Origin of the sequence: Pseudomonas sp. zjy_15 (assembly GCF_043101865.1) — a bacterium.
Taxonomy (GTDB): domain Bacteria; phylum Pseudomonadota; class Gammaproteobacteria; order Pseudomonadales; family Pseudomonadaceae; genus Aquipseudomonas; species Aquipseudomonas putida_Y.
On the sequence record NZ_JBICII010000043.1, the window covers coordinates 1 to 55,690 of the forward strand.

A 55,690-nucleotide genomic window follows, 5' to 3' on the forward strand; every position below is an offset into this window, starting at 1 on the left:
CCGGCCTCTTCGCGGGTAAACCCGCTCCTACACGACGGGCTGCGCCCAGCCGTCGACCTGTGTCCACCCCCGATCACCGAGGTAACTCGATCCTGGAATGTTCCCCCGGCACCACCGGCCAATCCCCCGCAGCCCACCTGGCCCGGGCCCGCTCGATCAGCTCCGGGTCGCTGGCCACGAAATTCCAGTTCATCCGACGCGGCCCATCCAGCGGTGCACCGCCAATCAGTACCAATTGGCATTCACCCTCCGCATACAACGTCACCTCTTCCCCCTCCGGCAGTACTACCAGGCTGCACGGTTCCACGTCTTCATCGTTCATCGTCAACTCACCATCGAGCAGGTACAGCGCCCGCTGCACATGCTCATTCGGTACCAGCAAGGTGGTCGCCGGCTGCATCTGAACGTGCGCATAAAGGGTAGGGGACAGCACCGGCACTGGGGACTTCAAGCAGAACCCGCTGCCAGCAATCATGCAGATACGTACACCCAAGCTGTCACTGACGGGCAAGCTCGCGGCGGGGTGATGGCTGTAGCTTGCCGGGCCTTGCTCAAACTCGCGCGGCGATGCCAGCCATACCTGCAGCCCATGCAGGCGCGAGCCATGGGCCAGGGCATCCTCGGGGGTGCGCTCGACATGCGCGACGCCGCTGCCCGCAGTCATCCAGCTGACATCACCTGGCAGCACTCGCTGCGCCGAGCCAAGGCTGTCCTTGTGCAGGATTGCGCCTTCGAACAGGTAGGTCAGGGTCGACAAGCCGATATGCGGATGTTGGCGGATGTCCATGCCATGCCCCGGGGCATAGTCCGTTTCGAGCATGTGGTCGAAAAACACGAACGGGCCGACGCTGCGGCACTGGGCTGACGGCAGCGGGCGGAGGATCGGCTGGCCCTCGACCGATTCGGCACGGGGGTGAATGACCAGGGGGCTGCTCATGGGACGGCTCCAGGCGAGGTGACAGTGCTTCAAGCATAACGGTTTGCCTGCTGTGGCTGAACCGTCGCGTTGGCCGGCCGGTCTACTGTTTTCATACTCGGATAAGGAACCTGCCCATGATTGCCAGAGCGCTGGCCTGCGTGATGTTGTCTGCCTGTCTAAGCCAGGCGGCCCAGGCACGCGACTACCGCTACAGCGATGCCCATTTGCATTACGTGGACTTTTTCCAGGAAAGCGAAGGCATGCCGGCCCTGCTTGAGGCCATGGATGCTGCGGGTATCGAGCAGTCGATGATTTCCGGAATACCAGTGGCCAAGAAATGGCACGAAGACGAACCCAAGCGCCCGCGCTACTACGCCGGTGATGACGCTGATGCCTACTGGTACAGCGCTACCGATACTTACGTGGCGGCGGCGCTGCAGCAATTGCCAAGTGAGCAGCGCAAGCGCTTCCACCCATTCCTCAGCGGTTTCAACCCGGTGGACAAGAATGCGGTCAGCCATATCGAGCGCATGCTCGATTTGTACCCGGGCCTTTGGCAGGGCATCGGCGAGGTGTTTACTCGTCACGATGATCTGACAGCGCTGACCAGTGGGGACACGCCGCGCGCCAACAACGAGGCCATGACGCGCATCTATCATCTGGCGGCCGAGCGCGATCTACCGGTGCTCCTGCATTCCAACATCACTTCCAAGCGCGAGCGCAACCCGCTGTACCTGGCGGAGATCGAAGAGCCGCTGCGCAATCACCCGCATACGCGATTCATCTGGGCGCATGCCGGCAGCAGCATGGAGATACACCGCCACCAGACGCAGATGGACTTTCTACTGCCAGTACTGACGCGATTGCTGGAGGACTACCCGAACCTGTATGTCGATCTGTCGTGGAGTGTGCTGCAGCCGTATTTGCTGGATAAGCACGGCGTGCCGCGCAAGGAATGGCTGGCGCTGGTCGAGAAGTACCCGGAGCGCTTCATGCTGGGGTCGGATGTGGTGGGGCGGTTTGGCAGCCTGGGGGAACAGATGCACGGGTTCAAGCCGTTTCTGGATGCCTTGCCGGAGGCGGTGGCGCACAAGGTGGCCCGGGAGAACTTTCTGGCGGTGTTGCCCAAGGCGCGCGATTAGCCTGCAATGACCAAAAACACTGCAAATGACCTGTGTAGGAGCGGGTTTACCCGCGAAGAGGCCAGCACAGGCAACCCAAACAAAAACGCCCCGAACCAGTCGGGGCGTTTTCATTTACAGCAGCAGCGTCTTACTTGCCTTCCCAGCGCTTGAGTACCAGGGTGGCGTTGGTGCCGCCGAAGCCGAAGCTGTTGCTCATGACCGTATCGATCTTGGCGTTTTCTTCGGTTTTACGCAGGACTGGCAAGTCGGCGACTTCCGGGTCCAGCTCGTCGATGTTGGCAGAGCCGGCGATGAAGTTGTTTTCCATCATCAGCAGGCAGTAGATCGCCTCGTGCACGCCGGCGGCGCCCAGCGAGTGACCCGACAGGCTCTTGGTAGAGCTGATCTTCGGTGCCTTGTCGCCGAACACGGCACGCACGCCCTTGATCTCGGCCACGTCACCGACCGGGGTCGAGGTGCCGTGGGTGTTCAGGTAGTCGATCGGGGTGTCGACGGTGGACAGCGCCTGCTGCATGCAGCGGATGGCGCCTTCGCCGCTCGGTGCAACCATGTCGTAGCCGTCGGAAGTGGCACCGTAGCCAACGATCTCGGCGTAGATCTTGGCGCCACGTGCCAGGGCGTGTTCCAGTTCCTCGACCACGACCATGCCGCCACCGCCAGCGATGACGAAGCCATCACGGTCAGCGTCGTAGGCGCGCGAGGCCAGTTCCGGGGTTTCGTTGCGCTTGGTCGACAGGGCGCCCATGGCATCGAACAGGAACGACTGGCTCCAGTGCTCTTCTTCACCACCACCGGCGAAGACGATGTCCTGCTTGCCCCACTGGATCTGCTCCAGTGCGGTGCCGATGCAGTGAGCCGAGGTGGCGCAGGCCGACGAGATCGAGTAGTTGATGCCCTTGATCTTGAACGGGGTGGCCAGGCATGCCGACACGGTGCTGCCCATGGTGCGGGTTACACGGTATGGGCCGACGCGCTTGACGCCCTTCTCACGCAGGGTGTCCAGCGCTTCCATCTGGTTCAGGGTCGAGGCGCCGCCGGAGCCAGCCACCAGGCCGGTACGCGGGTTGGAAACCTGCTCTTCGGTCAGGCCGGAGTCCTTGATCGCGTCCTGCATGGCCAGGTAGGCGTAGGCAGCCGCGTGGCCGACGAAGCGGTAAACCTTGCGGTCGATCAGTTCTTCGAGGTTGAGGTCGATGGACCCGGAAACCTGGCTACGCAGCCCCATTTCCTTGTATTCCGGGTTGAAACGGATACCCGGACGGCTGTTGCGCAGGTTTTCGGTGACGGTAGCTTTGTCATTGCCCAGGCACGATACGATGCCCAGACCAGTGATAACGACGCGGCGCATGCGAATAACCCTTAGAAATTGTCAGTGGAGGTGAACACGCCGACCCGCAGGCCTTCGGCAGTGTAGATCTCGCGGCCGTCGACGCTGACCGAGCCATCGGCGATGGCCATGTTCAGCTTGCCCTTCAGGACGCGCTTGATGTGAATGTTGTACGTGACTTTCTTGGCTTCAGGCAGTACCTGGCCAAAGAATTTCACCTCGCCCGAACCCAGGGCGCGGCCACGGCCCGGCAGGCCCTGCCAGCCGAGGAAGAAGCCAACCAGCTGCCACATGGCATCGAGGCCCAGGCAGCCCGGCATTACCGGATCGCCTTCGAAATGGCAGGCGAAGAACCACAGGTCCGGGTTGATATCCAGCTCGGCGACCAACTCACCTTTGCCGTACTTGCCGCCTTCTTCGCTGATATGGGTGATGCGATCGACCATCAGCATGTTCGGCGCGGGCAGTTGCGCATTACCTGGGCCGAACAGCTCACCGCGACTGCAGCGCAGCAGGTCTTCCCGAGTAAAGGCGTGTTGTTTGGTCATGCGAGCTCCTCAATAACCCCCTGCGGCAGGGGATGAATCTTCCCGGCCGGCCCGAAAACCAAGCGCTTCGAGACGGCAGCCTACAGGTAGACTATTGCGTTGTGGTGAAAGTCACAGCGCACCTGGTGAAAGAAGTACAGGTGTGCACTGAAACGTCTATTTTCAGGTCCGATGAAGGTCCTGTCCAGTGTTTAAGACTGCCGCACTTTAGCATTTATCGCCAGTCGCGGTTGTCTGACCGGGTAACCAGCGCTGCAGCACCTGCTGCAATTCGGTGCGGCGCAAGGGTTTGCTCAGGTAGTCGTCCATGCCGGCGGCCATGCAACGCTCACGGTCGCCCTGCAAGGCATTGGCGGTCAGGGCGATGATCGGTAGCCCTGCGCCGTTGGGCAACTGGCGGATGCGTCGGGTGGCTTCATAGCCGTCCAGGTGCGGCAGGCGGCAATCCATCAGCACGGCAGCAAAGCGCTGCCGGCCGACCAGCTCGACGGCTTCGAGGCCATCTTCTGCCGTGCATACTGCCAGCCCCAGGCTGCGCAGCATCGCTTCTACGACATTCCGGTTGACCGGATTGTCCTCCACCAGCAGTACCTGATCATTGTCCGTCACCGTCGTTCGTGCAGTCGTAGGCGGCGTCAGCGGGACGGGGACAGGGTTGGCGAGGGCCAGCGGCATCTCCAGGGTGAAGGTCGAGCCCAGGCCCTCGCGGCTTTCACCGCGTAGCTTGCCGCCCATGCGTTCGGCCAGGGTTCGAGCGATCGACAGCCCCAGCCCGGTGCCACCATAACGACGGGAAATCGAGCTGTCGGCCTGCTGGAAGGCGACAAACATCATTTCCAGGCGGTCGCTGTCGATGCCGATGCCAGTGTCGCGCACGCTGCAGGTCAGCCAGATCAGCTGCCGGTCGAGCACCTGCCAGCGTGCGTCGACTTGCACTTGGCCACGCTCGGTGAATTTCAGGGCATTGCCTACCAGGTTCAGCAGGATCTGACGGATGCGTGTGGGGTCGCCGTTCACCTGCAGTTGCTCGATGCCGGCCGGCAGCTGCAACTGCAGGTCCAGGCCGCGTTGCTGGGCGCTGTGCTGGAACGACTGGACACTGCTGGTGATCAGCTCGCCGAGGTTGAAGTCGATGTGTTCCAGTTGCAACGCGGCGCGTTCGATGCGCGAAAAATCGAGGATGTCGTTGATGACCTTGAGCAAATGCCCGGTGGACTCGCTGGCCACTGCCGTGTAATCGGCCTGTTCACTGCTCAGCGGTGTGGTTTCCAGAAGTTGCAGCATGCCCAGCACGCCATTCATCGGGGTGCGCAACTCATGGCTCATCATCGCCAGGAAATCCGATTTGGCGCGGTTGGCCTGTTCGGCCTCCTCGCGGGCCTGGATGAGTTCGGCAATGGCCTGCTTCTGTTCATCACTGGCCTGTTCCAGGGCGCTGGCCAGGTTGTTGATGTGGCGGGCCAGGTGGCCCAGCTCGCTGTCGTCGACTACCGGCAGGGGGGTGTTGTACTCGCCTTGCTGAATAGCCTTGACCGCATGCCCCATGTCACTGATCGGCTTGGCCAGGCTCAGGGCCAGGCGGCGAGCCAGCAAAAAGGTGAACAGCAGGGCGAACAGCGCCAGGATCCCGGCCTTGATCACGATTTCCTGCTGGCGCTGGCTGAAGGCGTCATCGGACATGCCGACGATCACCCGGCCCAGGTAGTCGTCACCGATGGCCGGGGTGGTGGTTTTGCCCTGTTGCAGGAAGTCGTTGTCCAGGCGGATTTGTTGCAGGCGAATCGGCGCCTGGAACACTTCGACCTGTTGCGCGCGGTTGGCGCTTTCGTCGGACTGCTCGACGTACACCAGGATGTGGTTGCGGCTGTCCTGCACTTCCAGAAAGCGCACGTGCGGGATGCTGAGGGTGGCGCGCATCAGCCCTTCGAGCACTTCGTTGTTGCCCGAAATCACCCCGTACTCCGACGCCGGTGCCAACTGGTTGGCGATCAGTTGCCCGGTGTGGTTGAGTTCCTGGCGCAGGTCCTGGATGCGCACGAAGGTAAAGAAGCTGATCAAGATCAAGGTCAGTAGCAGGGCGGGGCCGAGGCTGATGATCTGCGTGCGGGTATGAATGTCCCAGCTCAAGCGTTTGCTCATGGGGTGGGTTCTCCCTCGGCCAGGGCCTTGACGGCGGCGTTCTGATCGATCGGTTCAAGACCCAGGGCACGGGCCACCTGCTGGTTGCCACTGACCCCGTAGCGCACTGGGTACAGGCTGCGCGGCCAGCGCGTCGGCGGCTGGTCGAGCAACTGGTCGAGCACCCACAGCCAGTCGTCCTGGTCGCTGTAGGTGCTGGCCAGGGCGCCAGCGCGAACGAAGCCGGCGTTCGGGCCGATCAGCGCCATCTGCCGGCCATAACTGCTCAACAGCAGGTTCTTTGCAGTCTTGGAGTTGTACAAGTCAGGGTCGTCCAGGCCCAGTAGCACATCGCTGTTGCCCAGCAGGTGCTGCAGGGGCCGGTTGTCACGCGGGTCGGACCAGTCCTGAGCAACGATTTCCAGGCCTAGCGGCCGTGCGGCATTGCGCAGTTCGTCCAGCAAGAAGCGGCTGTGCTCGCCGTACAGCACGCCAATGCGCCTGGCCTGCGGCAACAAGTAGCGTGCCAGGCGCAGTTGCCGTCCCAACGGTGCGTCGCTCCACAAGAGTGTGAGGAACGCGGGGCGCGACTTTCCCAGGCGCTGTTCAGCCTGTACCCGGCTGACCCGCATGACCAGTGCCGGCGGGCCGGCGGTTTCCCCCAGGCGCCATTCCAGTGCTGCGCTGTCGAGCAGGATCAGGCGTTGGTCGGCTTTGAGCTTGCCTGGGCGTGGCAGGTTGGCGGTGGTGCGAAACTGCACATGATCGTGCGGTCGGCGGCTTTCCAGTGCGGCGATGAAGCTGCGTATACCGGGCTGGTCCTCGGCCCCCACCAGCATGATTTCGCTGGCGGACAAAGGCCCCAACGGCCACAGGCACAGCAGCAACAGGCGCAGCAGCAGGGCCATCAGAACTCCAGCTCCGCGCTCACGCTCAGGCGGTGACGGCTGTCGTAGCGGTTCTGCAGGGCCGAGGTGGGTTCATCGTCCAGGCGCTGCTGCCACAGCGCTGCCAGCTCCAGGTTGCTGCCATACACCCGAAAACGCTTGGCCAGGCGCAGGTCCAGACGCTCGTAGCGATACTGGTTGAGGGCATCGTCGCCGTAATAGAACAGTGCGCTCGACCAGCCGGCCCCCCATTCGCGCATCCACCCTGCCGAGCCGCTGTTGCGGGCGCTGAGGCGGCGGTCGTCGGGGTTGCTGGCCCAGGCATCGACGTAGGCATAGGTCAGGCGCAGGCGGTCGCGTAGGGTAGGGCGCCAGTCCATTTGCGCCTCGCTGCCGCTGAAACGGGCCTTGTTGGCGTTGCTGGCGATGTACTGATTGTTCCTCAGAGGCTCGCTGATCATGCCGGTGATCTCGTCGTAGAACAGCTTCACATCCAGGCTCAGGTCGATGTCGCTGAAGTAGCCGTTGTAGCCTAGCTCGCGCGAGCGCATGCGCTCCTGTTCAAGGTCACCAGGGCCACGGGTCTTGACGAAGTACTCACCGTTTTGCAGCCCGAATGCATTGGGGGTCAGGTTCTTGACCGTGTAACTCCAGTTGACGTTGTTCTCGAACATGTCGGGCGAGCGCACCGCTTCGGAGTACACCGCACGCAGGCCGTGGCGTGGCGTGATCAGGTAGTTGACCGCGACGCGCGGTGTCAGCGAACTGCCAGACAGGCGCGAGTCTTCGAACATGGCCCCACCTTGCAATATCCAGTGCTCGTCGGCCCGCCATTCCAGCTGGCCGAACAGGCGCCAGGTCTGGTCGTCGAGGCTGCCGTTGAAGTAGGTCTGCGAGTCGGCGCGGTCATAGCGGTAGTTCATGCCACTGAGCAGGCGCAGGCTGTCGGTCAGGCTCAGGGTGTCCTGGATTTCCAGGTCATAGCGGGTTTCACGGGTGCTCTGGTCGACATCGCCGCAGACCTGCTCCCTTCCACCCATCTCCCATTGTTGCTGCACTTTCTGCAGAAGCCCTTTCAGGGCCGGGTCGTCAGTGGAAAGGGGGGCGCCAGTCGCAATACCGCGCGCCACTTTCTCGGCGAAGTCGGGGTTCATCTGCCAGAGCTGGGTCAGTTCGGGGCTGAACGACTGCAAGGCATCACAGGCACGCCACACTTGCTGGCGATCAAAATGCTGGGCTGAGCCCTGGATATAAAGGCTGTGCTCAGCGCTGAAGTCTTTGGTCCAGCGCAACGAGCCCGCATAGTCCTTGGCGTTGACGTCGGCATTGTTCCCGGACTCGTACTTCTGGAACACCGGCTGGTAGGTGTAGGGCCGTTGATTGCTGCCTTCCTTGGCCGCCAGTTGCCACTCCAGGGTCTGGTCGACCGCCAGGTTGTGGTTGGCGCTGAGGTTGAAGCGGGTCAGGCGGCGGCTGTCGCGGTAGTCCTGGCCGAACTGGTTCTCATCGAAGCCATCGTCCTGTTGGCCCGACAGCGACAGGCGCATGTCGCCACCGTCCCAACCGAAGCCGTGGCTGGCATAGAAGTCGTTGATGCCGTCCTGGCCGCGCGTCACTTTCAGCCGTGTGCCATGGCTGTCGGCGGGCTTGCGGGTGAGGATGTTGACCACCGCCATCAGCGCGTTGGCGCCATAGCTGACGGTGTTCGGGCCGCGGAACACCTCGATGCGCTCGATATCCTCCATGGCCAAGGGGATGTCGCTCCAGTCCACCGTGGCCAGGCCTGCGCGGTACACCGAGCGACCATCGATCAGTACCTGCATGCGCCGTGCATCGTTGACGTTGCTGCCGTGGTAGTTGACCGTGGGTTGATTACCGGCACCGTAGCCGATCATCATGCCGGGTACCAGGCGCAGCAGTTCGGGGATATCACGGGCACCGCTGGCGCGAATCAGTTCGCTGTCGAGTACGGTCATGCTGCCCGGTACAGCGGCGGGGGATTGTTTCAGGCGTGTGGCGGTCAGAATCTGCGGCAGATCGGTGTTGTCGATGAACAAGTCGTCGGCCACGGCCTGACCGCCGAGCAGGGCGGTCAATAACAGCAGGCGCGGGTACGGGGGCGTGCCAGGAAACACGGGGCGGCCTTTGTTTCAGGATTGAAACAGGCATGGTAACTGACCTTGGCGTATTTTCCAGTGATCTGCAGCGGTTTTGCAGCGTGTCTGTCTTGACGCTTTCATGGGGCGGACATCGAGCGCCGCGCGGGCGGTGCATCGCGAGCAAGCTTGCTTCTTCATTTGTTGCAACGTGTGGCCATGACCGTGTCATCTGCGTTGCTAGCCTTGGCGCATGGCAGGCGAGCCGTATAATAGCGGGGTCGCCACTTAACTTTTGGCTTTAATGGATTGGATATGACAGAACAGCAACCTGTTGCGGTGCTGGGCGGCGGCAGCTTCGGCACCGCCGTGGCGAACCTGCTGGCGGAAAACGGTGTGCCGGTGCGCCAATGGATGCGCGACCCGGCGCAGGCCGAGGCCATGCGCGTGAATCGCGAGAATCCGCGCTACCTCAAGGGTATCCGCTTGCACGATGGGGTTGAGCCGGTCAACGACCTGTTGGCCACCCTGCAGGCCAGCGAGCTGATCTTCGTTGCCTTGCCATCGAGTGCCTTGCGCAGTGTGCTGGCACCCCATGCCGAGCTGCTGCGCGGCAAAGGCCTGGTCAGCCTGACCAAGGGCATCGAAGCGCAAAGCTTCAAGCTGATGAGCCAGATCCTCGAGGAAATCGCCCCCGAGGCGCGCATCGGCGTTTTGTCGGGGCCGAACCTGGCGCGCGAAATCGCCGAACATGCACTGACTGCCACAGTGGTGGCCAGTGAGCACGAAGAACTGTGCCAGCAGGTACAGGCCGTGCTGCACGGGCGCACCTTCCGCGTCTACGCCAGTGCCGACCGTTTCGGCGTCGAACTGGGTGGGGCACTGAAGAACGTCTACGCGATCATCGCCGGCATGGCTGTGGCCTTGGGAATGGGCGAGAACACCAAGAGCATGCTGATTACTCGGGCCTTGGCCGAGATGACCCGCTTCGCCGTCAGCCAGGGCGCCAACCCCATGACCTTCCTCGGCCTGGCCGGTGTCGGTGACCTGATCGTCACCTGCTCCTCGCCCAAGAGCCGCAACTATCAGGTTGGCTACGCACTGGGTCAGGGCCAAAGCCTGGAAGAGGCGGTCAACCGCCTGGGCGAAGTGGCCGAGGGTGTCAACACGCTCAAGGTGCTCAAGACCAAGGCCCAGCAAGTGCAGGTGTACATGCCGCTGGTCGCTGGCCTGCATGCCATCCTGTTCGAAGGCCGCACGCTGAACCAGGTGATCGAGCACCTGATGCGCGCCGAGCCCAAGACCGATGTCGATTTCATTTCCATCAGCGGTTTCAACTGAGCCCTTGGCGGCTCTGACACGAGCAAGGAGCAACACATGAACGATACGCCCGAACGCGCCCAGCGCGAGTCGATCATCCTGCGGGTGCTGTGGATGCTGGTGTTCCTGGTGGTCTGGCAACTGGCCGAGGTGCTGCTGGGTGGCCTGGTGCTTGTACAGTTGATCTACCGACTGGTGTATGGGGCGCCGAGCGCCAGTCTCATGAACTTCGGTGACAGCCTGAGCCAGTACCTGGCACAGATCGGTCGTTTCGGCAGTTTCCACAGCGACCAGAAGCCATGGCCGTTCGCTGACTGGCCGGCCCCGCATCCAGTGCGTGACGAGGAGCCCAAGCTGTGAAGCTGTGGGTGCTGCGCCACGGTGAAGCCGAGCCGCGGGCCAATAAAGACGCCGAGCGCCGGCTGACTGCCCATGGTCGCGAGCAGGTGTTGCACAGTGCTGCTCGCCTGATCGGGCAGCCATTGCAGGCGATTTTCGCCAGCCCTTACGTGCGCGCCCAGCAGACCGCCGCGTTGGTGCATGACACCCTGGGCTTCGCCGAACCGGTGCGCACAGTGCCCTGGCTGACGCCCGAGGGTGATGTGCAGCAGGTCATCGGCGAAATCGAGCGCCTGGGGTTTGAGCAGGTGTTGCTGGTCAGCCACCAGCCGTTGGTCGGTAACCTGGTCGGGGCGCTGGAGCACGGCCACAGGCAACAGCCGGCAGCCATGAGTACTGCCAGCCTGGCGGAACTGGAAGGTGAGTGGCCGCTGGCCGGGTTGATGACCCTTCGGGCCATCCACTCACCCGCTTGAACGTGCGATGGCTTGTACAGGCCACTGTTTCGCTCGGACTTGAATGCTGGCGTGGGTAAATGATCGATAAGGCAACTGGCATTTTTGTCAGTTGTCGCGCTTCACCAGCGCTTGCTAGCGTTGCCCCACGGCAAATATCAGGGAATGGCGAATGAGGGGTGAAATGCTGGAACTGTTGCGTTGCTTGGACCTGCAACCCACCCTGGAACAGGTTGACCAAGGTACTTCGCTGGATTTCGCCCAATACAGCCTGCTGCGCGAATCGGCCGATGCCAAGCTGTACCACCTGATGCGCAAGGTGAACGACAACCCCAGGCTGGAGCCCGCAGCGAGGCAACAATGCGAGCAGGACCTGCGTACATTGCAGGACGCCTGTCTGCGGGTCTCGCACCTGCTGCAAACCAGTTGTCTGGCCTTGCGCCGCCTGCAACTGGACTGCCAGGACCAGCGTCTGGCCCGCGAGGCGCTGGAGAGCCAAGTGGCCTACATGCAGGCTTGCCTGCGGCGGTCGTTGAGCAGTTTCGACCGTTCGGCATGACCTGATCCCCCTCGCCGATGACCTTTATGGACATTGCCGAACCGCTGCGCGATGCCGACAATGGGCCATCATTCCGCTCCGGACCAGGCGCCATGTCGCAGCAGATCTTCTTCGCTCATGCCAACGGTTTCCCATCGGCCACCTACGGCAAGCTGTTTGCAGCGCTGGCGCCGGACTATCAGGTGCAGCACCTGGCCCAGCATGCCCATGACCCGCGCTTTCCCGTGGACGAAAACTGGCAAAGCCTGGTCGATGAATTGTTGCATCACCTGGCGCAGCAGGACCAGCCAGTCTGGGGCGTTGGTCATTCGCTGGGTGGCGTGTTGCACCTGCACGCAGCATTGCGCTGCCCCGAGTACTACCGGGGGCTGGTAATGCTCGACTCTCCGGTGCTCACCCGCGCTGATCAATGGCTGCTGCGCACTGCCAAGCGCTTTGGTTTCATCGACCGCATCACACCGGCCGGGCGCACCCTGGGGCGTCGCGAAACCTTCAACGACCGCGACAGCGCCCGGGACTATTTCGCGGGCAAATCACTGTTCCGTCATTTCGATCCCGATTGCCTCGACGCTTATGTAGAACACGGCCTGCAGGCGGTGGAGCAGGGGCTACAGTTGCGCTTCGACCCTGCCACTGAAATCAGCATCTACCGCAGCATCCCGCATACCAGCCCCGCCCCCGCGCGCCAGTTGCAGGTACCGCTGGCCATGGTGCGCGGCAACCGCAGCAACGTCATTCGTCGCCACCACACCTTGGCTGTGCGCGGCATGCCCCAAGGTGAATACCACAGCGTACCGGGTGGGCACATGTTCCCGCTGGAGCGTCCGGCCGACACTGCCAGCCTGATCAAGGGCCTGTTCGACCGCTGGAGCCAGGCATGAGCGCGCACGTAGAGGAAATTCGCCTGAGCCTGGGCCATATCGAGCTGGCTGCACACCTGTTCGGCCCCGAAGACGGGCTGCCGGTGATTGCCCTGCATGGCTGGCTGGACAACGCCAACAGCTTTGCCCGCCTGGCACCGCAACTGAAAGGGCTACGCATCGTCGCCCTGGACCTGGCCGGCCATGGTTACTCGGAGCACCGCCCGCTCGGTGCCGGTTATGCCTTGGCCGACTATGCCCATGACGTGCTGCGCGTGGCCGAGCAACTGGGTTGGCAGCGTTTCGCCCTGCTGGGGCATTCGCTGGGCGCGATCATTTCGGTGCAACTGGCCGGAGCATTGCCCGATCGGGTCAGTCACCTGGCGTTGATCGACGGCGTCATCCCGCCGACCGGCGCCGAACAGGATGCCGGCGAGCGCTTAGGGATGGCACTGCAAGCCCAGTTGCGGCTGGATGGCAAACGCAAGTCGGTGTATGCGACATTGGAAGCCGGTGTGCAAGCCCGGATGAAAGGCATGGTCGCGGTCAGCCGCGAGGCGGCCGAGCTGCTGGCCCAGCGTGGCCTTATGCCGGTGCCCGGTGGCTACAGCTGGCGCAGCGACAGCCGCTTGACCCTGCCCTCACCGGTGCGCCTGAGCGAGGCCCAGGCCATGGCCTATGTGCGGCGGGTGAGTTGCCCGGCGCTGTTGGTGGTGGCTGCCGACGGCATGCTGGCGCGCCACACCGGGTTGCTGGAGCAGCTACCCTTTGAACAGGTGACGCTGCCCGGCGGCCATCACCTGCACCTGAATGATGCGCAGGGCGCGGTCCTTGTTGCAGACTGTATCAATCGCTTCTTTGGCTTTGCTTGACTTGCACCGGACAAGTGTCGAGGCTTGGCGGGTTGAACAGGGAGACAACCATGCAACTGCCAGACATCCTGGAGCTTCAATTCGGCGCTGAGCGCCGCCTGGTTCGCCAATGAGCGCGCCTGTTTCCATTCGCACTGCCCTGGCGGCCTGCCTGGTGCTCGCCAGCCCCGTGTTGTGGGCCGGTAGCCTGCCGGTACCGCAGGACGCCAAGGTGGTTGATCAACGCCCGGCCGTCGAGCAGGAGCGGGTCTACCCGATGGGCCCGTTGCGCAAGATCAGTGGCCGCCTGCGGGTCGATGACAAGGTCGAGAGCCGTGGTCAGGTCAGCTCGGTGACCTACGAATTGCCCGTCGAACGTACTGCCCGTGAGGCCTTCACCAATGCTCGCGAAGCACTTGTACGTGACGGTGGCTACCCGTTGTTCTGGTGCCAGGGGCGTGATTGCGGTGAGGCCAGCCTGTGGGCCAATGATGTATTCGGCAATGCCCGCCTCAACGGTGGCGATGAGCAGCAGGCGTTCATTTTGCTACGCCGCTCGGCAGAAGAGGCCGACACCCTGGTCGCGCTGTACAGCGTTACCCGTGGCAACCGCCGCGCCTACCTGCATGTGGAAGAGTTCATCGCAGGCAGCCCGCTGGGCGAGCTGCTGCCAACCGCGGCCACGGTGCTGCGCGAAATGCTCGACACCGGCAAGCTCGACTACCCTGACCTTGCCGCGCCGCAAGACACCTGGGTAAACCTGCTGGCCCGCAGCCTGAACCTCGACAGCAGCTTGCGCGTCAGCCTCAGTGGCGCCCAGGCTGAGGCCTGGCGCGAGGCGCTGGTCAAGGCCGGGGTGCGCAGCCGCCGCCTTGAAGTCGGCAGTGCGCCTGCAGACGGCCTGCACCTTGAACTGATCCGTTGAACGAGCACCATCATGGTTAACAATGATCGCCTGCTGGTCCAGATTCTGCTGGTGGCGTTGCTGGGTGCCGGCCTGTGGGTGATGGCACCGTTCATATCGGCATTGCTGTGGGGGGCCATCCTGGCCTTTGCCAGCTGGCCGTTGATGCGCTTCCTGACGCGCCTGCTGGGCGGGCGTGAGACGCTGGCAGCCGGCCTGCTGACCATGGCCTGGATCCTGATCGTGGCACTGCCGCTGGTGTGGCTGGGGTTCAACCTGGCCGATCACATTCGCGACGCTACGGCGTTTGTGCGTGACGTGCAGGTCGACGGCCTGCCCGATGCGCCGGCCTGGCTGGGTGGCATTCCCTTCGTTGGCGAGCGTCTGGTCAATAGTTGGCAATCGCTGGACCAGCAAGGCGCAGCCTTGCTTGCCTCGATCAAGCCTTACTTAGGGCAAGTGGGCAACTGGTTGCTGGCGCGCAGCGCGCAGATTGGCAGCGGCGTGCTGGAACTGACCCTGAGCCTGGTGTTCGTGTTCTTCTTCTACCGCGACGGGCCGCGTTTGGCGGCATTCGTGTTGCGCTTGCTGCACCGGCTGGTGGGCGAACGTGCCGAATATTACCTGGAACTGGTAGCCGCTACCGTTCAGCGGGTGGTCAACGGGGTGATCGGCACGGCGGCCGCGCAGGCCCTGCTGGCGCTGATCGGCTTCCTGATCGCGGGGGTGCCTGGGGCGATCGTGCTGGGGGTGGTGACCTTCATGCTCAGCCTGATCCCCATGGGGCCGCCACTGGCATGGATCCCGGCCACCGCTTGGTTGGTGTGGAAGGGCGAATACGGAATGGCGGTGTTCCTGGGAGTCTGGGGCACGTTCGTCATCAGCGGCGTGGACAACGTGCTCAAACCGTACCTGATCAGCCGTGGCGGCAACCTGCCGCTGGTGATCGTGCTGCTGGGCGTGTTCGGTGGCTTGCTTGCCTTTGGCTTCATTGGCCTGTTCATCGGGCCGACCTTGCTGGCGGTAGGCTACAGCCTGTTGCTGGACTGGAGCCGTAACGCGGCGCAGCAGCCGCCACAACAGTAAGCCTGTAACGGCCCTTTCGCGGGCACGCCCGCTCCCACAGGTACCACACAGGCCTTGAAGGCTGTGCAGTATCTGTGGGAGCGGGCGTGCCCGCGAAAGGGCCGTTACAGGCAGACCACAACGCTGATTTTTACGCATTCTTTATACCCACCCCCACACCCCGCTCTCGCCCCTTTACGCCCCTCCCTCGGACAATTTCCCTAAAGCGGCCCAAGCCGTAACACGGGGAGAACCACACATGAACATGCTCGACGGGCTGTCACTGCTGCTGGCAGTGGCATTGGCGTTTTATCTGCTGGTGGCGCTGCTGCGCGCCGATCGCAGCTAGGGAGCGGCCATGCACAGTTACGATTTCGCCTTGCTCCTGGCATTCTTTGCCATCGTGCTGCTACCGGCACCCTGGCTCGGGCGGTTCTACTTCAAGGTCATGGAGGGCCAGCGTACCTGGCTGACGCCTGTGCTGGGGCCGGTCGAGCAGGGCTGTTACCGGCTGGCAGGTGTGAACGCCAACCAGGAGCAGAACTGGCGGCAATACGCTCTGGCCCTGCTGGCGTTCAACCTGGTCGGCTTCCTGCTGCTGTTCGCAGTGCTGCAGTTGCAGGGTTACCTGCCATTCAACCCTCAGCACCTGCCTGGCCAGGAATGGTCACTGGCGTTCAACACCGCCGTCAGTTTCGTTACCAACACCAACTGGCAGGCCTACAGCGGTGAGGCGTCGGTCAGCTACCTGAGCCAGATGCTTGGCCTGACCGTGCAGAACTTTGTCAGCCCTGCCACCGGCCTGGCTGTGCTGGTTGCCCTGTGCCGCGGTATCGCCCGGCGCAGTGCGACGACGCTGGGCAACTTCTGGGTCGACATGACCCGTGCCACCCTCTACGGCCTGTTGCCGCTGTGCGTCCTGCTGGCGCTGTTGCTGGTCTGGCAGGGCGTGCCGCAGACCTTTGCCGACTACGCCCACGCGCTGACCTTGCAAGGTGCCGACCAGACCATTCCGTTGGGGCCGGCCGCCAGCCAGATCGCCATCAAGCAACTGGGTACCAATGGCGGCGGCTTCTTCGGCGTCAACTCGTCGCACCCGTTCGAGAACCCTACGGCCTGGAGCAACCTGTTCGAGGTGGCGTCGATCATTCTCATTCCGGTGGCTTTGGTGTTCACCTTCGGTCACTACGTGAAGGATCTGCGCCAGAGCCGCGCCATCCTCGCCTGCATGCTTGCCCTGTTCCTGATCGGTGGCAGCACGGCGTTGTGGTCCGAGCACCAGCCGAACCCAGCGCTGGAAAGCGCCCAGGTGCAGCAGACCGCCCCCCTGGAGGGCAAGGAAAGCCGCTTCGGCACCACCGGTTCGGTGCTGTGGGCGGTCACCACTACCGCCGCCTCCAACGGTTCGGTCAACGCCATGCACGACAGCCTGAACCCGCTGACCGGTATGGTGGCGATGGTCAACATGATGGTCGGCGAGGTGATATTCGGCGGCGTCGGCGCGGGCCTCTACGGCATGCTGCTGTTCGTCCTTATCGCGGTGTTCCTGGCCGGGCTGATGATTGGCCGTACCCCGGAATACCTGGGCAAGAAGCTGCAGGCCCGTGAAGTGCAGCTTCTGGTGGCAACCCTGCTGGTGATGCCGGTTGGCGTGCTGGTACTTGGCGCCATCGCCGCCAGCCTGCCCGGCCCGGCCGGGGCGGTCACCAACCCGGGGGCGCATGGTTTCAGCCAGTTGCTGTACGCCTATACCTCGGGCTCGGCCAACAACGGCTCTGCCTTTGCCGGCTTTGGCGCCAACACCGTGTATCACAACCTGATGATCGGCCTGGCCATGCTCATCGGCCGCTTCGGCTACATCCTGCCGATACTGGCGTTGGCCGGCAGCCTGGCGGCGAAGAAAAGCGCGCCGCTGGGGCAGAACAGCTTCCCCACCCACGGCCCGCTGTTCACCGGCTTGCTGCTGGTGACCATCCTGCTGGTCGGAGGCCTGACCTTCCTGCCGTCGCTGGCCCTTGGGCCAATCGCCGAACACCTTAGCCTGGGTTTTTGAGGACCGATCATGAACATGCCCATTCCTGAAGTGAATAGCCGGCACAGTGCCAAGGACCAGACCCGCTTCGCCGCGCTGTGGCGCCCGGCGCTGGTGCAGGCGTTCGTCAAGCTCGACCCGCGTCAGCTCAAGCGCTCCCCGGTAATGCTGGTGGTGGCCCTGACCGCGGTGCTGACCACCGTGCTGTGTTTTTCCCCCGGCGGCGGCGTGAGCACCGGTGTTGCGGTGCAGATTGCCCTGTGGCTGTGGTTCACCGTGTTGTTCGCCAACTTCGCCGAGGCGTTGGCCGAAGGCCGTGGCAAGGCCCGCGCCGACAGCCTCAAGGCCGGCAGCCAAGGCCTGACCGCCGAGCGTCGTCTGCGTGATGGCAGCTACGAGACGGTGGCTGCCAGCGCGCTGCGCAAGGACGACGTGGTACGCGTGGTGGCCGGCGAGATTATCCCCGGCGACGGCGAGGTGCTTGAAGGCATTGCGGCCGTCAACGAGGCCGCCGTTACCGGTGAGTCCGCGCCGGTAATACGCGAATCAGGCGGCGACCGCTCGGCGGTGACCGGCAATACGCGGCTGGTCTCCGACTGGCTGCTTATCCGCATCACCAGCAATCCGGGCGAGTCGACCCTGGACCGCATGATCGCCCTGGTCGAAGGTGCCAAACGGCAGAAGACCCCGAACGAAATCGCCCTCGACATCCTGCTGATCGGCCTGACCCTGATTTTCCTGATCGTGGTGGTGACCTTGCAGCCGTTCGCCCACTTCGTGGGTGGCAGCCTGCCGCTGATCTTCCTGGCCGCGCTGCTGGTGACGCTGATCCCTACCACCATCGGCGGTCTGCTGTCGGCCATCGGCATCGCCGGCATGGACAGGCTGGTACGGCTGAATGTCATTGCCCGCTCCGGCCGCGCGGTCGAGGCGGCCGGGGACGTGCATACGTTGATGCTCGACAAGACCGGCACCATCACCTTCGGCAACCGCCGCTGCAGCGCACTGCATGCGGCACCGGGCATTACCGCCAAGGAACTGGGGGAGGGTGCCTTGCTGGCCTCGCTGGCCGACGACACCGCCGAAGGCAAGTCGATTGTCGAATACCTGCGCCAGTTGCACGACTTCGTCGACCCGCCTGCCGGGCAGTTCGAAGCGGTGGCTTTCAGTGCCGAGACACGCCTGTCGGGCATCGACTTCAAGCAGCACCGCTACCGCAAGGGCGCCGTCGATGCGGTGCTGGCATTCGTCGGTATGCAACGCATGGATATGCCGGCGGCGCTGGCCCGCGAAGTCGATCGCATCGCGCAGAGTGGCGGTACACCGTTGCTGGTGTGCGTCGACAAGCGCTTGCTTGGCGTGATCCACCTCAAGGACGTGGTCAAGCCTGGTATCCGCGAGCGCTTCGCCGAGCTGCGCAAGCTGGGCATCCGCACGGTGATGGTGACCGGCGACAATCCGCTGACTGCGGCCGCCATCGCCGCCGAAGCGGGGGTGGATGACGTACTGGCCGAGGCCACACCCGAGAAGAAGCTGGCGCGCATTCGCCAGGAGCAGAATGACGGCCGCCTGGTTGCCATGTGCGGCGACGGTGCCAACGACGCCCCGGCACTGGCCCAGGCTGACGTAGGCATGGCCATGAACGATGGCACTCAGGCTGCACGGGAGGCAGCCAACATGGTCGACCTGGACAGCGACCCTACCAAGCTGCTGGACGTAGTCCAGGTCGGCAAGGAGCTGCTGGTCACCCGTGGTGCGCTGACAACATTCTCCATTGCCAACGACGTGGCCAAATACTTTGCCATCCTGCCGGCGCTGTTCGCTGCCATCTACCCGCAACTGGGTGTACTCAACCTGATGCAACTGGCCAGCCCGCAGAGCGCGATCCTGTCGGCGATCGTGTTCAACGCGCTGATCATCATCGTGCTGATTCCGCTGGCGCTGCGTGGGGTGCGCGTGCAGGCGGTCAGTGCGGCGCACCTGTTGCGGCGCAACCTGCTGATCTACGGGCTGGGTGGCATTGTGGTGCCGTTTGCCGGGATCAAGCTGATCGACCTGCTGCTCAATGCCCTGAACCTGGTCTGAGGAGGCCACCATGACTGCTTATCTACGCCCGGCATTGAGCCTGGCTTTGTTCATGACCCTGGTGACCGGCGCCCTGTATCCGCTGGCGGTGACCGGTATTGCTCAGGTCGCTTTCCCGAACCAGGCCAACGGTAGCCTGGTACGCGATGCGCAAGGGCAGGTGCGGGGTTCGGCATTGATCGCCCAGGACTTCCAGGGCGATGGCTGGTTCCACTCGCGGCCCTCGGCAGGTGCCTACGCGACCGTGGCCAGCGGCGCCAGCAACCTGTCGCCGAGCAACCCGGCGCTGGCTGAGCGGGTAAGGAGCGATGCGGCCGCGTTGTATCAGGCACAGCAGGGGCCAGTGCCGCAGGCGCTGCTGACCACCTCGGGCAGCGGCCTGGACCCGCACTTGCCACCGGAGGCATTGGCCTATCAGATCCCGCGGGTGGCGGCGGCACGGCAACTGCCGGTCGAGCGCTTGCAAGCCTTGCTGGAACAGGCCACCCTCCACCCATTGATCGGCCCGCCGGTGGTCAACGTGCTGGCGTTGAACCAGGCCTTGGAAAAGCTCGCCATTGTCAGGTAATCGAAGCGCTGGCAGGAAGCCTGTAGGAGCGGGTTCACCCGCGAATGCGGTGGTGGTGCCACTGACGTATTCGCGGGTAAACCCGCTCCTACAGTCAAGGGGCTTTCCCTGAACTGGCCGACTGCTGGAAAAAGCAAAGGATGAAGCATGAGTGATTCCGCCCGCGCCGATGCGCTGCTGGCCAACCTTCCGCGAAATGGCCGGGGCCGGTTGAAGGTGTTCCTTGGCGCCGCCCCTGGCGTCGGCAAGACCTTCGCCATGCTCCAGGCCGCACACGCCCAGCAACGCCAGGGCGTGCAGGTGTTGGCCGGGGTGGTCGAAACCCATGGCCGCGCCGAAACCGAAGCGTTGCTCGGAGGGCTGCATCAGCAGCCCTTGTTGCGTAGCCAGTACCGTGGCGTCACCCTCGAGGAAATGGACCTTGACGGCCTGCTGCGTGCCGCGCCGGCCTTGGCCCTGGTGGACGAACTGGCCCACACGAACGCCCCCGGCAGCCGCCACGCCAAGCGCTGGCAGGACGTACAGGAACTCTTGGCCGCAGGCATCGACGTGTACACCACGGTCAACGTCCAGCACCTGGAAAGCCTCAACGACAAGGTCCGCGACATTACCGGCGTGCAAGTGCGCGAGACCCTGCCGGACTGGGTGCTGCAGGAAGCGTTCGAGCTGGTGCTGATCGACTTGCCTCCGCGAGAGCTGCTCGAACGCCTGCGCGAAGGCAAGGTGTACGTGCCCGAGCAGGCTCGGGCGGCCATCGATGCGTATTTTTCGCAAACCAACCTCACCGCCCTGCGCGAGCTGGCCATGCAGACCGCCGCTGCTCAGGTCGATGCCGACCTGGCCCACGGCTATCGTCAGCGTGGCCAAGAGGCGCCGGCCTTGCGTGGCCGGTTGCTGGTGGGCATCGAGGGTGACGACCAGGCCGAACGCCTGGTGCGCCATGCCTGTCGCGTGGCCCAGCGCCGCCACCTGCCCTGGAGCTTGGTGCACGTGGACAACGGCCGCCTGCGTGACGAAACCGCACGGCAGCGTTTGCAAGCCGCGCAGCAGTTGGCCGAGCGACTGGGCGGGGAGGTGGTGCAGCTGCGTGCTGGCGAAGTGGCCCGCACGCTGATCCAGCATGCTGCCGAGCGGCGGGCCAGCCTGGTGCTGGTCGGGCAGTCTCGCAATCGCCTGCGTCGGCGTTTGTTCGGCGCTGGTGTGGCGGCGCGGCTACTGCGCGAAAGCCATGGCCTGGAGATCAATGTGCTGGACCGCGAGGTGCAGCCGCCAGCGCCGCGTTCAGCGGTGCGGCGGGTGTGGGTGTGGCGTCATTACCTGCTGGCGCTGCTGGCCACCGTGATGGCTGCGGGGCTGGCCTGGGCGGTGTCCAGTGTGCTCGCGTTGCCCAATATCTCGCTGGTGTTCCTGGCGGCGGTGTTGCTGGTGGCGGTGCGCAGTAGCCTGGGACCTGCGCTGGCTTGCGCCGCACTGTCATTCCTGGTCTATGACTTTCTGTTCATACCGCCCAACTTCTCGTTCACCATCCAGCGCGAAGAAGACGTGCTGACCCTGGTGTTCTTTCTGTTGATGGCTGCGCTCACCGGCAACCTGGCCGCGCGCCAGCGTCGCCAGTTGCAGGCGCTGCGCGAGACGCAGGCGCAGACCAGCCAGTTGCTCGACCTGTCTCGCCGGTTGACGGTCGCCACCGACCGCCAAGCCATATTCAAGGCTGCCGGCCAGCACCTGGACGGCTGGCAGGACACCCAGGTGTGCTTGCTGGAGCGCAACGCCGAAGGCCAGTTGCAAGTGGCCAGTGGGGAAGTCCACACCTTCAGCGACACCGAACGGGCTGCTGCCGATTGGGCCTGGCAGCACGGGCAGGCTGCCGGCCACGGCAGCGATACCCTGCCAAATGGCCGCTGGTGGTGGTGGCCGTTGGCGGTGGACGATCAGCCTCTGGCGCTGCTGGGTGTGCGCCCGCGCACCGGACAGCCGCTCAGCGACCCGCGCCGGCGCCTGCTCACCGCCCTAGGCCAGCCACTGGCCCAGGCCTTGGCCCGCGCACGCCTGGCCGAGCAGCTGGAAGCCGCACGCCTGCACGGCGAAACCGAGCAACTGCGCAGCGCCCTGCTGGCTTCCGTATCCCATGACTTGCGCACGCCGTTGACCGCCATGCGTGGCAGCATCGACAGCCTGCTGGCGTTGGGCGACGCGATCCCGGTTGAAGACCGCCGCGAGCTGCTGGAGGGCACCCGCAACGAGGCCGAACGCCTCGATCGCTACATCCAGAACCTGCTGGACATGACCCGCCTGGGCCATGGCGGCCTCAAGCTGGCCCGCGACTGGGTGGCCCCGGCGGACATCGTCGGCAGTGCGCTCAACCGCCTGCGGGTGGTGCTGGCGCCGCTGCGCGTGCACACTGACGTGCCGGCCGAGTTGCCATTGCTGTTCGTGCATGCGGCGTTGATCGAGCAAGCGTTGGTCAACGTGCTGGAAAACGCCGCACGCTTTTCGCCGGCCAATGGTCGGCTTGAGCTGCAGGTGGCTGTGCATGACGACCAGCTGCGCTTGACCGTCAGCGACCAGGGCCCCGGCATTCCTGAAGCCGACCGTGAGAAAATCTTCGACATGTTCTATACCGCCGCCCGTGGCGACCGCGGCGGGCAGGGTACCGGCCTGGGCCTGGCAATTTGCCAGGGCATGATCGGTGCCCATGGCGGGCAGATTCTGGTGGGCGAAGGCATCGATGGCCAAGGCACCAGCATCACTCTATGCTTGCCGCTGCCTCCTCAACCTGAAGCCGAAAGCGAAGCCCCATGAGCCAGTCCGCCACCCTGTTGGTCATCGATGATGAACCGCAGATCCGCAAGTTCCTGCGTATCAGTCTGGCCTCGCAAGGCTACAAGGTGCTGGAGGCTGCCACCGGTGCCGAGGGGTTGGCCCAGGCGGCACTGGGCAAGCCGGACCTGGTGGTGCTCGACCTGGGGCTGCCGGACATGGACGGCCAGCAGGTGCTGCGTGAATTGCGCGAATGGAGTGCAGTGCCGGTGATGGTGTTGTCGGTGCGTGCCAGTGAAGTGCAGAAGGTCGATGCGTTGGATGGTGGCGCCAATGACTATGTGACCAAGCCGTTCGGTATCCAGGAGTTTCTCGCGCGCGTGCGGGCTTTGCTGCGCCAGGTGCCACAAGCCGGCGGCTCGGAAGTGGCGGCCAGCTTTGGGCCGCTGACGGTGGATTTTGCCTACCGCCGGGTGACGCTCGACGGTGTGGAGGTGGCATTGACACGCAAGGAGTATGCGTTGCTGGCGCTGTTGGCCGGGCACCCTGGGCGGGTGATTACCCAGCAGCAGCTGCTCAAGGATATCTGGGGGCCTACCCATGCGGAGGATACCCACTACCTGCGGATCGTGGTCGGGCATCTGCGACAGAAACTGGGCGATGACCCCACGGCGCCGCGGTTCATCATTACCGAGGCGGGGGTTGGGTACAGGTTGGTAGCGCCGACAGCATAACCCGCTCCCTCAGCCCAAAGGGCTGGGCGGGCGCCTGCAGGGCAGGGACTCGCGCAAGGGGTATCAGGCCCTGGGTGGTTCCTTCTCGAACACCTGGCGCATGACTTCCAGGTAGCGGCGCGCGCCCAGGCCCAACGGGCGCGACTTGATCCAGATGATGTCTACCCACAAGCGCAGGCGGCTGGCCATGTTGTCGAAGCGCACCTCGGCCAGTGCACCCGAGGTTATCAGCGGTTCGACCAATGGCTGCGGCAGGTAGGCCCAGCCCAGCCCGGACTGCACCAGGTCCAGCGTGGCCAGGTAGCTGTCGGTCAGCCAGATGCGCCGGGACAGCACCATGCGCGGGTCCGATCCGGTGGCCTTGCCCGAGGCCACGATGATCTGCCGTTGTTCGGCAAAGGCCTCCTCCGGCAGTGGCGTACCGCTGTTCTGCCCGGCCGGATGGCGCGGTGACGCTACCGCCACCAGCAGTTGGCTACCGGCTTCGAGGAATGACTCGCGCTCGTCGATGCCGGGCCGTTCGAACACCAGTGCCAACTGCACACTGCCGTCATGCAGCAGGCGAATGGCCTCGGTCTGGGTGGCCGAACGTACCTCGACTTCCAGGCTGGGAAATGCCTGGGCGAGGATTTCCAGTGGTTGGCTCCAGCGGCCGGTTTGCAACTCGGGCGCCATGGCGATGGTCAGGCGTTTTTCCAGGCCTTGGTGCAGTTGCAGGGCCTGGGCGTCGAGCAGGTTGAGCTGGCAGATCACCTGCCTGGCCTGGGGTTCAAGGGCCAGGGCCGCGCTGGTGGGCAGGGCCTTGCGCGTGGCCCGGTCGAACAGCGGCAGGTCCAGTTCGGCCTCGAGCTGGGCGATCGCCATGCTCACGGCTGAAGGCACACGGCCCAGCTTGCGGGCGGCGGCGGAGAACGAGCCGGCATCGAGCACCGCGAGGAAAATTGCCAAGGAGTCGCTGCTAAAGGCCATTGTCAGTAAACCTGATGATGATCATCTTTTATTGCTAAAAATTATGAACATTAATGCACCTGCAGGACAGTCCTCTCAATGGAGAAAAGCGTGCACAGACCAACCGCTTGGCATATCACCCACTGGAGTTCCGACCCGTTCAGCCTCGGGGCCTACAGTTCCTTGCTGCCAGGAGGGTTGCCGCAGCATCGAAGCGCCCTTGGCCATGTGCTGCATGGGCGCTTGGTCATTGCTGGAGAAGCCTGCAATGCCAGCGCTCCGGCAATGACTCATGGTGCGTGGAATGATGGGCTGCGCGCCGCCGAGGCAGCCGTGAGTGCCGGGGCGAGCAAGGTGATCGTGATCGGTGCGGGGTGTGCAGGCCTGGCTGCCGCTCAACGCTTGCGGGAAAGGGGTGTCGATTGCACGGTGCTGGAGGCGCGTGGGCGAACGGGTGGGCGCGCCCACACTGTCGAGTTGGGCGGCGTGAAAGCAGATGCAGGTGCGGCCTGGCTTCAGCATTTTGCCGAGAACCCATTGGCCGCTGTTGCACTTCAACATGGCTTGGCTTGCGTCGAGACCGATTTCAGTTGTCCGCTTGCAGCAGCACGCGGCGGGGTGTTGCCGGATGTCGACGCCGCCTGGGATGCCTTGATCAGGCGTCTCGATCGGCAACAGCCTTTGTCTGACGCGATCAATGGCTATATGGCCACACTCGATCCCGCGCTCGCGCGTGCCACGCAGTTTGCCATCGACGCCAACCTTGTACTGGAAGCGTGTTTGCCCGTCGAGCAACTGTCGGTCTGTGCCTTGGATGAAGAGGGGGTCGGGCATGGTGATCGTATGCTGCCAGGCGGCTACAGCGAGCTTGTCGACTTGCTGTCGAAGAACCTGGATATCCGCCTGGACAGTCCTGTCACCCACATCGACTGGTCGAGCGCGCGCGTCAAGGTGAATGACGAGGTATGCGACTTCTGCATTTGCACAGTCCCGGTGGGAGTGCTGAAAGTGTTGCACTTTGCCCCTGCGTTACCTGAAACACAGCAGGAAGCGCTGGCGCATCTAGGGATGGGCAAGCTGGAAAAAGTGATTCTGCAGTTCGATGAGCGATGGTGGCCGTGCTCACCCTCAGGCTACCTGCGCTGGTACGACGTACCCGCCAGTTGGGGGGAATGGCTGGACCTGACCGATGCTGTCGGCAAGCCCACCATTGCCGGGCTGATTGCCGCCGATGCGATCGAGCGGCAGTTCACCGGGCGTACCGATGAGCAGGTGGCCATGGCCGCGTGTGAGGCATTGCAGGCGTGGGCCGCAGCCGTCGGGCCCACGCGTTGACACTTACAGGCCTTCGCCCAGCACTCGGTCAATGCTGTCGACAAAGTAGTCCACGCTCGCACGGCTGGTGCACATCGGTGGCTTGATCTTGAGGATGTTCAGGTAGTCGCCGGTCGGCTGCATGAAGATGCCCAGGTCACGCAGGCGATCGCACAGTACCATGGTTTCTTCGGTGGCCGGCTCCAGGGTGGTGCGGTCGCGCACCAGTTCCAGCCCCAGGTAGAAGCCCGAGCCATGTGCCGCGCCGGCCAGCGGGTGCTTGTCGACCAGCGCCTGCAGGCGTGCCTTGAAGTAGCGCCCGGTGTCGCGGGCGTTGTCCCACAGGCCTTCCTCCTGCATGACATCCAGCACCGCCATGCCGATGCGGCAGCTGACCGGGCTGCCACCGGCCGAGGAGAAGAAGTAGCCCTCGGCCTCCAGCGCCTCGGCGATTTCGCGACGGGTGATGACCACGCCCAGTGGTTGGCCGTTACCCATGCCCTTGGCCATGGTAATGATGTCCGGCACCACACCCTGTTCCTCGAAGCCCCAGAAGTACTCGCCCAGGCGACCATAACCCACCTGCACTTCGTCGGCGATGCACACCCCGCCGCGGGCGCGGACCTTGGCATAGGCGTCGCGCAGATAGCCTGCAGGCAGTGAGATGCCGCCGGCATTGCCGTATACCGGTTCGCAGATGATGCCCGCCAGCTGACGGCCTCGGGCGTCGAGGTCGGCCAGCTTGGCGTCGACGTCTTGCAGGTAGTCGGCGGCGCTGTCGGCCCCGCGGAAACGACCGCGGAAGGTGTTCGGTGCTTCGACCGGGTGTACCCAGTCCGGGCGGGTTTCCAGAGCTTGCGGGTTGTCGGCGATCGACGTGGAGATGGCATCGGTGGCCACTGACCAGCCGTGGTAGGCCTCCAGTACGCTGAGCAGGTCGCGCCCGCCGCTGTAGGCCCAGGCCAGGCGAATCGCCAGATCGTTGGCCTCGGTGCCGCTGTTGACCATGAACACCCGGTCGAAACCTTCGGGGGCCAAGTCCAGCAGTCGTTCGGAGAATTCGGTGATCGCTGCGTAATGGAAACGCGAGTTGGTGTTCAGCAGCGACCATTGCCGCGCCGACTCGGCGACCATGCGTGGGTGGCCATGGCCCAGCACCGCGACGTTGTTGAGCATGTCCAGGTAGGAACGGCCCTGCATGTCGATCAGGTAGTTGCGCCAGCCGCGTTCAATGTGCGGCGGTTGCGCGTAGTAGTGCTTCTGCGAGCGGGCGAAGCTGGCATCGCGGCGGGCCAGTAGGGCTTGCGGATCGGGTAGCGGCTCGGCATCGCAATCGAAGCCCAATAATGCGGCTGGCGACGGGCACAGGGCCAGCCACGCAGCAGCCTGTGACGGCGTGGCGAAGAAGGGGGGCTGGATGCTGTTGTCCAGGCACAGTTGTACGCTGAGGCTACTGCCGCTGCTGCCCAGGGACTGGCCTTTTTTCACGGCCTGGCCATCTGTCGGCGCATCTTCCAGGCCCTGTAGCCACAAAGCCCAGTGTGCGGTGCGCAGGCAGCCCCGGCCATCGCCGTGACGCTGCCAGGTGCCGGCTGCCGGCGCTTGCACCTGGCTGCCGTTGGGCACATGCAGCTCGATGCCAAGGGCACAGGTGGCGGGCTCTTCGGGGCGGTCGATATGGGTTTGCGACAGGCGATATTGCCCGTGCAGGCTGCAGGCCGGGGCGGCCTGCGAGGTCAGCAGTTGCTGGTCGTAACCGGGTTGTTCCCAGTTGCCGGCCTCGAAGTGTTCGCTGAGTACCCCCAGGTCCACCCGTGTGACAGCCTGCCCGGCCAGCTCGGGGAGCAGGGGGGCGCAGCCGTTCAAGTCCGGCGCCGCGGGTTGCAGGCCCGCAGCCTGCAGAATGGCCGCCTCCATCAGGGCGAAAGGCACGGCGGTGGCCGTGTCGAAAATTTCCCATTCGTGGGCAATGTTGTCGCGGGTGTACTGGTTGCCCGGGTCGACGGTTAGCTGTTGTTCGCTGCTCAGTACCAGCACGGCAGCACGGTTCAGCACCAGCGGCCACAGGGCGCGCAGTTCGGCCTCGGTCAGCGGGTTGAGCGCCTGGTAGGCCTGCACGGCAGGCAGGATGCGCAGCGGGTCGCCCTCGGCGTGGTGCAACAGCGCAGCGCAGGTCACCGACAGGTCGGCGATACGCCAGGTGCGCAGCAGGTCGCCGAAATCGATTACGCCTTGCAGTTGCCATTGACGCTGGGCATCACGGGCCCACACGGTGTTGTCGTCGGTGATGTCCAGATGCACGGCCTGACTGGGCAGTTGATCGATCAGCGGCACCAAGCGCTCGTTGGCCTGTCGCGTGGCGTGTTCGATGCGGGCGCGCTGCCCGTTATCTTTCAGCACTGGCAGCAGGTGATCGATCAGTGCCCCGGCATGCTGCGGGTCCCATTGCAAGGTACGCGCAAGGCCTGGGTGATCGAAATGGGCAAGCGCCTTGTCCAGCTTCGCACAGAGCCCGCCCAGCTCGGCCATCAGGCGTGGTTCCATGTGCTTGAGACGGGTCAGCGGTTGGCCTTCGATGTAATCGAGCAGGCGCAGGCGCAGTGGTTGCGCGTCGATGTCCAGTTCCAGCAACCCCATGCCGTTGTGGGCTGAGCGCACGGCGGGTACCGGCAAACCTTGATTGCGCAGGAAGGCCAGGGCGGCGTGCTGGGCTTCAAGCTCCAGTTGGGCGTAGCTGCCGTGGCAGGCCTTCAGCACATAGCCACCCTGCGGTGTGACCACGCGAAAGTTCAGGTCTTGCTGGCTGCCCAGTACCGAAAGGTTGCCGGCAAGGCCATAGTGGGCCTGCAGCACGGCGTGTGCCTGGGCTTCGCTCAGCGTTGGGCTGGGCTGGCCGGAGCGCTGGATCAGGGTGGCCAGGGCAGGGGAAGCGGGCTGGTGTTGTGGACTGGACATGGGCTCTACCGTGGGTACTGGGAGTTGACGGCGGAGAATTTATGCCCGATTCGGCTGATGATGGAAGACGATTATTGTCAGAAAAATTGATCACTGCCGCTTGATTCTGTTGGCGTGGTAACGAGCGGGGCTTTTCCTAGGCTTGGCTTTAGGTGCAGGGCTGATCAATCCCGGATGATCGCCTTGCTGCCCTAGAAAGTCTGCTGGGCATACTCAGAGGAGGAACTTGAATGCTGAAAGCAGTTTCACTGTCTCGGGAAGCTTCTGCTGAAGCAGCCTGTCGAGATACTGCTGTACGCTGTGCGGTGGGTTCTTCAGCGATATTCGCTGCCGCTGGGCAGCTTCGAGGACTGCTGCCTTGTCCAGGTCCCAAAGGTCAGCGATGAAGTCGTCCGGATGCAAGGGTTCAATATCGAAGGCACCAAGAACCGCCTTGGGAAAATCCTTCAAATTGAAGGTGACGATGACCGAAGCGTTGCACTTGATTGCAGCTGCGAGAACATGTCGATCATCCCTATCTGGCAAGTCCAGCCCTTCGACCAGTGAATCGTAGTCAGTGACGAGTGCATCAGGCACCGCAGCATCCATCAGCGATGACGTGCGATCCAAATGTTCAGGCGTGAGGTCAGGTCGGTTGAGTAGCAGATTGCGCTTCCACTCGTCATGAATGCTCGCTGACCAACGTGCCCGGTAGATGCCCGTCAGCGCTAGGTTCATCAGGAAATCACGCAGTGGAGCAGGGTAAAGTACATTCGCGTCGTATATGGCCGTGAAGGGCGAGTGCTTCATTCGTACCCCATCTTCAATTCCTGAGCTTGGGCTGCCAGCGCATCCATCGCAGCGCGGCTCACCCCATCACGTTTGTCCTTGTAGGCAACCAGGTCGGAGAATTTGACACGACGATGGCGGCCTGTCTTGGTGTGCGGAAGCACCGCTTCGTCGAGCAGCTTTACCAAGTGCGGCCGGGAGACGTTAAGCAGGTCTGCTGCTTCCTGGGTAGTTAGTTCGGCGTGGATTGGAACGACTTTGACTGAGTTACCCAAGGCCAGTTCGCTGAGAATTTCGCCGAATAGGCGTAGGGCGAAAGTAGGTACTTCAACAACCTGGCGCTGATTTTCCTCGTTGAGCAGTTCGATCCGTTGGGTATCTGATTTTGTCGAGAGGAACGCTGCCAGCGTGCGGCTTGACTCGACTGCCACGGCAATTTCTTTCTCGTCAGGAAGCACATGGCTAGAGAGGTTGGCGGTGGTCATGGGCATCTCCAGAGCGGTATCGATTGCGGGGCTGTGGCGACGATGCAACAGCCTGAGTTCGAGTTATATTCGAAATATTCGAAAATCGCAATAAACGAAACGACCGATCAAAGGATGATTGCTTGGCGAACACGCACCCTTTCCCTACTAACCCCCAACCTCCAAAAACGCCGCCTCCAGCAACTGTCGGGTATACGGATGCTGCGGCGCATGGAAGATCGCCTGCGCGTCCCCTTGCTCCACCACATGCCCATGCTTGATCACCATCAACTGGTGACTCAACGCCTTCACCACCGCCAGGTCATGGCTGATGAACAGGTAGGTCAGGTTGTATTTTTGCTGCAGGTTACGCAGCAATTCCACCACCTGGCGCTGTACGGTGCGGTCCAGTGCGGACGTGGGTTCATCCAGCAGAATCAGTGCTGGCTTCAACACCAGCGCCCGGGCAATGGCAATGCGCTGGCGCTGCCCGCCGGAAAACTCATGGGGGTAGCGATGGCGCGTGCGCGGGTCCAGGCCTACTTCCTCCAGGGCCGCGATAATCGCCGCTTCCTGTTCCTGCGCGGTGCCAATGCCGTGAATGCGCAACCCTTCACCCACAATGTCCGCCACGCACATGCGCGGGCTCAGGCTGCCAAACGGGTCCTGGAACACCACCTGCATTTCCCGCCGCAGGGGGCGCACGGCGTTCTGGTTCAGCCCTTCGAGGTTCTGCCCATGAAAGCGGATGCCGCCCTGGCTGGAAATCAGCCGCAGGATCGCCAGGCCCAAAGTGGACTTGCCCGACCCGGATTCGCCAACAATGCCCAGCGTCTGCCCCTGGGGTAAGCTGAAGTTGATCCCGTCCACCGCCTTCACATGGTCGACAGTGCGCTGCAGAAAGCCCTTCTTGATGGGGAACCAGACCTTCAGGTTATCCACCTCCAGCAACGGCGCGCCCACCGGGTTGTGCGCCGGCAGCCCGCTGGGCTCGGCATTGATGAGCATCTGCGTGTAGTGGTGCTGCGGGGCGCTGAACAGTGTGGCGCATTCGGCCTGCTCCACGATCTGCCCGTGCTGCATCACACACACACGATGGGCGATGCGGCGCACCAGGTTCAGGTCATGGCTGATCAGCAACAGGGCCATGCCCAGACGCGCCTGCAGTTCCTTGAGCAGCTCGAGAATCTTAAGCTGCACAGTCACATCCAGCGCTGTGGTCGGCTCGTCGGCAATCAGCAGTTCGGGCTCATTGGCCAGCGCCATGGCGATCATTACCCGCTGGCGCTGCCCGCCCGACAATTCGTGGGGCAGGGCCTTGAGGCGCTTGTGCGGCTCGGGAATGCCGACCATATCCAGCAGCTCCAGCGTGCGCGCAGTCGCTTCCTTGCCGGTCAGGCCCTTGTGCAGCAGGAGGATTTCGTTGATCTGCTTCTCGATGCAATGCAGCGGGTTGAGCGAGGTCATCGGCTCCTGGAAGATCATCGCAATGCGGTTGCCGCGAATGCGTTGCAGGGTCTTCTCGTTCTGCTGCAGCAAGTCCTTGCCTTCGTAGTGGATGCTGCCGTTGGGGTGGCGGGCCAGGGGGTAGGGCAGCAGGCGCAAGATCGAGTGTGCGGTGACCGATTTACCCGAGCCACTTTCGCCCACCAAAGCCAGTGTCTCGCCTTTGCGAATGTCGAAGCTGACGCCGCCAACCACTCGGTTGACCTGGTCCCCGGTCACGAACTCCACGGCCAGGTCCCGCACTTCAATCAGGTTCTGTTCACTCATGTCACTTCCTCGGGTCGAAGGCATCGCGGGCGGACTCACCGATGAACACCAACAAGCTCAGCATCAGCGCCAGCACGGCGAAGGCGCTGATGCCCAGCCACGGGGCCTGCAGGTTGGACTTGCCCTGCGCCACCAGCTCGCCCAATGAAGGCGAACCGGCAGGCAGGCCGAAGCCAAGGAAGTCCAGGGCGGTGAGGGTGCCTATGGCGCCGGTGAGAATGAACGGCATGAAGGTCATGGTCGAGATCATGGCGTTAGGCAGGATGTGCCGGTACATGATTGCGCCGTTGCGCATGCCCAGCGCGCGGGCGGCGCGCACGTATTCCAGGTTGCGTCCGCGCAGGAACTCGGCGCGTACCACGTCCACCAGGCTCATCCACGAGAACAGCAACATGATGCCCAGCAACCACCAGAAGTTGGGCTGCACGAAGCTGGCCAGGATGATCAGCAGGTACAGCACAGGCAGGCCGGACCAGATTTCCAGAAAGCGTTGCCCGGTCAGGTCGACCCAGCCACCGTAGAACCCCTGCAGGGCGCCGGCGATGACGCCGATAATGGAGCTGGCTACGGTCAAGGTGAGGGCAAACAGTACCGAAATGCGGAAGCCGTAGATTACCCGTGCCAGCACGTCGCGGCCCTGGTCGTCGGTGCCCAGCCAGTTGTCCGCCGAAGGTGGGGCAGGCGCCGGGACACGCAGGTCATAGTTGATGCTCTGGTAGCTGAACGGGATGGGCGCCCACAGCACGAAGCTGTCTTTCTTCGCCAGCAGTTCGCGGATGTAGGGGCTTTTGTAGTTGGCTTCCAGTGGGAATTCACCGCCAAAGGTGGTTTCCGGGTAGCGTTTGAACGCCGGGAAGTACCATTCCCCGTCGTAACGTACGGCGATCGGTTTGTCGTTGGCGATCAGCTCGGCGCCCAGGCTCAGCCCGAACAGAATCAGGAACAGCCACAGCGACCACCAGCCACGGCGGTTGGCCTTGAAACGCTCGAAGCGCCGGCGGTTGAGGGGGGACAAGGCCATGTCAGTGCTCCCGGCTGGCAAAGTCGATGCGTGGATCGACCAGGGTGTAGGTCAGGTCGCCGATCAGTTTCACCACCAGCCCTAGCAGGGTGAAGATGAACAGGGTACCGAAGACCACCGGGTAGTCGCGGTTGATGGCCGCCTCGAAACTCATCAGGCCCAGGCCGTCGAGGCTGAAGATCACCTCGATCAGCAAGGAGCCTGTGAAGAAGATGCCGATGAAGGCCGAAGGGAAGCCGGCGATCACCAGCAGCATGGCGTTGCGGAACACGTGGCCGTACAGCACCCGGGATCGGCTCAGGCCCTTGGCCTTGGCGGTGACCACGTACTGTTTGTTGATCTCGTCGAGGAAGCTGTTCTTGGTCAGCAGGGTCATGGTGGCGAAGTTGCCGATGACCAGCGCGGTGATCGGCAGTACCAGGTGCCAGAAGTAGTCCAGCACCTTGCCGGTGGTGCTCAGTTCGTCGAAGTTGTTGGAGGTGAGGCCACGCAGCGGGAACCAGTCGAAGTAGCTGCCACCGGCGAACAGCACGATCAGCAGGATGGCGAACAGGAACGCCGGGATGGCGTAGCCGACGATGATTGCCGAGCTTGTCCACACGTCGAAGTGGCTGCCGTGGCGCACGGCCTTGGCGATCCCCAGCGGGATCGACACCAGGTACATGATCAGCGTGCTCCACAGCCCCAGCGAGATCGAAACCGGCATCTTCTCGGCGATCAGGTCGATCACCTTGGCATCGCGGAAGAAGCTGTCGCCGAAGTCCAGTCGGGCGTAGTTCTTGATCATGATCCACAGGCGCTCGGGCGGCGACTTGTCGAAGCCGTACATGCGTTCGATTTCAGCGATCAGCGCCGGGTCCAGGCCCTGGGCGCCGCGGTAGTTGGAGCCGGCAACGGAAACCTCGGCGCCGCCACCTGCAATGCGGCTGGTGGCGCCTTCGAAGCCTTCGAGCTTGGCGATCATCTGCTCGACCGGGCCACCGGGAGCGGCCTGGACGATGATGAAGTTGATGATGAGGATGCCGAACAAGGTCGGAATGATCAGCAGCAGGCGGCGCAGGATGTAGGCCAGCATCTTAGTTGGCCTCGTCCGCAGGCGCTTCGCTGACCGCCGGGGTTACCTCGGGCTTGATCCACCAGGTGTCGATGCCGATGTCGTACTTGGGCGACACGTTCGGGTGGCCGATGTGGTTCCAGTAGGCCACACGCCAGGTCTTGATGTGCCAGTTGGGGATCACGTAGTAGCCCCACAGCAACACGCGGTCGAGCGCGCGGCAGTGGTCGATCAGGTTCTGGCGCGAGTCGGCGTTGATCAGCTGTTCCACCAACTGGTCGATGGCCGGGTCGCGCAGGCCAATGAAGTTGCGGCTGCCGGGGTTGTCGGCGGCGGCACTGGACCAGAACTCGCGCTGTTCGTTGCCCGGCGAGTTGGACTGCGGATAACCGCCGACGATCATGTCGTAGTCCCGAGAACGCAGGCGGGTGATGTATTGCGAAACGTCGACCCGGCGGATGTTCAGCTCGATACCGAGGTCGGCGAGGTTGCGTTTGAACGGCAGCAGGATGCGCTCGAACTCGGTCTGCGCCAGCAGGAATTCGATGCTTACCGGCTTGCCTTGGGCGTCGACCATCTTGTCGTCGACGATTTTCCAGCCCGCGTCCTGCAACAACTTGTAGGCCTGGCGCTGTTGCTCGCGGATCATGCCGCTGCCGTCGCTGACCGGGTTGTGGAAGACCTCGCTGAATACTTGCTCGGGCACTTTGCCGCGCAGTGGTTCGAGGATTTTGAGCTCGTTGGGGCTGGGCAGTCCGTGGGCGGCCATTTCCGAGTTGTCGAAGTAGCTGCTGGTGCGGGTGTAAGCGCCGTTGAACAGCTGTTTGTTGGTCCACTCGTAGTCCAGCAGCAGGCTCAGTGCCTGGCGCACGCGAACATCCTGGAACACCGGGCGGCGGATGTTGAAGATGAAACCCTGCATGCCGGTGGGGTTGCCGTTGGGAAGCTCCTCCTTGATCAGGCGACCCTCGCGCACGGCGGGCACGTCGTAGGCGGTGGCCCAGTTCTTTGCGCTGACTTCCAGGGCATAGTCGAACGCCCCGGCCTTGAGTGCTTGGAGGGCGACGGTGGTGTCGCGGTAGGAGTCGAAGGTCATGACATCGAAGTTGTAGAAGCCGCGGTTGATCGGCAGGTCCTTGGCCCAGTAGTCCTTGACCCGCTCGTAGCGCACCGAGCGCCCGGCCTTGACCTTGGCGACCTTGTACGGGCCACTGCCCAACGGGATCTCCAGGTTGCCGCGGTTGAATTCGCGATTTTCGTACCAGTGCCTGGGCAGTACCGGCAACTGGCCGAGAATCAGCGGCAGCTCGCGGTTGTTGGTGTGCTTGAACTTGAACAGCACCTTCAGCGGGTCTTCGGCGACCACTTCGGCGACGTCGGCGTAGTACTGGCGGTACAGCGGGGCGCCGTCCTTGATCAGGGCGTTGAAGGTGAACACCACGTCGTCGGCGCGCATCGGATGGCCATCATGGAAGCGCGCTTCGGGGCGCAGGTAGAAACGCACCCAGCTGTTGTCCGGGGCCTTTTCGATCTTGCCGGCAACCAGGCCGTATTCGGTGAACGGTTCATCCTGGCTCTGGCGCATCAGGGTGTCGTAGATAATGCCGATATTCTCGGCCGCCACGCCTTTGTTGATGAACGGATTGAGGCTGTCGAAGCCGCCGAAGCTGGACTGGCGGAAGGTGCCGCCTTTGGGCGCGTCCGGGTTGACGTAGTCGAAGTGCTTGAAGTCGGCGGGGTACTTGGGTGGCTCATCGTAAAGGGTGAGCGCGTGCTGCGGCGCGGCCAGCGCGGGAAGGCTCAGGCAGGCGAGCAACAGGCTGCCTGCCAGCTGGCGCAGACGATGCGTTGGCGTCATTGGGCTTTCTCCGAAGTCTTGATCCACCAACTGTTCAGCCCAAGGGTGTAGGGCGGCGTGGTGACGAAGGCGAACCGGTTGCGGTAGGCCAGGCGATGGTTGTCGAGGTACCAGTTGGGGATCATGTAGTAGTGCCATGAGAGCACGCGGTCCAGGGCGCGGGCGGCGGCGACCTGGTCATCGCGGGTGCGGGCGGCGAGCAGGGTGTCGAGCAGGTGGTCGATCACCGGGTCCTTGACCCCAGCATAGTTCTTGCTGCCCTTTGTCGCGGCCTGGCTGGAATGGAAGTACAGCCACTGTTCGAGGCCGGGGCTCAGGGTCTGGTTCAGGGTCATCAGAATCATGTCGAAATCGAACTGGTCCAGGCGTTGTTTGTACTGGGCGCGGTCCACGGTACGCAAGCGCGCATCGATGCCGATGCTGGACAGGTTTTCGACATAAGGTTGCAGGATGCGTTCAAGGTTGGGGTTTACCAGCAGCAGTTCCATGCGTAATTGCTGGCCCTTGCTGTTGACCAGACGCTGGCCGTGCAGCTTCCAGCCGGCCTCGGCGAGCAGGCCCAGAGCCTGGCGAAGGGTCTGGCGGCTGATGCCCCGGCCATCGGTGTGGCTGACCTTGTACGGCTCGCTGAACAGCTTGGCGGGCAACTGGTCACGGAACGGCGCCAGCAGCAGCCACTCCTTGCCGGTGGGCAGGCCGCTGGCGGCGAACTCGCTGTTGGGGTAGTAGCTGGTCGAGCGGCGGTAGGCGCTGCTGAACAGCGCGCGGTTGGTCCACTCGAAGTCCAGCATCAGCCCCAGTGCCTGGCGTACCCGCGGGTCGCTGAACGCGGCCCGGCGGCTGTTCATGAACAGGCCTTGTGTTTGCGTGGGGATGCTGTGCGGGATTTGTGTCTTGATCACTTCACCCCGGCGCACGGCAGGGAAGTTGTAACCGTTGGCCCAGTTTTTTGCCTGGTGCTCGATATAGATGTCGAACTCGCCGGCCTTGAAGGCTTCGAAGGCCACCGTCGCGTCGCGATAGAACTCGTATTCCACCCGATTGAAATTGTACTTGCCACGGTTGACCGCCAGGTCTTTGCCCCAGTAGTTCTTCACCCGTTCGAACACCAGGCGTCGCCCGGGTTGTACCTGGGTGATGCGGTAGGGGCCGCTGCCCAAAGGGGGCTCGAAGGTGGTGGCCTTGAAGTCGCGCTTCTGCCAGTAGTGTTTGGGCAGCACAGGCATTTCGCCCAGACGCAGGATCAGGAGCGGGTTGCCGGCGCGTTTGAACACAAAGCGGATGCGTAGCGGACCGAGGATGTCTACCCGCTGCACTTCCTGCAGGTTGGTGCGGTAGATCGGGTGGCCATCCTTGAGCAGCGTGCGGTAGGAGAAGGCCACGTCAGCCGAAGTGATCCGCTGGCCGTCATGCCAGCGGGCTTCCGGGCGCAGGTTGAACACCACCCAGCTGCGGTCCTCGCTGTATTCCACCGAGCGGGCGATCAGGCCATAGCTGGAGGTCGGCTCGTCACCAGACGGGTCGTACTGGCCAGTGCCGACCATCAGTGGCTCGTTCAGCTCGCTGATGCCGTACTGCTGGAAATTGGGCGTGGTAATCGGGCTCGACCCCTTGAAAGTGTAGGGGTTGAGCGTGTCGAAGGTGCCAAAAGCCATGGCCCGCAATGTGCCGCCCTTGGGCGCTTGCGGGTTGACCCAGTCGAAGTGGGTGAAAGTGGCTGGGTACTTGAGCGTGCCGAACTGCGCGTATCCGTGGCTTTCGCTCACCATCGCGGCTACGGGAAAGCTCAAGGCCAGGCTGAGTGACAGCAGGAGGGGACGTATCAAGTCGGCATCCGATCCAGAGGCGTTGGGCTTTGATCGAGTACAGTAACAGCTTGGTGGGGTTGGAAAAAGAGAGGGGCTGGGGTTTTCCAGTGGCTGGGTTTTCAGGCCCATTCGCGGGCACGCCCGCTCCCACAGGTACGGCACCGGCTTTGAGGGCTGTGAAAAACCTGTGGGAGCGGGCGTGCCCGCGAATGGGCTGCAAAGCAGCCCCTGTAACGACTCAATGCCCGACGTAGACGGTCAGGGTCTGGCCTGGCTTGAGGGCGTGGCCGCTGCGTGGGTTCCAGCGCTTGAGGTGCTTCATTTTCACATTGAAGCGCTTGGCCACCAGGTACAGGGAGTCGCCCTTGCGCACCTTGTATTTGGTGGAGCGCTTTCCGGATGCTGCGACCCGGTTGCCGGCGGCGCTCGGTGCACTGCCACCGCGCAGGGCCAGAACCTGGCCAGCGCGCAGTCTGTTGCTGGACAAGCGGTTCCAGCGCTTGATGTCCTTGATCGACACACGGTTGGCCTTGGCGATGACGCTCAGGCTATCGCCACGCTTGACCCGGTAACTGCGTGCCCCCACCGGTGCCTTGGCTTCGGCCACGGCCCGGGCAAACGCTGCTTTCGGCGGTTGCAGGCTGACCAGTTGCTCCGGCTTGAGGTTGGACAGGCTGGCACTGAGCAGCTGCGCCTTGGCGGTGGGCACCAGCAGCTGTTTCGGGCCATCGACGGTCATGCGCTTCTTGAATGCCGGGTTGAGCTGGATCAGCTCATCCTCGTCGATGTTGGCAAAGGCCGCGACCCGGGTAAGGTCCAGGCGGTCTTTGATCGCCACCGCTTCGAAGTACGGTTCGTTGGCGATCGGGGTGAGATTGATACCATAGGCTTCTGGCGTGGACACCACCTGCGACAGCGCCAGCAACTTGGGCACGTAGTCGCGGGTTTCCTTTGGCAGCGGCAGGTTCCAGTAGTCGGTCGGCAGGCCGAGCTTTTCGTTGCGTTCGATGGCTCGGCTGACAGTGCCTTCACCGGCATTGTAGGCCGCCAGGGCCAACAGCCAGTCGCCGTTGAACATGTCGTGCAGGCGGGTCAGGTAATCCAGTGCGGCGTTGGTCGATGCGGTGACATCGCGGCGGCCGTCATAGAAGTTGGTCTGGCGCAGGTTGAAATGACGACCGGTAGCCGGCATGAACTGCCACATGCCGGCAGCGCTGGCGCGTGAGTAGGCCATGGGGTTGTAGGCGCTTTCGATGGCGGGCAGCAGGGCCAGCTCCAGCGGCATGTCGCGTTCTTCAAGACGCTCGACGATGTAGTGCAGGTAGAGGCTGCCACGTTCCCCGGCGCTTTCTATGAAGGACGGGTTGCTGGCGAACCACAAACGCTGCTGCTCGATGCGCGGGTTGACGTCGATGGTGTCCTGCAGGGCGAAGCCCTGGCGCATGCGCTCCCAGACATCCTGCGGCGCCTGCTCGGCCGGCTTGACCAGCAGCGGTGAAGGTTTGTGCTTGATCCGCGCCTGGTAGTTGTGCGCGCGAACGCTATCGGATTCGTCGAGCTGACGGGTGCTCTGACAGCCCACCAGCGTGGCTGCCAGGGCCAGCGCGCTGATTTGAGCCAGACGCGTCAGGGCGGCGGAATGAGAGGTTCTGCGGCTACGGGAAGACATCGGCTGACACAGGTATCCGGGCGAAAAATTTCGGCGATTCTAGAAACCGCTCCGGCCCCGGTCAACCTTAGACCCTCACTTGCGATATATCTTGCGGTTATCAGAAGGTGTCCTTCCAAGACCTCAAGGCAGCAAAAACAGCGACATGCGAGGTGTTTGAATGTCCCTTCCACTCGTCTGCTTTTTGTTTAACTAATGTTTCAGAGGTACGCAGAAAGGGGTTGGTCAGGCGCTCCAGGCCGATCGTCGATGGCAAGCTGATGCGATTTTCGGCGCGCAATCGGGTAACGTCCTCGAACCGTTGCTGAATGTGCGGGTTGGTCGGTTCGACAGCCTTGGCGAAGCGCAGGTTGCTGAGGGTGTATTCATGGGCGCAGTACACTTCTGTCTGCGCTGGCAGGGCCGCCAGGCGGGCGAGGGCGGGCTGCATCTGTTCGGGTGTACCCTCGAACATGCGCCCGCAACCGGCGGCGAACAGGGTGTCGCCACTGAACAGGATGGGCGTCGCTGGCTGGTCGCTGAAGAAGGCGATATGCCCCAGGGTATGGCCGGGTACCGCGAGTACCTGAAACGTCACACCCAGCACGTCCACCCTGTCGCCTTCGTCCAGGGCCAGTTCGCGGCCGGGAATGCGTTCGTTGGCGGGGCCACAGACCCGTGCGCCGGTCAATTGCCTGAGCCGTTCCACACCGCCGACATGGTCATTGTGGTGGTGGGTGACGAGGATGTCGCTCAGCACCCACTCGGGGTTGGCAGCCAGCCAGCGCTCCACCGGGCCGGCATCGCCCGGGTCGACCACCGCGCAACGGCGTTTGGCAGTATCCTGTAACAACCAGATGTAGTTGTCGGAGAAAGCGGGGAGAGCATCGATCTGTATCATGGTGCGGATCCGATTCACCTAGCGTGGCACATGAGGGCATCTTAGCCGCGATGGCGCGGTGGGAGAACCTTCGAGGGAGAGCGCAATGACCGACCAAGCCTTTGCCCAGGCCGACCCGGACTGGGTCGAGCTGATCAGCCTGGCCCGTGAGTGGTTCAACGGCCCACTTGGGCAACTGATGCTCAAGGAGGAGGACAAACTGCTGGAAGAAGAGCTCGGGCGCTTCTTTGGCGGTTATCTCGTCCATTACGGGCCCTGCGCCGAGCCACCGCCCAGAGCCCCCCAGGTACAGCGTAACGTGCGCCTTGGTGCGCCGTTGCCGGGTGTGGAGATTGTCTGCGAGGAGCAGGCCTGGCCGTTGAGCGAGCACGCTGCCGACGTGGTGGTGCTGCAGCATGGCCTGGACTTCTGCCTGTCGCCCCATGGCCTGCTGCGCGAGGCCGCCAGTGCCGTGCGCCCGGGCGGGCACCTGCTGATCGTGGGGATCAACCCGTGGAGCAGCTGGGGTATGCGCCATTTCTTCAGTCACGGTGCTCTGCGCAAGGCGCGCTGCATCTCGCCGTCACGGGTGGGCGACTGGCTCAACCTGCTGGGCTTCGCGCTGGAGAAACGCCGCTTCGGGTGCTATCGTCCGCCGCTTGCCTCACCGGCCTGGCAGCAACGCCTTGAAGGCTGGGAACGACTGGCCTGCGGCTGGCAGGGCTTCGGTGGCGGGGTGTACCTGCTGGTGGCGCGCAAGATGGTGGTGGGCCTGCGGCCATTGCGCCCGGAGCGCCGTGAACCGATGGGCAAGCTGCTGCCGCTGCCGCTGGCCAAGGTCAACCGCACGGCGGCCAACCCTGATACCGAAAAGCACTGAACATGAGTGGTACATGAGCGAAAGCATCGAAATGTTTACCGATGGCGCCTGCAAGGGCAACCCCGGCCCGGGTGGCTGGGGCGTCCTGATGATCTACAAGGGCGTCGAGAAGGAACTGTGGGGTGGTGAACGCGAAACCACCAACAACCGGATGGAGCTGATGGCTGCTATCCAGGGGCTGATGGCGCTGAAACGCGAATGCGAAGTGGTGCTGACCACCGACTCGCAATACGTGATGAAGGGCATCAACGAATGGATGGTCAACTGGAAGAAGCGCGGCTGGAAGACCGCGGCCAAGGAACCGGTGAAGAATGCCGACCTGTGGCAGCAGCTCGATGAGCAGGTCAACCGCCACAAGGTGACCTGGAAGTGGGTGCGCGGCCATATCGGCCACCCCGGCAACGAACGCGCCGACCAACTGGCCAACCGCGGGGTCGATGAGGTGCGCGCCCAGCGTTGAGCTGGGGTACAATCGCGGCCTTTGTAACTGATGCAAGTTGGAGCGCCCGCGTGGAGCAGCAGCAAGATAAACGCTTCGTCATTCTCGATACCGAAACCACGGGTATGCCGGTTGGCGAAGGCCACCGGATCATCGAGATCGGCTGTGTCGAGGTCATCGGCCGGCGTCTGACCGGGCGGCACTTCCACGTCTACCTGCAGCCCGACCGCGAGAGTGACGAGGGCGCGATCAACGTTCACGGCATCACTGATGCTTTCCTGGTCGGCAAGCCACGCTTTGGCGATGTCGCCGAGGAGTTCTTCGAGTTCATTCAGGGCGCCACGCTGGTCATCCACAACGCGGCGTTCGACGTTGGCTTCATCAACAACGAATTCGCCTTGCTGGGCCAGCAGGACCGCGCTGACATTTCGCAGCACTGCACCATTCTGGACACCCTGCTGCTGGCACGTTCGCGCCACCCGGGGCAGCGCAACAGCCTGGATGCGCTGTGCAAACGCTACGACATCGACAACTCAGGCCGAGAGTTGCACGGCGCACTGCTCGACTCGGAACTGCTGGCCGACGTTTACCTGGCCATGACCGGTGGCCAGACCAGCCTGTCGCTGGCTGGCCATGGTGCAGATGCAGAGGATGACGGGCAGGGGGCTGGCGGCAGCGAGATCCGCCGGATTGTCGGGCGTACGCCGGGGCGGGTGATCATGGCCAGCGCCGAGGAACTGGAGGCGCATGCCGAGCGTCTGGCGGCCGTTGCCAAGTCGGCGGGTGGGCCTTCGCTGTGGCAGACCCTGACTGAGACACCAGCCGGCTGATCTTTCGCCCTGCAACAGGAGTGGAGATCGTTGTAGGAGCGGGTTTACCCGCGAATACGGTGGTGGCTGCGGCGTTGAGTGGCGGGGGGCAGATTGGCCAGCAGGCCCGGCCCTTTCGCGGGTAAACCCGCTCCTACGACGCCTGTGTCCAATCACCGACCGGTGTCCACGTAGGGGCGGGTTCACCCGCGAAAGGACCAGTACAGGCAATACAAGGCTCAACTACCCTGAAATGGACGCCATGTCCTTTTGAGGTAGCCGCCTGATGTACAAGGACCTCAAGTTCCCGATCCTCATCGTCCACCGCGCCATCAAGGCCGACAGTGTTGCTGGCGAGCGCGTGCGGGGTATCGCCGAGGAACTGCGCCAGGATGGCTTTGCCATTCTTGCCGCAGCCGACCACGCCGAAGCGCGCCTGGTCGCCGCCACCCACCATGGCCTGGCCTGCATGCTGATTGCCGCCGAAGGCGCTGGCGAGAACACCCACTTGCTGCAGAACATGGCCGAGCTGATCCGCCTGGCCCGTCTGCGCGCACCCAACCTGCCGATCTTTGCCCTGGGCGAGCAGGTGACCTTGGAGAATGCCCCCGCCGAAGCCATGAGCGAGCTCAACCAGCTGCGTGGCATCCTTTACCTGTTCGAAGACACCGTGCCGTTTCTCGCCCGCCAGGTGGCGCGTGCCGCACACACCTACCTCGATGGCTTGCTGCCGCCGTTCTTCAAGGCGCTGGTGCAGCACACCGCGCAGTCCAACTATTCCTGGCACACCCCGGGCCATGGTGGCGGTGTGGCCTATCATAAAAGCCCGGTAGGCCAAGCCTTTCACCAGTTCTTCGGGGAAAACACCCTGCGCTCGGACTTGTCCGTTTCCGTGCCGGAGCTGGGTTCGCTGCTTGACCACACAGGCCCACTGGCCGAAGCCGAGGCCAGGGCGGCGCGCAACTTCGGCGCCGACCACACCTTCTTCGTCATCAATGGCACCTCCACGGCCAACAAGATCGTCTGGCACGCCATGGTCGGCCGTGACGACCTGGTACTGGTGGACCGCAACTGCCACAAGTCGGTGGTGCACGCAATCATCATGACGGGGGCCATCCCGCTGTACCTGTGCCCGGAGCGCAACGAACTGGGCATCATCGGCCCGATCCCGCTCAGCGAGTTCAGCCCCGAGGCGATCGCTGCGAAGATCCAGGCCAACCCCCTTGCCCGTGATCGTCGGCGGCGCATCAAGCTGGCGGTCGTGACCAACTCCACCTACGATGGGCTGTGTTACCACGCCGGGCTGATCAAGCAGACCCTGGGTACCAGTGTCGAGGTGCTGCACTTCGACGAGGCCTGGTTCGCCTATGCGGCGTTCCACGACTTCTTCACCGGGCGCTACGCCATGGGCACCGCCTGCGCGGCAGACAGCCCGCTGGTGTTCAGCACCCATTCCACCCACAAACTGCTGGCGGCGTTCAGCCAGGCCTCGATGATTCATGTGCAGGACGGTGCCAGGCGGCAACTGGACCGGGACCGCTTCAACGAAGCGTTCATGATGCACATCTCTACCTCGCCGCAATACAGCATTCTCGCCTCGCTGGATGTGGCGTCGACCATGATGGAAGGGCCGGCCGGGCGCTCGCTGCTGCAGGAGATGTTCGACGAAGCGTTGAGCTTTCGTCGTGCCCTTGCCAACCTGCGGGAGCACATTGCCGCAGAGGACTGGTGGTTCAGCATCTGGCAGCCGCCAAGTGCCGAGGGCATCCCCCGTCTGGTCGCGCAGGACTGGTTGCTGCAGCCAGGGGCGCAATGGCATGGGTTTGGTGAAGTGGTGGCCGATTATGTGCTGCTCGACCCGCTGAAAGTGACCTTGGTAATGCCGGGCCTGAGCGCAGAGGGTGTGCTGGGCGCGCGCGGCATCCCGGCGGCGGTAGTCAGCAAGTTTCTCTGGGAGCGCGGGCTGGTGGTGGAAAAAACGGGCCTGTACAGCTTCCTGGTACTGTTTTCCATGGGCATCACCAAGGGCAAGTGGAGCACCCTGCTCACCGAGCTGCTGGAATTCAAGCGCCACTATGACGGCAACACCCCGCTCAGCAGTTGTCTGCCGAGCGTGGGGGCTGCCGACGCCTTGCGCTACCAGGGCATGGGCCTGCGCGACCTGTGCGACCAGTTACATGATTGCTACCGCGCCAATGCCACGGCCAAGCAGCTGAAGCGGCTGTTCACCCGTTTGCCGGAGGTGGCCGTAAGCCCGGCCCAGGCCTATGACAAGATGGTGCGTGGGGAGGTAGAGGCGGTGCCGATCGAGGCACTGCTGGGGCGTGTGGCAGCGGTGATGCTGGTGCCGTACCCGCCTGGGATCCCGTTGATCATGCCGGGTGAGCGGTTCACCGAGGCGACCCGCTCGATCCTGGACTACCTGGCATTTGCCCGGGCATTCAACCAGGGCTTTCCCGGGTTCGTCGCCGATGTGCACGGCCTGCAGAACGAAGGGGGCCGCTACACCGTGGATTGCATCACGGAATGCGTGTGATCTCGACACCGGAGCGTGCCAGCTCGAAACGGTTTTCACCCAGGTGGTTGACCTTGTCGCCGATGGCCAGGCGGTAGGTGGTGATGGGGGCGCCCAGCGTGCTGCCATCGAGTTGCAGGGTGGACTCCTGGAACTCGTGCACGGGGTAGATGCGGCCTTCGGCGTCACGGGCGTGGAATTGGCCGACCATTACTGCTGCCATTTGGGTGGAAACCTCTGAATTACGTAGGAAATGTATGAAGGCATAGACCGTGAAACAGACTCGGAAGTTTTCGCCTTGCGGAAAAAAAACCAAAGCAACGAGGAGCGGTCATCTATAACTACAACGTCTCTTTACCCCGCAAAGGTTGGAATTGCCATGAGCCAGGTGTATTCGGTAGCAGTCGTCGTCGGTAGCTTGCGCAAGGAGTCCTACAACCGCAAGGTCGCCCGCGCACTTTCGGAGCTGGCGCCGTCCAGTCTTGCCCTGAGGATCGTCGAAATTGGCGACCTGCCGCTGTACAACGAAGATATCGAAGCTGAGGCACCGCCGGAAACCTGGAAGCGTTTTCGCGATGAGATCCGCCGCAGTGATGCGGTGCTGTTCGTCACCCCGGAATACAACCGCTCGGTGCCGGGCTGCCTGAAAAATGCCATCGATGTGGGCTCGCGGCCTTACGGGCAAAGTGCCTGGAGCGGCAAGCCGACGGCGGTGGTGAGTGTGTCGCCGGGGGCAATTGGCGGCTTTGGCGCCAACCATGCGGTGCGCCAGTCGCTGGTGTTTCTCGACATGCCCTGCATGCAGATGCCTGAGGCTTACCTTGGCGGTGCGGCGAGCCTGTTCGAGGATTCGGGCAAGCTCAACGACAAGACGCGACCGTTCTTGCAGGCGTTCGTCGACAGGTTTGCTTCCTGGGTGAAATTGAACAGGGCGGTCTGAACCCCGAATCATGCTGTGCAGCGCCCCCCGTAGGAGCGGGTTTACCCGCGAATGCGTCATTGAATTTGCTGACGCATTTGCGGGTAAACCCGCTCCTACCCGTCAGCGGAAGCTGTACGAAACCCCCGCATATACGCCAAACCCTTCGCCCGGTGTCGAACGGGCATTGTCCTTGCCGGCGTCGTTGTAGGCCGGCGTCACGGTCGCTGCATAGCGCTGGTTGGTCAGGTTGCGCAGGTCCAGCCAGGTCTGCCAGTCCTGCTTCGGTGAGTCCCAGCCAACGCGCGCGCCGAGCAAGGCATATTCATCTGCGTGGTAGCTGTTGGCGTAGTCCACTTGCACCTTCGAGGCCATTTGCGTGTTGACCCCGGCATAGAAGCCGCTCGGCCAGTCATAGCGCAACTCGGCCTGATAGTAGTGCATGGGGATGCCGGGCAGACGGTTGTCGCCAAATGTGTCGTCATCACGGTAGTGGAAGTCGCTGAAGGTGTAGGCCTGGCGCAAGCTCAGCTTGCCAGTGCCCGCGCGTTCCCACAGGGTGCTGTCGAGGCCGGCTTCAACGCCTTGGTGCACGGTAGCGCTGGCGTTGAATTCCGAGGTGAAATTCGGCACTACCTCAACGGCCAGCAGTTCGTGGCGCACTTGCGAGTAGTACCAGGCCAGGTCCCAGCGGCCGAGCGCCGAGTCGCCACGGGCGCCCAGTTCCAGAGTGGTGGCTGTCTGGTTCTGCATCTCGATCGGCTGGATCTGCTTGCCGCCTGTGCTGGGCGCGCTCCAGATCAGCGACCACGGGTGTGGCGGCTCTACCGAGCGGCTCAGGTTGCCGTACACCTGCAAGTCCGGGCGGATGTCGTAGCGCAGCCCCAGGCGGGGCGCATAGTCCCAGTCATGCATGCTCACCTTGCCGCCTTCGGCGGGGTAGGTCACGTCACTTTCGCGGCGTGTGTAGATCATGGCCAGGCCGGTGCTCAGCCACAGGTTGGGGACCAGTTCCAGGTCGTTGCCAACATGCAGCACGGTGTCCGAGCCCTGGTAGGTGAAGTCACGGGTGCGCTCGCCGAACACATCGCCATTGCGGGTAAATTGCGAAGCGCCGCTGTTGGGCAGGTGCTTGGTGGTACGCCAACCGACGGTGGTCTTGCTCTCGTGGCCGAACAGTGTGTCGCGGCGGAAATAGTTCAGCGTACCGCTGACATCGGTGTAGGCGACCTTCAGGCGCATGGGGCCCTCGCGCAGGTCCATCGGGTAGTCGTGATAGACCAGGCCGGCTTCCAGGCGCGCCTCGTCGTCGAGGTAGAAGGTGGTCTTGTTGCCCACCCAGGTGCTGCCTGGCTGCGGGCGACTGTCGTCGCGGGCCAGATAGGTCGGGTTGGCTGCACGCGGGTGGTGCTTGATCTGGTCTTTGGTCAGGCGCCCGGGCAGTTCGTTTTCAGTTTCCCGGTAGCGCAGGTAGAAGCGGGTTTCCAGGTTGGGGTTGAAGCGGTAACCGACATTGGCGGCAATGCCCTTGGCGCTGCCACTGCTGTGCGCCTGGTAGCCGTCATATTCCGAATCGGTCAGGGCCACGTAATAGTCGAGATTGCCCAGCACCTGGCCCGAGCTGATGTGCCGGTGCTGGTAGCCGCGGCTGCCGACCTCGTAGCGCACTTGCAGTGCAGGCGCGTCGTAGCCGGTGTGGGTGACATAGTTGATGGCACCGCCCAAGGCCAGGGCGCCTTGGTCGAAGCCATTGGCGCCACGCAGCACTTCGGCACGGCTCAGCCACAGCGGTTCGAACAATTCGTAAGGTGTGCCGCCCGGGCCGGTCAGCGGCAGGCCGTCGAACATCGTGTAGACACCGGAACCATGCGCCCCCGGCGCACGGTTGAGGCCCGAGCCGCGTATCGACAGCTTGATGCCATCGTTACCTGCCGATTGGGCGAACACCCCTGGCTGGTAGGCCAGCACGTCCTGGTTGCTGGCCACTCGGCCTTGCCCCACGCGCTGCATGTCCACCAGGTTGCTGGCTCCCGGTATTTCACGCAGGCGCTCGCCGGCTGCCGTCAGCTCGTTCTGCTCCTCATCGGTGATCAGCACCCGGCCCAGTTCGACCGCGGATGCCCCTAGGGCGGGCTGGGTGGCAGCCAGTGCCGCCAGCAGGCCGAGGCAGGATGAGAGGGGTAAATCGGAACGCATTGTACGACTCCAGGCGAAAGGCGAATGGACAACGGCGTTGAGACGAGCGAAATGCGGCTTGGAGCACGCAGAAAGTCAGCAAATCGTGCGCATCCTTCGTCATACGGTCTTGTACGAAAGTTCTTTACAAACCACGGCGGTGGAGGCGGGTGGCCTGTGCTTCGTAAGGTGACTGCAGGTAGGCAGCAATGCCCCGCTCAATCACCCGTGGAGTTCAAACATGACTGACAACGCTCGACACTCGCAGCAACCCCTGGCGGACGCCCCGGTTCGCCTGACGCCACGTGAACAGCAAGTGCTGTTGTGGTGTGCTTATGGCAAGAGTTCGTGGGAGATCGGCCAGATCCTTGAATGCAAGGAGTCGACGGTGAATTTTCACGTGTCCAACATCCTGCGCAAATTTGAAGTGCCTACCCGGGTGGCCGCTGTGATCAAGGCCATTCGCTACGGCATGCTGGCCGAGCAGTAAGGGGGTAGCGCATGAGCAACGATCCACGGCTACCGCGCTTTGCCGATTGCCATGATCCGTTCTGGCCACGGGTCGACCTGGGCAGGTTGCGGGAGCACCTGCAACTGCCGCGATCTGTCAGTGAAGCTGCTTTGGAAGTGGCCGCGCGTTGCGCTGCCATCGAGGCAGCACGCGAATTCGCCCGCTGGCGGTCAGTACTGCGAGAGCGGGGCTACAAGCGCCTCGAGGATGTGGCCGGTCATGATCATGGGCGGGCCTTGCGGGTGTGCTACATCCGTTTTGTCGAAGCGGCGGTCATGTATAGCCTGGGTTCAACCGCCTGTCTGCCTGTTCCGCGCGGAGGGCAAGTACATGCCTGAGCTATCAGTTTTTGACAACCTGGCCCAGGCATTGGTGGCGTTCCTGGGTGTGGATGGCGATGTCCTGTTCGCCGCGCTGCTGGGAGCACTGTTGGTGAGCGCGGCACGCGATCGATTGATCACCAGTGAGGCCAGGCGCCTGACGCTGGCCAAGAAACTGCTGCTGCTATTCGTGACCGTGGGCGTGGGCCATTTGTTCGAGCCACTGGTTTCGTCATTGGTGCCATTGCTGACCCGGGGCATGGCGGCATTCGTGGCCGCTGTGGTGGTGATCCCCATCAGCCTCAAGGTCATGGTCTGGCTGGATACACTCGACCCGCGCGAGCTCATCCAGCGCTGGCGCCGTCGGGGTTAGCCATTGGCTGCGCCGCCGAGTTCACTCAATTGCTGTTCCAACTGCTGGATGCGCTGCTTGTCCTTGATGAACAGCAGGATGGCCTGGCGATCGCTGTGCGAGAGCGTGCGCAGCCGTTCGAGCATTTCGCACTCCCAGCCCGCATCATCTGGGACGGCGGCGTTGTGCCCGGCCTGACCCAGCAATAGCCAGTCCAGTGAGCATGCATGCTTTTTGGCAGCGTCTATGCAAAGTGAGTAAGGAATGCTTTCGCGAACCTTCCAGCTGCTCAGCGTTTGCGGGCTGACCGACAGCGCGCGCGACAACTCGGCATCAGTTTGTGCGCCAGTGAGAAGTTTAAGGCGCGTGAGCACCGCAGCAAGTCCGTGAGTACTCATAACAAATATCCATGACTGGTTTAATGATATTCCATGGGCTTAAACTACTCGTTATGAATACAGCCCTGCGTTTTAAGGAGCACTTCTGCAATGAGAACTATCAAATTGAAGAATACACCCACAGTTGCAGCCAATACTGACACACAGGCTAGCCTGGGCAATGCTAGCAGGTACTTGCCGTGAGTACTTACAAGCTGGTTTGCCCGCATTGCCATAGCCGGATGCGCATACGTACTAGCGAAGGGCGCCATATTTTCCTGCGAATCGCTTATTTGCAATGCACCACCGAGGCGTGTGGCTGGTCAGTGCGCGCCGAATTCGAAATGACCCATGAACTCTCCCCCAGCGGCATGCCCAACCCGGAAGTGTACCTGCCTTCGGCCAAGGGTGATTTGCGCAAGGCCGCCTTGCCGGGGGCAGGCCAGGGCAGCCCGAGTGAGTGAGGCACCATTGGGCGCAGGTAGCAAAACGTGCAGATAAAAAAACACCCCGCCTAGGCGGGGTGTTTTCTGTTACCGGGGCTGCCGGGGTGATCAACCGATCAGTTGCAGGCCCGCTTGCTGAACCATTTCCAGCAGGGGCTGCGGGTACACACCCAGTACGAAAGCGAGAATGGCGATAGCCAGCAGCATGACGCCGCCGGTGCGCTGTTCCCACTTGAGCGGGGCGTCGTGACGACGCAGGTTCGGCTCGACCAGGTACAGGGTAACCATGACGCGCAGGTAATAGTACACGCCGATGGCGCTACCGATCACCAGCGCACCGACCAACCACCACAGGTGCGATTCGACGCCGGTGGCGATGATGTAGAACTTGCCGATGAAGCCGGCGGTCAGCGGGATACCCGCCAGCGACAGCATCATCACGGTCAGTACCGCTGTCAGGTACGGGCGGCGCCAGAACAGGCCGCGGTACTCGTACAGGGCATCGGCGTCACGGCCGCCGTATGGCGAGGACATCAGGGTGATGACGCCGAAGGCGCCCAGGCTGGTGATCACGTAGGTGACCAGGTATACGCCCATGGCTTCCAGGGCCAGGCCTTTGCTGGCGACCAACGCGATGACCAGGTAACCGAAGTGGGCGATGGACGAGTAACCCAGCAGACGCTTGAGGTTGCTCTGGGTCAGCGCCAGCAGGTTACCAATCAGGATCGAGGCTACGGCAATCACCGCCAGTACGGTGCTGAGCACGCCGCTGCTGGCAGCAGGTGAGAGCATGAACAGGCGTACGACAACGGCGAATACTGCCACCTTGCTGGCGGTTGCCAGGAACGCGGCGACCGGCGCTGGAGCGCCTTCGTACACGTCCGGGGTCCACAGATGGAACGGTACCAGCGACAGCTTGAAGGCCAGGCCGACCAGCATCATGCCAAGGCCCAGTTGGGCCACCAGGCTTGGCATGCTGGTGGTAGCCAGGGCCTTGCCGATCTGGTCGAAGCTCAGGCTGCCAGCGTCGGCGTACAGCAGGGCCATGCCGAACAGCAGGAAAGCCGAGCCTGCGGCCGACAGCACCATGTACTTGATGCCGGCTTCCAGCGATCGCTTGTTGAAGAAGGCATACGCCACCAGGCCGTAGACAGGTACCGACAGCAGTTCCAGGCCGATGAACAGGCCGGCCAGGTGGTTGGCGCTGACCAGCACCAGCCCACCGAGGGCCGACATCAGCAGCAACAGGTACAGTTCTTCACGGTTGCCCGGGAAACCCTTGGAGCCCTCGCCGAGGTAGGCGTGGGCGAGGGTGACGCAGGCCAGCGTCGCTATGAGGATGATCGCCATGTACAGGCAGGCGAACTTGTCGATGGTGATCAGCGAGGTGACCGCCAGCGGCGCGACCTTCAGCGCCGGCAGGAGCGACAGCAGGGCCAGGTTCAGGCCCACGGTGGACAGCAGGAAGGTCTGCGAGTGGTTGCGCTTCCAGGCGATCGCCAGCATCACCACCACCGTGGTGATGGTGGTGATCAGCATCGGCGCCAATGCGATGAAGTGTTGAGTGGTGAATTCCATAGCGCTCTTACCGGGCCGAAGCGAGTTGAGTGAAAGCGGATCCGAGCCACTGCTGCACACCACTCATGGTGGCGGCAGAGGTGTCGAGGAACGGCTGCGGATACACGCCCAGCAGGATCAGCAATACCGCCAGACCCAGAACCATGATCAGTTCGCGACTGTCCATGCCGGCCAGCACGGTGTCGGCCTTGGCCGGGCCGAAGTAGGCACGGTGGATCATGATCAGCGAGTAGACAGAACCGAACACCAGGCCAGTGGTGGCGATCACGGTGATCCACGGTACGTGCACGAAGCTGCCGATCAGGATCAGGAACTCGCCGACGAAGTTGCCGGTGCCTGGCAAGCCCAGCGATGCCGCTGCGAAGAACAGGCTGATGGCCGGCAGGTAGGCGATGCGGTGCCACAGGCCACCCATCTGACGCATGTCACGGGTGTGCAGGCGCTCGTACAGTTGGCCGGACAGGATGAACAGCGCCGCAGCCGACAGGCCGTGGGCCAGCATCTGGATCACCGCACCTTGCAGGGCTTGTTGGCTGCCGGAGTAGATACCGATCAGCACGAAGCCCATGTGCGAGACGCTGGAGAAGGCGATCAGGCGCTTGATGTCGGTTTGTGCGAAGGCCAGGAAGGCACCGTAGAAGATACCGATCAGGCCCAGGGTCATGGCGATCGGCGCGAACTCGGCCGAGGCGTTCGGGAACAGCGGCAGGGCGAAGCGCAGCAGGCCGTAGGCCGCAGTCTTCAGCAAGATACCCGCCAGGTCCACCGAGCCTGCAGTCGGTGCCTGGGCGTGAGCGTCAGGCAGCCAGGAGTGGAACGGCACCACCGGCAGCTTCACCGCGAAGGCGATGAAGAAGCCCAGCATCAGCACGTATTCGATACCGGCTGGCAACTCGGCCTTGAGCAGGTCGCTGTAGTTGAAGGTGAGCACGCCAGTGGTGTTGTAGTTGACCAGCACCAGGCCCAGGATCGCCACCAGCATGATCAGGCCGCTGGCCTGGGTGAAGATGAAGAACTTGGTCGCCGCGTAGATCCGGGTCTTCTTGCCATCTGCCGAGCTGTGACCCCAGAGCGCGATGAGGAAGTACATCGGCACCAGCATCATTTCCCAGAAGAAGAAGAACAGGAACAGGTCCAGGGCCAGGAACACACCGACCACGCCACCGAGGATCCACATCAGGTTGAGGTGGAAGAAGCCGACGTGGCGCTGGATCTCTTTCCAGGAACACAGCACCGACAGCACACCGAGCAGGCCGGTGAGCAGGATCATCAGCAGCGACAGGCCGTCAAGGGCCAGGTGGATGCTGATGCCGAAGCGCTGGATCCACTGGAGCTTGTATTCCAGGGCCCAGGCCGGTTCGGCGCCCGGGGCTGGAGCGAGGGTGTAGTCACCGGTACCCCACAGCCACAGGCCGATGCCAAGCAGCAGGGACATGGTCAGCAGCGCGATCCAGCGCGGCAGGGTGGCGCCGAAGCGCTCACCCAGCCAGCACAGGAAGCCGCCGATGAAGGGGATCAGGATCAGCCAAGGCAAAATCATGACGGGTTGGTTTCCTTTGGCAAAGTCGCAAGATTCATAGTCATACCGCAGCCACTACCACGGCACCGAGCACCAGCACGGCACCCACGGCGATAGAGGCGGTGTACCAGCGCAGTTGGCCAGTCTCGGTCTTGCTCATGGCCACGTGGCCGCCACGCGCCATCCGAGGAATCAGGCCGATGGTGCGGTCAACCGGGTCCTTGCGCAGGATGTGGCTGATCAGCAGGTACGGTTTGACGAAAAGCTTGTCGTAGATCCAGTCGAAGCCCCAGGCAGCGAACCACCAGGCCGACAGGACGCGACCGATGCCACTGTTGGCTACGGCGCTGACGAAGTGGCGCTTGCCCAGGAACAGCAGGGCGGCCAGCAGGATACCGGCGATGGCGATGGCACCCGAGGTGATCTCCAGCGCGTGCTTGGCTTCGCCACCGGCATGGCCGGCGCTTTCCGGCAGCACACCGGCCAGCGGCGGGGTGATCCAGGCGCCGACGAAGGTCGACAGCACGATCAGCACGCCCAGCGGCAGCCAGTGGCTGATACCGTGGCCAGCGTGGGCTTCGGTCTTGGCTTCGCCGTGGAAGGCGATGAAGATCAGACGGAAGGTGTACAGCGAGGTCATGAACGCGCCTACCAGGCCGGCATACAGCAGGCCGGTGTTGCCGCTGGCGAAGGCTTCCCAGAGGATCTCGTCCTTGGAGTAGAAGCCTACGGTCACGATCGGCAGGGCCGCCAGTGCCGCGCCACCGACCACGAAGCTGGCGTAGGCCAGCGGCAGTTTCTTCCACAGGCCGCCCATCTTGAAGATGTTCTGCTCGTGGTGGCAGGCAACGATCACCGCGCCGGAGGCAAGGAACAGCAGTGCCTTGAAGAAGGCGTGGGTCATCAGGTGGAAGATCGCCGCGTCCCAGGCACCCACGCCCAGGGCCAGGAACATGTAGCCGATCTGGCTCATGGTCGAGTAGGCGAGGATACGCTTGATGTCGGTCTGAACCAGCGCGGCGAAGCCGGCCAGTACCAGGGTCACGCCACCGACTACACCTACCAGGTGCAGGATGTCTGGCGCCAGCAGGAACAGGCCGTTGGTACGGGCGATCAGGTATACGCCCGCGGTCACCATGGTTGCGGCGTGGATCAGTGCCGAAACCGGGGTCGGGCCCGCCATCGCGTCGGCCAGCCAGGTCTGCAGTGGCAGCTGCGCCGATTTACCCACTGCACCACCCAGCAGCATCAGCGTCGCCAGCACCATCCAGGTGTCGCCAGCCTGGAACTTCTGCGGTGCCAGCACCAGCAGTTCCTGCACGTTCAGGGTGCCCAGCTGGGCGAACAGGATGAACAGGCCGATGGCCATGAACACGTCGCCGATGCGGGTGACGATGAATGCCTTGAGTGCCGCGTTACCGTTGTTGCGGTTGCTGTAGTAGAAACCGATCAACAGGTACGAGCACAGGCCCACGCCTTCCCAGCCGAAGTAGATGAACAGCAGGTTATCGCCGAGGATCAGGAACAGCATGCTGGCGATGAACAGGTTGGTGTACGAGAAGAAGCGCGAGTAGCCGGCTTCGCCACGCATGTACCAGGACGCGAACAGGTGGATCAGGAAGCCGACACCGGTCACCACGCCGAGCATGGTGACCGACAGGCCGTCCAGGTACAGGGTGAAGTTCGGCGCGAAGCCGTCCACCGACATCCATTGCCACAGCAGTTGGCTGTACGCGCCGCCTTCAGGCGGGGCGACATTGAACTGCCAGATGACGTAGGCGGCCGTGGCGGCCGACAGGCCTACCGAACCGACGCCGATCAGGGCGGACAGGTTCTCCGAGAACCGTCCGCGCGAGAACGACAGCAGCAGGAAGCCGATGAGGGGAAAGACGAAAGTCAGGAAGAGAAGGTTCATCCGCGCATCTCACTGGCAGCATCGATGTCGAGAGTGTGGAAGCGGCGATACAGCTGCAGCAGGATGGCCAGGCCAATGCTGGCCTCGGCGGCTGCCAGGCTGATCACCAGAATGAACATCACCTGGCCGTCGGGCTGGACCCAACGGGCACCGGCGACGACGAACGCCAGGGCAGAGGCGTTCATCATGACTTCCAGGCTCATGAGCACGAAGAGGATGTTGCGGCGGACCATCAGGCCAACCAGACCTAAGCAGAACAGGATGCCGGCGACCGCCAGACCATGCTCGAGAGGGATAGCACCCATGATTTACTCCTTCGCCTCGTTGCGGCCCAGGTGGAAGGCGGTGACGGCCGCAGCCAGCAGCAGCATCGACGCCAGTTCGACCACCAGCAGGTAAGGGCCGAAGAGGCTGATGCCCACTGCTTTCGGGCCCACGGTGGTACCGCTGATGCCTGCGCCGCTCGGGGTGACGAACAGGACGTACAGCAGCTCCAGCAGCAGCAGGGTGCCGAGGATCACAGGCCCTGCCCAGATACCGGGCTTGAGCCATCCCCGTTCCTGGGCGACCGAAGCCGGCCCGAGGTTGAGCATCATCACCACGAACACGAACAGCACCATGATGGCGCCGGCGTAGGCGATCACTTCCAGGGCGCCGGCAAACGGCGCACCCAGGGCGAAGAAGATCATGGCCACGGAAATCAGCGAAATGATCAGGTAAAGCAAGGCGTGCACGGGGTTGGTGCCAGTTACCACCCGAAGGGTGGAGACCACGGCGATCCCGGATGCGAAGTAGAAAGCGAATTCCATCTTTCTGTCCTTATGGGAGCAAGCTCTTCACGTTGATCGGCTCGGCTTCGTTCTGTGCAGAGC

The 55,690-nt window shown here is 63.1% G+C and carries 51 protein-coding genes (1 of these 51 cut by a window edge); 25 read left to right on the forward strand and 26 right to left on the reverse strand.

What is annotated here, in order from left to right; genetic code table 11:
* Positions 1-73 precede the first annotated feature (73 nt).
* Entirely contained in the window at positions 74-937 is an 864-nt protein-coding gene (locus ACF8EF_RS08320) for a pirin family protein (RefSeq protein WP_176682177.1), read from the reverse strand.
* A gap of 116 nt (positions 938-1,053) precedes the next feature.
* Between ACF8EF_RS08320 and ACF8EF_RS08325 the strand changes: the two genes are divergently transcribed.
* On the forward strand, positions 1,054-2,061 hold the full coding sequence (locus ACF8EF_RS08325) for an amidohydrolase family protein (RefSeq protein ID WP_176682178.1): 1,008 nt from the start codon (positions 1,054-1,056) through the stop codon (positions 2,059-2,061).
* A gap of 130 nt (positions 2,062-2,191) precedes the next feature.
* On the opposite strand, the gene fabB is transcribed toward ACF8EF_RS08325, so the two are convergent.
* From fabB to ACF8EF_RS08350, 5 genes are all read right to left on the reverse strand, one after another.
* Positions 2,192-3,412, reverse strand: coding sequence for a beta-ketoacyl-ACP synthase I (fabB, locus tag ACF8EF_RS08330; RefSeq protein ID WP_176682179.1), 1,221 nt, complete (start codon positions 3,410-3,412; stop codon positions 2,192-2,194).
* An 11-nt stretch (positions 3,413-3,423) separates the two neighbouring features.
* The gene (fabA, locus tag ACF8EF_RS08335) at positions 3,424-3,939 is read right to left on the reverse strand and encodes a 3-hydroxyacyl-[acyl-carrier-protein] dehydratase FabA (protein ID WP_003251509.1); all 516 of its coding nucleotides are present in this window, start codon (positions 3,937-3,939) and stop codon (positions 3,424-3,426) included.
* Between the two features lie 207 nt (positions 3,940-4,146).
* Positions 4,147-6,078, reverse strand: coding sequence for an ATP-binding protein (locus ACF8EF_RS08340; protein WP_176682180.1), 1,932 nt, complete (start codon positions 6,076-6,078; stop codon positions 4,147-4,149).
* Entirely contained in the window at positions 6,075-6,965 is an 891-nt protein-coding gene (locus ACF8EF_RS08345; protein WP_176682181.1) for an ABC transporter substrate-binding protein, read from the reverse strand. Before ACF8EF_RS08345 ends, ACF8EF_RS08340 begins: the two co-directional genes overlap by 4 nt.
* Positions 6,965-9,079: a TonB-dependent receptor domain-containing protein gene (locus ACF8EF_RS08350; protein ID WP_176682182.1), complete on the reverse strand. Its 2,115-nt coding sequence runs from the start codon at positions 9,077-9,079 to the stop codon at positions 6,965-6,967. The genes ACF8EF_RS08345 and ACF8EF_RS08350 overlap by 1 nt, the downstream gene beginning before the upstream one ends.
* A gap of 276 nt (positions 9,080-9,355) precedes the next feature.
* Between ACF8EF_RS08350 and ACF8EF_RS08355 the strand changes: the two genes are divergently transcribed.
* From ACF8EF_RS08355 to ACF8EF_RS08420, 14 genes are all read left to right on the forward strand, one after another.
* Positions 9,356-10,381, forward strand: coding sequence for an NAD(P)H-dependent glycerol-3-phosphate dehydrogenase (locus ACF8EF_RS08355; protein ID WP_176682183.1), 1,026 nt, complete (start codon positions 9,356-9,358; stop codon positions 10,379-10,381).
* Between the two features lie 36 nt (positions 10,382-10,417).
* Complete coding sequence (locus ACF8EF_RS08360; RefSeq protein ID WP_392460865.1) at positions 10,418-10,720, forward strand: DUF4389 domain-containing protein; 303 nt, start codon at positions 10,418-10,420, stop codon at positions 10,718-10,720.
* On the forward strand, positions 10,717-11,175 hold the full coding sequence (sixA, locus tag ACF8EF_RS08365) for a phosphohistidine phosphatase SixA (RefSeq protein WP_176682185.1): 459 nt from the start codon (positions 10,717-10,719) through the stop codon (positions 11,173-11,175). Before ACF8EF_RS08360 ends, sixA begins: the two co-directional genes overlap by 4 nt.
* 163 nt (positions 11,176-11,338) lie before the next feature.
* Positions 11,339-11,713, forward strand: coding sequence for a hypothetical protein (locus ACF8EF_RS08370; protein ID WP_176682186.1), 375 nt, complete (start codon positions 11,339-11,341; stop codon positions 11,711-11,713).
* Between the two features lie 92 nt (positions 11,714-11,805).
* On the forward strand, positions 11,806-12,594 hold the full coding sequence (locus ACF8EF_RS08375; RefSeq protein WP_252459071.1) for an alpha/beta fold hydrolase: 789 nt from the start codon (positions 11,806-11,808) through the stop codon (positions 12,592-12,594).
* On the forward strand, positions 12,591-13,445 hold the full coding sequence (locus ACF8EF_RS08380) for an alpha/beta hydrolase (RefSeq protein ID WP_176682187.1): 855 nt from the start codon (positions 12,591-12,593) through the stop codon (positions 13,443-13,445). Before ACF8EF_RS08375 ends, ACF8EF_RS08380 begins: the two co-directional genes overlap by 4 nt.
* 109 nt (positions 13,446-13,554) lie before the next feature.
* Entirely contained in the window at positions 13,555-14,349 is a 795-nt protein-coding gene (locus ACF8EF_RS08385; protein WP_176682188.1) for a DUF4892 domain-containing protein, read from the forward strand.
* Between the two features lie 12 nt (positions 14,350-14,361).
* Positions 14,362-15,414 carry an AI-2E family transporter gene (locus ACF8EF_RS08390; protein ID WP_176682189.1) on the forward strand — a complete coding sequence of 351 codons (1,053 nt, stop codon included), beginning with the start codon at positions 14,362-14,364 and terminating at the stop codon, positions 15,412-15,414.
* Between the two features lie 238 nt (positions 15,415-15,652).
* Positions 15,653-15,742 carry a K(+)-transporting ATPase subunit F gene (kdpF, locus tag ACF8EF_RS08395; RefSeq protein ID WP_003251485.1) on the forward strand — a complete coding sequence of 30 codons (90 nt, stop codon included), beginning with the start codon at positions 15,653-15,655 and terminating at the stop codon, positions 15,740-15,742.
* A gap of 9 nt (positions 15,743-15,751) precedes the next feature.
* Positions 15,752-17,446 (forward strand): potassium-transporting ATPase subunit KdpA, encoded by a 1,695-nt coding sequence (gene kdpA / locus ACF8EF_RS08400; protein WP_176682190.1) that lies wholly within the window; start codon positions 15,752-15,754, stop codon positions 17,444-17,446.
* Between the two features lie 9 nt (positions 17,447-17,455).
* A complete protein-coding gene (gene kdpB / locus ACF8EF_RS08405; protein WP_176682191.1) occupies positions 17,456-19,510 on the forward strand; it encodes a potassium-transporting ATPase subunit KdpB in 2,055 nt (684 codons plus the stop codon).
* Positions 19,511-19,520: 10 nt separating this feature from the next.
* Entirely contained in the window at positions 19,521-20,078 is a 558-nt protein-coding gene (kdpC, locus tag ACF8EF_RS08410) for a potassium-transporting ATPase subunit KdpC (protein WP_176682192.1), read from the forward strand.
* A gap of 147 nt (positions 20,079-20,225) precedes the next feature.
* Positions 20,226-22,880, forward strand: coding sequence for a sensor histidine kinase KdpD (locus ACF8EF_RS08415; protein WP_176682193.1), 2,655 nt, complete (start codon positions 20,226-20,228; stop codon positions 22,878-22,880).
* Positions 22,877-23,572 (forward strand): response regulator, encoded by a 696-nt coding sequence (locus ACF8EF_RS08420; protein ID WP_176682194.1) that lies wholly within the window; start codon positions 22,877-22,879, stop codon positions 23,570-23,572. The genes ACF8EF_RS08415 and ACF8EF_RS08420 overlap by 4 nt, the downstream gene beginning before the upstream one ends.
* Positions 23,573-23,635: 63 nt before the next feature.
* On the opposite strand, the gene ACF8EF_RS08425 is transcribed toward ACF8EF_RS08420, so the two are convergent.
* Positions 23,636-24,541 carry a LysR family transcriptional regulator gene (locus tag ACF8EF_RS08425; protein ID WP_176682195.1) on the reverse strand — a complete coding sequence of 302 codons (906 nt, stop codon included), beginning with the start codon at positions 24,539-24,541 and terminating at the stop codon, positions 23,636-23,638.
* 78 nt (positions 24,542-24,619) lie between these two features.
* Between ACF8EF_RS08425 and ACF8EF_RS08430 the strand changes: the two genes are divergently transcribed.
* Positions 24,620-25,855: an FAD-dependent oxidoreductase gene (locus tag ACF8EF_RS08430; protein ID WP_392460867.1), complete on the forward strand. Its 1,236-nt coding sequence runs from the start codon at positions 24,620-24,622 to the stop codon at positions 25,853-25,855.
* Between the two features lie 3 nt (positions 25,856-25,858).
* Here ACF8EF_RS08430 and ACF8EF_RS08435 read toward each other — a convergent pair whose 3' ends face one another.
* From ACF8EF_RS08435 to gloB, 10 genes are all read right to left on the reverse strand, one after another.
* A complete protein-coding gene (locus tag ACF8EF_RS08435) occupies positions 25,859-28,789 on the reverse strand; it encodes an aminotransferase (protein ID WP_392460869.1) in 2,931 nt (976 codons plus the stop codon).
* Positions 28,790-29,002: 213 nt separating this feature from the next.
* A complete protein-coding gene (locus tag ACF8EF_RS08440; protein ID WP_104886398.1) occupies positions 29,003-29,578 on the reverse strand; it encodes a PIN domain-containing protein in 576 nt (191 codons plus the stop codon).
* Positions 29,575-30,042 (reverse strand): helix-turn-helix domain-containing protein, encoded by a 468-nt coding sequence (locus tag ACF8EF_RS08445; RefSeq protein WP_176682198.1) that lies wholly within the window; start codon positions 30,040-30,042, stop codon positions 29,575-29,577. Before ACF8EF_RS08445 ends, ACF8EF_RS08440 begins: the two co-directional genes overlap by 4 nt.
* 147 nt (positions 30,043-30,189) lie before the next feature.
* A complete protein-coding gene (locus ACF8EF_RS08450) occupies positions 30,190-31,794 on the reverse strand; it encodes an ABC transporter ATP-binding protein (protein ID WP_392460870.1) in 1,605 nt (534 codons plus the stop codon).
* A 1-nt stretch (position 31,795) separates the two neighbouring features.
* Complete coding sequence (locus ACF8EF_RS08455) at positions 31,796-32,815, reverse strand: ABC transporter permease (protein ID WP_021783281.1); 1,020 nt, start codon at positions 32,813-32,815, stop codon at positions 31,796-31,798.
* 1 nt (position 32,816) lies between these two features.
* Complete coding sequence (locus tag ACF8EF_RS08460; protein WP_021783280.1) at positions 32,817-33,890, reverse strand: microcin C ABC transporter permease YejB; 1,074 nt, start codon at positions 33,888-33,890, stop codon at positions 32,817-32,819.
* 1 nt (position 33,891) lies between these two features.
* Positions 33,892-35,727: an extracellular solute-binding protein gene (locus ACF8EF_RS08465; RefSeq protein WP_392460872.1), complete on the reverse strand. Its 1,836-nt coding sequence runs from the start codon at positions 35,725-35,727 to the stop codon at positions 33,892-33,894.
* Positions 35,724-37,553 (reverse strand): extracellular solute-binding protein, encoded by a 1,830-nt coding sequence (locus ACF8EF_RS08470; protein WP_209967171.1) that lies wholly within the window; start codon positions 37,551-37,553, stop codon positions 35,724-35,726. The genes ACF8EF_RS08465 and ACF8EF_RS08470 overlap by 4 nt, the downstream gene beginning before the upstream one ends.
* Positions 37,554-37,773: 220 nt before the next feature.
* Positions 37,774-39,204 (reverse strand): lytic transglycosylase domain-containing protein, encoded by a 1,431-nt coding sequence (locus ACF8EF_RS08475; protein ID WP_176682201.1) that lies wholly within the window; start codon positions 39,202-39,204, stop codon positions 37,774-37,776.
* A gap of 100 nt (positions 39,205-39,304) precedes the next feature.
* On the reverse strand, positions 39,305-40,084 hold the full coding sequence (gene gloB / locus ACF8EF_RS08480) for a hydroxyacylglutathione hydrolase (protein WP_392460873.1): 780 nt from the start codon (positions 40,082-40,084) through the stop codon (positions 39,305-39,307).
* An 85-nt stretch (positions 40,085-40,169) separates the two neighbouring features.
* Between gloB and ACF8EF_RS08485 the strand changes: the two genes are divergently transcribed.
* The 4 genes from ACF8EF_RS08485 (at position 40,170) to ACF8EF_RS08500 (ending at position 44,727) form a co-directional block, all read left to right on the forward strand.
* On the forward strand, positions 40,170-40,943 hold the full coding sequence (locus tag ACF8EF_RS08485; protein ID WP_176682203.1) for a class I SAM-dependent methyltransferase: 774 nt from the start codon (positions 40,170-40,172) through the stop codon (positions 40,941-40,943).
* A gap of 13 nt (positions 40,944-40,956) precedes the next feature.
* Positions 40,957-41,403, forward strand: a complete 447-nt coding sequence (gene rnhA, locus ACF8EF_RS08490) for a ribonuclease HI (protein ID WP_176682204.1) — start codon at positions 40,957-40,959, stop codon at positions 41,401-41,403.
* A 50-nt stretch (positions 41,404-41,453) separates the two neighbouring features.
* The gene (gene dnaQ / locus ACF8EF_RS08495) at positions 41,454-42,212 is read left to right on the forward strand and encodes a DNA polymerase III subunit epsilon (protein WP_176682205.1); all 759 of its coding nucleotides are present in this window, start codon (positions 41,454-41,456) and stop codon (positions 42,210-42,212) included.
* Between the two features lie 265 nt (positions 42,213-42,477).
* Positions 42,478-44,727, forward strand: coding sequence for an Orn/Lys/Arg decarboxylase N-terminal domain-containing protein (locus tag ACF8EF_RS08500; RefSeq protein WP_392460874.1), 2,250 nt, complete (start codon positions 42,478-42,480; stop codon positions 44,725-44,727).
* Here ACF8EF_RS08500 and ACF8EF_RS08505 read toward each other — a convergent pair.
* Positions 44,711-44,929 (reverse strand): hypothetical protein, encoded by a 219-nt coding sequence (locus ACF8EF_RS08505; RefSeq protein ID WP_010954911.1) that lies wholly within the window; start codon positions 44,927-44,929, stop codon positions 44,711-44,713. The two genes, ACF8EF_RS08500 and ACF8EF_RS08505, sit on opposite strands and share 17 nt — an antisense overlap.
* Before the next feature lie 156 nt (positions 44,930-45,085).
* On the opposite strand from ACF8EF_RS08505, the gene chrR reads away from it, so the two are divergent.
* Positions 45,086-45,646 carry a class I chromate reductase ChrR gene (gene chrR / locus ACF8EF_RS08510; protein ID WP_176682207.1) on the forward strand — a complete coding sequence of 187 codons (561 nt, stop codon included), beginning with the start codon at positions 45,086-45,088 and terminating at the stop codon, positions 45,644-45,646.
* Positions 45,647-45,748: 102 nt separating this feature from the next.
* Here the strand turns inward: chrR and ACF8EF_RS08515 are convergent, their stop codons facing one another.
* Positions 45,749-47,821 (reverse strand): TonB-dependent receptor family protein, encoded by a 2,073-nt coding sequence (locus tag ACF8EF_RS08515; RefSeq protein WP_392460875.1) that lies wholly within the window; start codon positions 47,819-47,821, stop codon positions 45,749-45,751.
* Positions 47,822-48,041: 220 nt separating this feature from the next.
* Between ACF8EF_RS08515 and ACF8EF_RS08520 the strand changes: the two genes are divergently transcribed.
* Genes ACF8EF_RS08520 through ACF8EF_RS08530 form a run of 3 tightly spaced genes read left to right on the forward strand, consistent with a single transcriptional unit; the run spans position 48,042 to position 49,004 of the window.
* Complete coding sequence (locus tag ACF8EF_RS08520; protein ID WP_003251454.1) at positions 48,042-48,290, forward strand: helix-turn-helix domain-containing protein; 249 nt, start codon at positions 48,042-48,044, stop codon at positions 48,288-48,290.
* An 11-nt stretch (positions 48,291-48,301) separates the two neighbouring features.
* Positions 48,302-48,649: a head completion/stabilization protein gene (locus ACF8EF_RS08525; protein ID WP_060489089.1), complete on the forward strand. Its 348-nt coding sequence runs from the start codon at positions 48,302-48,304 to the stop codon at positions 48,647-48,649.
* Positions 48,642-49,004: a hypothetical protein gene (locus tag ACF8EF_RS08530; protein ID WP_010954908.1), complete on the forward strand. Its 363-nt coding sequence runs from the start codon at positions 48,642-48,644 to the stop codon at positions 49,002-49,004. The genes ACF8EF_RS08525 and ACF8EF_RS08530 overlap by 8 nt, the downstream gene beginning before the upstream one ends.
* Here ACF8EF_RS08530 and ACF8EF_RS08535 read toward each other — a convergent pair.
* Positions 49,001-49,381, reverse strand: a complete 381-nt coding sequence (locus ACF8EF_RS08535) for a helix-turn-helix domain-containing protein (protein ID WP_176682209.1) — start codon at positions 49,379-49,381, stop codon at positions 49,001-49,003. The genes ACF8EF_RS08530 and ACF8EF_RS08535 overlap by 4 nt on opposite strands.
* Before the next feature lie 179 nt (positions 49,382-49,560).
* Between ACF8EF_RS08535 and ACF8EF_RS08540 the strand changes: the two genes are divergently transcribed.
* The gene (locus tag ACF8EF_RS08540) at positions 49,561-49,824 is read left to right on the forward strand and encodes an ogr/Delta-like zinc finger family protein (protein ID WP_392460876.1); all 264 of its coding nucleotides are present in this window, start codon (positions 49,561-49,563) and stop codon (positions 49,822-49,824) included.
* A gap of 90 nt (positions 49,825-49,914) precedes the next feature.
* On the opposite strand, the gene nuoN is transcribed toward ACF8EF_RS08540, so the two are convergent.
* The 6 genes in view from nuoN to nuoI are tightly spaced (at most 40 nt apart) and all read right to left on the reverse strand, a layout consistent with a single transcriptional unit that may run on beyond the window.
* On the reverse strand, positions 49,915-51,384 hold the full coding sequence (gene nuoN, locus ACF8EF_RS08545; RefSeq protein WP_014861246.1) for an NADH-quinone oxidoreductase subunit NuoN: 1,470 nt from the start codon (positions 51,382-51,384) through the stop codon (positions 49,915-49,917).
* Between the two features lie 7 nt (positions 51,385-51,391).
* Positions 51,392-52,924 (reverse strand): NADH-quinone oxidoreductase subunit M, encoded by a 1,533-nt coding sequence (nuoM, locus tag ACF8EF_RS08550; RefSeq protein WP_176682211.1) that lies wholly within the window; start codon positions 52,922-52,924, stop codon positions 51,392-51,394.
* 40 nt (positions 52,925-52,964) lie between these two features.
* Positions 52,965-54,818: an NADH-quinone oxidoreductase subunit L gene (gene nuoL, locus ACF8EF_RS08555; RefSeq protein ID WP_176682212.1), complete on the reverse strand. Its 1,854-nt coding sequence runs from the start codon at positions 54,816-54,818 to the stop codon at positions 52,965-52,967.
* Complete coding sequence (nuoK, locus tag ACF8EF_RS08560; RefSeq protein ID WP_003251446.1) at positions 54,815-55,123, reverse strand: NADH-quinone oxidoreductase subunit NuoK; 309 nt, start codon at positions 55,121-55,123, stop codon at positions 54,815-54,817. Before nuoK ends, nuoL begins: the two co-directional genes overlap by 4 nt.
* Positions 55,124-55,126: 3 nt before the next feature.
* The gene (gene nuoJ / locus ACF8EF_RS08565; protein WP_176682213.1) at positions 55,127-55,627 is read right to left on the reverse strand and encodes an NADH-quinone oxidoreductase subunit J; all 501 of its coding nucleotides are present in this window, start codon (positions 55,625-55,627) and stop codon (positions 55,127-55,129) included.
* Positions 55,628-55,637: 10 nt separating this feature from the next.
* Positions 55,638-55,690: the final stretch of an NADH-quinone oxidoreductase subunit NuoI gene (nuoI, locus tag ACF8EF_RS08570; protein ID WP_003251442.1), read on the reverse strand. Its footprint extends 496 nt past the window's final position; 53 of the gene's 549 nt are visible here — the last part of the coding sequence; the start codon falls outside the window, past its right edge; the stop codon is at positions 55,638-55,640.

Excerpts from the sequence above, each read along its gene's own strand:
- ACF8EF_RS08320 (WP_176682177.1), bottom strand. The coding sequence starts at position 937 with ATGAGCAGCCCCCTGGTCATTCACCCCCGTGCCGAATCGGTCGAGGGC.
- ACF8EF_RS08325 (WP_176682178.1), top strand. The coding sequence starts at position 1,054 with ATGATTGCCAGAGCGCTGGCCTGCGTGATGTTGTCTGCCTGTCTAAGC.
- fabB (WP_176682179.1), bottom strand. The coding sequence starts at position 3,412 with ATGCGCCGCGTCGTTATCACTGGTCTGGGCATCGTATCGTGCCTGGGC.
- fabA (WP_003251509.1), bottom strand. The coding sequence starts at position 3,939 with ATGACCAAACAACACGCCTTTACTCGGGAAGACCTGCTGCGCTGCAGT.
- ACF8EF_RS08340 (WP_176682180.1), bottom strand. The coding sequence starts at position 6,078 with ATGAGCAAACGCTTGAGCTGGGACATTCATACCCGCACGCAGATCATC.
- ACF8EF_RS08345 (WP_176682181.1), bottom strand. The coding sequence starts at position 6,965 with ATGGCCCTGCTGCTGCGCCTGTTGCTGCTGTGCCTGTGGCCGTTGGGG.
- ACF8EF_RS08355 (WP_176682183.1), top strand. The coding sequence starts at position 9,356 with ATGACAGAACAGCAACCTGTTGCGGTGCTGGGCGGCGGCAGCTTCGGC.
- ACF8EF_RS08360 (WP_392460865.1), top strand. The coding sequence starts at position 10,418 with ATGAACGATACGCCCGAACGCGCCCAGCGCGAGTCGATCATCCTGCGG.
- ACF8EF_RS08370 (WP_176682186.1), top strand. The coding sequence starts at position 11,339 with ATGCTGGAACTGTTGCGTTGCTTGGACCTGCAACCCACCCTGGAACAG.
- ACF8EF_RS08375 (WP_252459071.1), top strand. The coding sequence starts at position 11,806 with ATGTCGCAGCAGATCTTCTTCGCTCATGCCAACGGTTTCCCATCGGCC.
- ACF8EF_RS08380 (WP_176682187.1), top strand. The coding sequence starts at position 12,591 with ATGAGCGCGCACGTAGAGGAAATTCGCCTGAGCCTGGGCCATATCGAG.
- ACF8EF_RS08385 (WP_176682188.1), top strand. The coding sequence starts at position 13,555 with ATGAGCGCGCCTGTTTCCATTCGCACTGCCCTGGCGGCCTGCCTGGTG.
- ACF8EF_RS08390 (WP_176682189.1), top strand. The coding sequence starts at position 14,362 with ATGGTTAACAATGATCGCCTGCTGGTCCAGATTCTGCTGGTGGCGTTG.
- kdpF (WP_003251485.1), top strand. The coding sequence starts at position 15,653 with ATGAACATGCTCGACGGGCTGTCACTGCTGCTGGCAGTGGCATTGGCG.
- kdpA (WP_176682190.1), top strand. The coding sequence starts at position 15,752 with ATGCACAGTTACGATTTCGCCTTGCTCCTGGCATTCTTTGCCATCGTG.
- kdpB (WP_176682191.1), top strand. The coding sequence starts at position 17,456 with ATGAACATGCCCATTCCTGAAGTGAATAGCCGGCACAGTGCCAAGGAC.
- kdpC (WP_176682192.1), top strand. The coding sequence starts at position 19,521 with ATGACTGCTTATCTACGCCCGGCATTGAGCCTGGCTTTGTTCATGACC.
- ACF8EF_RS08415 (WP_176682193.1), top strand. The coding sequence starts at position 20,226 with ATGAGTGATTCCGCCCGCGCCGATGCGCTGCTGGCCAACCTTCCGCGA.
- ACF8EF_RS08420 (WP_176682194.1), top strand. The coding sequence starts at position 22,877 with ATGAGCCAGTCCGCCACCCTGTTGGTCATCGATGATGAACCGCAGATC.
- ACF8EF_RS08425 (WP_176682195.1), bottom strand. The coding sequence starts at position 24,541 with ATGGCCTTTAGCAGCGACTCCTTGGCAATTTTCCTCGCGGTGCTCGAT.
- ACF8EF_RS08430 (WP_392460867.1), top strand. The coding sequence starts at position 24,620 with ATGGAGAAAAGCGTGCACAGACCAACCGCTTGGCATATCACCCACTGG.
- ACF8EF_RS08435 (WP_392460869.1), bottom strand. The coding sequence starts at position 28,789 with ATGTCCAGTCCACAACACCAGCCCGCTTCCCCTGCCCTGGCCACCCTG.
- ACF8EF_RS08440 (WP_104886398.1), bottom strand. The coding sequence starts at position 29,578 with ATGAAGCACTCGCCCTTCACGGCCATATACGACGCGAATGTACTTTAC.
- ACF8EF_RS08445 (WP_176682198.1), bottom strand. The coding sequence starts at position 30,042 with ATGACCACCGCCAACCTCTCTAGCCATGTGCTTCCTGACGAGAAAGAA.
- ACF8EF_RS08450 (WP_392460870.1), bottom strand. The coding sequence starts at position 31,794 with ATGAGTGAACAGAACCTGATTGAAGTGCGGGACCTGGCCGTGGAGTTC.
- ACF8EF_RS08455 (WP_021783281.1), bottom strand. The coding sequence starts at position 32,815 with ATGGCCTTGTCCCCCCTCAACCGCCGGCGCTTCGAGCGTTTCAAGGCC.
- ACF8EF_RS08460 (WP_021783280.1), bottom strand. The coding sequence starts at position 33,890 with ATGCTGGCCTACATCCTGCGCCGCCTGCTGCTGATCATTCCGACCTTG.
- ACF8EF_RS08465 (WP_392460872.1), bottom strand. The coding sequence starts at position 35,727 with ATGACGCCAACGCATCGTCTGCGCCAGCTGGCAGGCAGCCTGTTGCTC.
- ACF8EF_RS08475 (WP_176682201.1), bottom strand. The coding sequence starts at position 39,204 with ATGTCTTCCCGTAGCCGCAGAACCTCTCATTCCGCCGCCCTGACGCGT.
- gloB (WP_392460873.1), bottom strand. The coding sequence starts at position 40,084 with ATGATACAGATCGATGCTCTCCCCGCTTTCTCCGACAACTACATCTGG.
- ACF8EF_RS08485 (WP_176682203.1), top strand. The coding sequence starts at position 40,170 with ATGACCGACCAAGCCTTTGCCCAGGCCGACCCGGACTGGGTCGAGCTG.
- rnhA (WP_176682204.1), top strand. The coding sequence starts at position 40,957 with ATGAGCGAAAGCATCGAAATGTTTACCGATGGCGCCTGCAAGGGCAAC.
- ACF8EF_RS08500 (WP_392460874.1), top strand. The coding sequence starts at position 42,478 with ATGTACAAGGACCTCAAGTTCCCGATCCTCATCGTCCACCGCGCCATC.
- ACF8EF_RS08505 (WP_010954911.1), bottom strand. The coding sequence starts at position 44,929 with ATGGCAGCAGTAATGGTCGGCCAATTCCACGCCCGTGACGCCGAAGGC.
- chrR (WP_176682207.1), top strand. The coding sequence starts at position 45,086 with ATGAGCCAGGTGTATTCGGTAGCAGTCGTCGTCGGTAGCTTGCGCAAG.
- ACF8EF_RS08515 (WP_392460875.1), bottom strand. The coding sequence starts at position 47,821 with ATGCGTTCCGATTTACCCCTCTCATCCTGCCTCGGCCTGCTGGCGGCA.
- ACF8EF_RS08520 (WP_003251454.1), top strand. The coding sequence starts at position 48,042 with ATGACTGACAACGCTCGACACTCGCAGCAACCCCTGGCGGACGCCCCG.
- ACF8EF_RS08525 (WP_060489089.1), top strand. The coding sequence starts at position 48,302 with ATGAGCAACGATCCACGGCTACCGCGCTTTGCCGATTGCCATGATCCG.
- ACF8EF_RS08530 (WP_010954908.1), top strand. The coding sequence starts at position 48,642 with ATGCCTGAGCTATCAGTTTTTGACAACCTGGCCCAGGCATTGGTGGCG.
- ACF8EF_RS08535 (WP_176682209.1), bottom strand. The coding sequence starts at position 49,381 with ATGAGTACTCACGGACTTGCTGCGGTGCTCACGCGCCTTAAACTTCTC.
- nuoN (WP_014861246.1), bottom strand. The coding sequence starts at position 51,384 with ATGGAATTCACCACTCAACACTTCATCGCATTGGCGCCGATGCTGATC.
- nuoM (WP_176682211.1), bottom strand. The coding sequence starts at position 52,924 with ATGATTTTGCCTTGGCTGATCCTGATCCCCTTCATCGGCGGCTTCCTG.
- nuoL (WP_176682212.1), bottom strand. The coding sequence starts at position 54,818 with ATGAACCTTCTCTTCCTGACTTTCGTCTTTCCCCTCATCGGCTTCCTG.
- nuoK (WP_003251446.1), bottom strand. The coding sequence starts at position 55,123 with ATGGGTGCTATCCCTCTCGAGCATGGTCTGGCGGTCGCCGGCATCCTG.
- nuoJ (WP_176682213.1), bottom strand. The coding sequence starts at position 55,627 with ATGGAATTCGCTTTCTACTTCGCATCCGGGATCGCCGTGGTCTCCACC.